General features: G+C 61.0%; 40 protein-coding genes and 6 pseudogenes (1 of these 46 running past the window's edge). 26 read left to right on the plus strand and 20 right to left on the minus strand.

Features of this window, described 5'->3' with window-relative positions; all coding sequences use genetic code 11:
- Positions 1 to 429 precede the first annotated feature (429 nt).
- Both IVB50_RS37305 and IVB50_RS37310 read right to left on the minus strand, forming a co-directional pair.
- Positions 430 to 1,587 (minus strand): FIST N-terminal domain-containing protein, encoded by a 1,158-nt coding sequence (locus IVB50_RS37305; protein ID WP_247299815.1) that lies wholly within the window; start codon positions 1,585 to 1,587, stop codon positions 430 to 432.
- Positions 1,588 to 2,197: 610 nt separating this feature from the next.
- On the minus strand, positions 2,198 to 4,411 hold the full coding sequence (locus IVB50_RS37310; protein ID WP_247299817.1) for a VCBS domain-containing protein: 2,214 nt from the start codon (positions 4,409 to 4,411) through the stop codon (positions 2,198 to 2,200).
- Between the two features lie 295 nt (positions 4,412 to 4,706).
- Here IVB50_RS37310 and IVB50_RS37315 point away from each other — a divergent pair, with 295 nt between their 5' ends.
- Complete coding sequence (locus IVB50_RS37315; RefSeq protein WP_026234035.1) at positions 4,707 to 5,327, plus strand: FecR family protein; 621 nt, start codon at positions 4,707 to 4,709, stop codon at positions 5,325 to 5,327.
- Positions 5,328 to 5,350: 23 nt separating this feature from the next.
- On the plus strand, positions 5,351 to 6,148 hold the full coding sequence (locus IVB50_RS37320; RefSeq protein WP_245288580.1) for a tetratricopeptide repeat protein: 798 nt from the start codon (positions 5,351 to 5,353) through the stop codon (positions 6,146 to 6,148).
- 749 nt (positions 6,149 to 6,897) lie between these two features.
- Here IVB50_RS37320 and IVB50_RS37325 read toward each other — a convergent pair.
- The 4 genes from IVB50_RS37325 to IVB50_RS37345 all read right to left on the minus strand — a co-directional run bounded on the left by IVB50_RS37325 (position 6,898) and on the right by IVB50_RS37345 (position 11,262).
- Positions 6,898 to 8,037 carry an FAD-dependent oxidoreductase gene (locus IVB50_RS37325; RefSeq protein ID WP_083926610.1) on the minus strand — a complete coding sequence of 380 codons (1,140 nt, stop codon included), beginning with the start codon at positions 8,035 to 8,037 and terminating at the stop codon, positions 6,898 to 6,900.
- A 202-nt stretch (positions 8,038 to 8,239) separates the two neighbouring features.
- Complete coding sequence (locus tag IVB50_RS37330; protein WP_026234034.1) at positions 8,240 to 9,025, minus strand: hypothetical protein; 786 nt, start codon at positions 9,023 to 9,025, stop codon at positions 8,240 to 8,242.
- Between the two features lie 1,300 nt (positions 9,026 to 10,325).
- Entirely contained in the window at positions 10,326 to 10,565 is a 240-nt protein-coding gene (locus IVB50_RS37340; protein ID WP_143274137.1) for a hypothetical protein, read from the minus strand.
- A gap of 184 nt (positions 10,566 to 10,749) precedes the next feature.
- Positions 10,750 to 11,262, minus strand: a complete 513-nt coding sequence (locus IVB50_RS37345; protein ID WP_083926609.1) for a septal ring lytic transglycosylase RlpA family protein — start codon at positions 11,260 to 11,262, stop codon at positions 10,750 to 10,752.
- 2,580 nt (positions 11,263 to 13,842) lie between these two features.
- Here IVB50_RS37345 and IVB50_RS37350 point away from each other — a divergent pair.
- Positions 13,843 to 14,382, plus strand: coding sequence for a hypothetical protein (locus tag IVB50_RS37350; RefSeq protein WP_198293420.1), 540 nt, complete (start codon positions 13,843 to 13,845; stop codon positions 14,380 to 14,382).
- Positions 14,383 to 14,807: 425 nt separating this feature from the next.
- Here IVB50_RS37350 and IVB50_RS37355 read toward each other — a convergent pair whose 3' ends face one another.
- Complete coding sequence (locus IVB50_RS37355; protein WP_157643159.1) at positions 14,808 to 15,134, minus strand: lipocalin-like domain-containing protein; 327 nt, start codon at positions 15,132 to 15,134, stop codon at positions 14,808 to 14,810.
- 775 nt (positions 15,135 to 15,909) lie between these two features.
- Positions 15,910 to 16,215 carry a phage integrase N-terminal SAM-like domain-containing protein gene (locus IVB50_RS37360; RefSeq protein WP_018460443.1) on the minus strand — a complete coding sequence of 102 codons (306 nt, stop codon included), beginning with the start codon at positions 16,213 to 16,215 and terminating at the stop codon, positions 15,910 to 15,912.
- 831 nt (positions 16,216 to 17,046) lie between these two features.
- Between IVB50_RS37360 and IVB50_RS37365 the strand changes: the two genes are divergently transcribed.
- On the plus strand, positions 17,047 to 18,057 hold the full coding sequence (locus tag IVB50_RS37365; RefSeq protein WP_039801407.1) for a PAS domain-containing protein: 1,011 nt from the start codon (positions 17,047 to 17,049) through the stop codon (positions 18,055 to 18,057).
- Between the two features lie 70 nt (positions 18,058 to 18,127).
- Here IVB50_RS37365 and IVB50_RS37370 read toward each other — a convergent pair whose 3' ends face one another.
- Positions 18,128 to 18,355, minus strand: coding sequence for a hypothetical protein (locus IVB50_RS37370; RefSeq protein WP_143273025.1), 228 nt, complete (start codon positions 18,353 to 18,355; stop codon positions 18,128 to 18,130).
- Positions 18,356 to 18,474: 119 nt separating this feature from the next.
- Between IVB50_RS37370 and IVB50_RS37375 the strand changes: the two genes are divergently transcribed.
- On the plus strand, positions 18,475 to 20,583 hold the full coding sequence (locus IVB50_RS37375; protein ID WP_018460439.1) for a methyl-accepting chemotaxis protein: 2,109 nt from the start codon (positions 18,475 to 18,477) through the stop codon (positions 20,581 to 20,583).
- A 1,654-nt stretch (positions 20,584 to 22,237) separates the two neighbouring features.
- On the opposite strand, the gene IVB50_RS37385 is transcribed toward IVB50_RS37375, so the two are convergent.
- Both IVB50_RS37385 and IVB50_RS37390 read right to left on the minus strand, forming a co-directional pair.
- Positions 22,238 to 24,637 carry an EAL domain-containing protein gene (locus IVB50_RS37385; RefSeq protein ID WP_026234031.1) on the minus strand — a complete coding sequence of 800 codons (2,400 nt, stop codon included), beginning with the start codon at positions 24,635 to 24,637 and terminating at the stop codon, positions 22,238 to 22,240.
- An 846-nt stretch (positions 24,638 to 25,483) separates the two neighbouring features.
- A pseudogene (locus IVB50_RS37390) lies at positions 25,484 to 26,242 on the minus strand (IS110 family transposase); the annotation flags it as partial.
- 253 nt (positions 26,243 to 26,495) lie between these two features.
- Here IVB50_RS37390 and IVB50_RS37395 point away from each other — a divergent pair.
- Positions 26,496 to 27,152, plus strand: a complete 657-nt coding sequence (locus tag IVB50_RS37395) for a Crp/Fnr family transcriptional regulator (protein ID WP_240543263.1) — start codon at positions 26,496 to 26,498, stop codon at positions 27,150 to 27,152.
- 1,575 nt (positions 27,153 to 28,727) lie between these two features.
- On the opposite strand, the pseudogene ligD reads toward IVB50_RS37395, so the two are convergent.
- From ligD to IVB50_RS37425, 5 genes and pseudogenes are all read right to left on the minus strand, one after another.
- Positions 28,728 to 30,541 (minus strand): annotated as a pseudogene (gene ligD, locus IVB50_RS37405) (DNA ligase D).
- A gap of 232 nt (positions 30,542 to 30,773) precedes the next feature.
- Positions 30,774 to 31,400, minus strand: coding sequence for an NYN domain-containing protein (locus IVB50_RS37410; RefSeq protein ID WP_018460434.1), 627 nt, complete (start codon positions 31,398 to 31,400; stop codon positions 30,774 to 30,776).
- Positions 31,401 to 31,914: 514 nt separating this feature from the next.
- On the minus strand, positions 31,915 to 32,292 hold the full coding sequence (locus IVB50_RS37415) for an ATP-binding protein (RefSeq protein WP_051113081.1): 378 nt from the start codon (positions 32,290 to 32,292) through the stop codon (positions 31,915 to 31,917).
- On the minus strand, positions 32,289 to 32,876 hold the full coding sequence (locus IVB50_RS37420) for a histidine kinase dimerization/phosphoacceptor domain -containing protein (protein ID WP_051113080.1): 588 nt from the start codon (positions 32,874 to 32,876) through the stop codon (positions 32,289 to 32,291). The genes IVB50_RS37415 and IVB50_RS37420 overlap by 4 nt, the downstream gene beginning before the upstream one ends.
- Positions 32,877 to 32,967: 91 nt before the next feature.
- A pseudogene (locus IVB50_RS37425) lies at positions 32,968 to 33,657 on the minus strand (Hsp70 family protein); the annotation flags it as partial.
- 73 nt (positions 33,658 to 33,730) lie between these two features.
- On the opposite strand from IVB50_RS37425, the pseudogene IVB50_RS37430 reads away from it, so the two are divergent.
- Positions 33,731 to 33,871, plus strand: a pseudogene (locus tag IVB50_RS37430) (protein-L-isoaspartate O-methyltransferase); the annotation flags it as partial.
- 1,733 nt (positions 33,872 to 35,604) lie between these two features.
- On the opposite strand, the gene IVB50_RS37435 reads toward IVB50_RS37430, so the two are convergent.
- On the minus strand, positions 35,605 to 36,585 hold the full coding sequence (locus IVB50_RS37435; protein ID WP_018460432.1) for a LysR family transcriptional regulator: 981 nt from the start codon (positions 36,583 to 36,585) through the stop codon (positions 35,605 to 35,607).
- A gap of 102 nt (positions 36,586 to 36,687) precedes the next feature.
- Here IVB50_RS37435 and IVB50_RS37440 point away from each other — a divergent pair, with 102 nt between their 5' ends.
- The 12 genes and pseudogenes from IVB50_RS37440 to IVB50_RS37495 all read left to right on the plus strand — a co-directional run bounded on the left by IVB50_RS37440 (position 36,688) and on the right by IVB50_RS37495 (position 46,008).
- Positions 36,688 to 37,632 carry a ketopantoate reductase family protein gene (locus IVB50_RS37440; protein ID WP_026234030.1) on the plus strand — a complete coding sequence of 315 codons (945 nt, stop codon included), beginning with the start codon at positions 36,688 to 36,690 and terminating at the stop codon, positions 37,630 to 37,632.
- A gap of 4 nt (positions 37,633 to 37,636) precedes the next feature.
- Complete coding sequence (locus IVB50_RS37445; protein WP_026234029.1) at positions 37,637 to 38,023, plus strand: VOC family protein; 387 nt, start codon at positions 37,637 to 37,639, stop codon at positions 38,021 to 38,023.
- Positions 38,024 to 38,036: 13 nt separating this feature from the next.
- On the plus strand, positions 38,037 to 38,507 hold the full coding sequence (locus tag IVB50_RS37450) for a MaoC/PaaZ C-terminal domain-containing protein (RefSeq protein ID WP_018460428.1): 471 nt from the start codon (positions 38,037 to 38,039) through the stop codon (positions 38,505 to 38,507).
- Entirely contained in the window at positions 38,504 to 39,730 is a 1,227-nt protein-coding gene (locus IVB50_RS37455; RefSeq protein ID WP_018460427.1) for a CoA transferase, read from the plus strand. The genes IVB50_RS37450 and IVB50_RS37455 overlap by 4 nt, the downstream gene beginning before the upstream one ends.
- Positions 39,731 to 39,733: 3 nt before the next feature.
- A complete protein-coding gene (aroE, locus tag IVB50_RS37460; RefSeq protein ID WP_018460426.1) occupies positions 39,734 to 40,561 on the plus strand; it encodes a shikimate dehydrogenase in 828 nt (275 codons plus the stop codon).
- 15 nt (positions 40,562 to 40,576) lie between these two features.
- Complete coding sequence (locus tag IVB50_RS37465; RefSeq protein WP_247299819.1) at positions 40,577 to 41,431, plus strand: shikimate dehydrogenase; 855 nt, start codon at positions 40,577 to 40,579, stop codon at positions 41,429 to 41,431.
- Positions 41,432 to 41,482: 51 nt separating this feature from the next.
- The gene (locus IVB50_RS37470; protein WP_007601261.1) at positions 41,483 to 42,151 is read left to right on the plus strand and encodes an amino acid ABC transporter permease; all 669 of its coding nucleotides are present in this window, start codon (positions 41,483 to 41,485) and stop codon (positions 42,149 to 42,151) included.
- A 12-nt stretch (positions 42,152 to 42,163) separates the two neighbouring features.
- Positions 42,164 to 42,820, plus strand: coding sequence for an amino acid ABC transporter permease (locus IVB50_RS37475; protein ID WP_018460423.1), 657 nt, complete (start codon positions 42,164 to 42,166; stop codon positions 42,818 to 42,820).
- A gap of 51 nt (positions 42,821 to 42,871) precedes the next feature.
- Positions 42,872 to 43,699 carry a transporter substrate-binding domain-containing protein gene (locus tag IVB50_RS37480; protein WP_018460422.1) on the plus strand — a complete coding sequence of 276 codons (828 nt, stop codon included), beginning with the start codon at positions 42,872 to 42,874 and terminating at the stop codon, positions 43,697 to 43,699.
- Positions 43,700 to 43,761: 62 nt separating this feature from the next.
- Complete coding sequence (locus IVB50_RS37485; protein WP_018460421.1) at positions 43,762 to 44,508, plus strand: amino acid ABC transporter ATP-binding protein; 747 nt, start codon at positions 43,762 to 43,764, stop codon at positions 44,506 to 44,508.
- Positions 44,509 to 44,521: 13 nt separating this feature from the next.
- A complete protein-coding gene (gene aroQ / locus IVB50_RS37490; protein WP_018460420.1) occupies positions 44,522 to 44,968 on the plus strand; it encodes a type II 3-dehydroquinate dehydratase in 447 nt (148 codons plus the stop codon).
- 6 nt (positions 44,969 to 44,974) lie between these two features.
- A pseudogene (locus IVB50_RS37495) lies at positions 44,975 to 46,008 on the plus strand (Gfo/Idh/MocA family oxidoreductase).
- 1,320 nt (positions 46,009 to 47,328) lie between these two features.
- Here IVB50_RS37495 and IVB50_RS37500 read toward each other — a convergent pair.
- Positions 47,329 to 48,522: pseudogene (locus tag IVB50_RS37500) on the minus strand (IS256 family transposase).
- Positions 48,523 to 48,787: 265 nt separating this feature from the next.
- On the opposite strand from IVB50_RS37500, the gene IVB50_RS37505 reads away from it, so the two are divergent.
- From IVB50_RS37505 to IVB50_RS37525, 5 genes are read left to right on the plus strand one after another with little or no spacing between them, the layout of a single operon-like run.
- Positions 48,788 to 50,089 (plus strand): ABC transporter substrate-binding protein, encoded by a 1,302-nt coding sequence (locus IVB50_RS37505; protein WP_018460419.1) that lies wholly within the window; start codon positions 48,788 to 48,790, stop codon positions 50,087 to 50,089.
- 55 nt (positions 50,090 to 50,144) lie between these two features.
- A complete protein-coding gene (locus tag IVB50_RS37510) occupies positions 50,145 to 51,044 on the plus strand; it encodes a branched-chain amino acid ABC transporter permease (RefSeq protein ID WP_247299822.1) in 900 nt (299 codons plus the stop codon).
- Positions 51,044 to 52,000, plus strand: a complete 957-nt coding sequence (locus tag IVB50_RS37515; protein WP_085359164.1) for a branched-chain amino acid ABC transporter permease — start codon at positions 51,044 to 51,046, stop codon at positions 51,998 to 52,000. The genes IVB50_RS37510 and IVB50_RS37515 overlap by 1 nt, the downstream gene beginning before the upstream one ends.
- Positions 52,000 to 52,743 carry an ATP-binding cassette domain-containing protein gene (locus tag IVB50_RS37520; RefSeq protein WP_018460416.1) on the plus strand — a complete coding sequence of 248 codons (744 nt, stop codon included), beginning with the start codon at positions 52,000 to 52,002 and terminating at the stop codon, positions 52,741 to 52,743. The genes IVB50_RS37515 and IVB50_RS37520 overlap by 1 nt, the downstream gene beginning before the upstream one ends.
- A gap of 5 nt (positions 52,744 to 52,748) precedes the next feature.
- The gene (locus IVB50_RS37525; RefSeq protein ID WP_039801403.1) at positions 52,749 to 53,411 is read left to right on the plus strand and encodes an ATP-binding cassette domain-containing protein; all 663 of its coding nucleotides are present in this window, start codon (positions 52,749 to 52,751) and stop codon (positions 53,409 to 53,411) included.
- A 51-nt stretch (positions 53,412 to 53,462) separates the two neighbouring features.
- Here IVB50_RS37525 and IVB50_RS37530 read toward each other — a convergent pair whose 3' ends face one another.
- Entirely contained in the window at positions 53,463 to 53,939 is a 477-nt protein-coding gene (locus tag IVB50_RS37530) for a hypothetical protein (RefSeq protein ID WP_247299825.1), read from the minus strand.
- Between the two features lie 1,184 nt (positions 53,940 to 55,123).
- Positions 55,124 to 56,530 (minus strand): DHA2 family efflux MFS transporter permease subunit, encoded by a 1,407-nt coding sequence (locus tag IVB50_RS37535; protein ID WP_018460412.1) that lies wholly within the window; start codon positions 56,528 to 56,530, stop codon positions 55,124 to 55,126.
- A gap of 197 nt (positions 56,531 to 56,727) precedes the next feature.
- Here IVB50_RS37535 and IVB50_RS37540 point away from each other — a divergent pair, with 197 nt between their 5' ends.
- Both IVB50_RS37540 and IVB50_RS37545 read left to right on the plus strand, forming a co-directional pair.
- The gene (locus tag IVB50_RS37540) at positions 56,728 to 57,036 is read left to right on the plus strand and encodes a hypothetical protein (protein WP_026234026.1); all 309 of its coding nucleotides are present in this window, start codon (positions 56,728 to 56,730) and stop codon (positions 57,034 to 57,036) included.
- A 20-nt stretch (positions 57,037 to 57,056) separates the two neighbouring features.
- Positions 57,057 to 57,671 carry the 5' portion of a sigma-70 family RNA polymerase sigma factor gene (locus tag IVB50_RS37545; protein ID WP_018460410.1) on the plus strand. Its footprint extends 273 nt past the window's final position, so 615 of the gene's 888 nt are visible here — the first part of the coding sequence; the start codon lies at positions 57,057 to 57,059; its stop codon lies beyond the right edge, outside the window.

Consider the following 57,671-nt stretch of genomic DNA (forward strand, 5'->3'; position numbering starts at 1 on the left):
CGGCATATCGCTCCTTCGGTGGAGAAGTGGAGGCGTCAAGCACCCCCACGATATGCCGCCTTTCCGATTCTCGCCGTCACCAACTTTCGGCGATAGCTCTAGACAAGTTCCTGCCGACAAATACCAGGATTGCCGCAGGGGTCGAACGAGCGACCGCGGGAACGAGCGTGTTAGCGTCGGGAAATGCTACCTCTCCGAAGAACTCACAGCAGCTTGATGCTTGCTTCAAAAACGCTCGCCAAGACGGGCCGCCAGGCAGGCGCTGGTCAAATCCCTGAGCTGGCGTAAAACTCCCCGTTTCTTCATCCTTCAAGAAAATGAGGAAAGCATCGCCTCCCATAAACTTGGCTAATCGCGCGGCAGCTTCTCGCCTCCCGTTGGCGTTGGCAAAACCACTTAAAAGATGAGCCCCGTCATCCTTCAAGTGACCTACTCGGGAAATACGCAAACGACTGCAGTGCAGTTGTGAAAGCCACTGAACTGCCCCTCCGCTCGGGCGATTTGACCGTGGGTGTTACACCCCGTCAACGGCACTTCCGAAAATCGTTCTTGCAGGCTTGAGAGTTCCAACCCGAACTCGTCTCCCATACGGAGGCGAGTAGCGACGCAATCAAAGAAAAGGGCCGCCGCTGGGGGGCCGCCTAATGCATCCAAAGCAGCATTTGCAGCCTGCTTCGCGGCAGAAACTGCGGATGCCGTGCTAGTCTTCATAATTCTTACAACTGAACCAACGGGGACCTCAGCGGCGCACACAACTGCGCCTTCCTCATCCACAGCCAGAGGAACACGCAAGCGATGTTCAGCTCCGCTATCAACCCCAATAATATTGTGCAGGAAGAATGGTAACGGTTCTTTCCGATCCAAGTTCTGATGAGTCTCTTCCGCGTGTTCTACGAATGCTTCGATCGCTGGAAACCCATCAAGGCTTATCACTTTCATGCCGTCGCTCGCCGTGACGCGATAGGCTCGGGACGCAGGTTTCCAGCCGTGACTAACACCCACGCCGATCGGCTTCGAGGAGAGAATCTCCAATGCCACCGCGGCGTCGGACAAAACTTCTTCTCCACAAAATACAGTGGTCTTTTGAAATTGAGCGTTGTCCCCCGCTCCTCCACCAAAAAACTGATACTGACCGGCTGTAGCTAACGTCAACTGATCTACTAAAATATCAGCATGCCCAGCTAGAGCATCAGCTAGAACGAGAGCAGCCCGAAACGGAAATCGTCCGGGCGGTGTTGGTGTAAACCTCGAAACTATCTCCTGGGCTGCCGCAGTGGCATCCATCGCGAGGTTACGTCCAACACTATGTGAGAAGACCACATCGTCGCCCACCAACCCCAGTGCACACGCCAAGCCTTGACCACTGCTCACATTCGTAAACTCGCCGGCAGATGAAGCTCCAACAACGATGGTATCGGGCAGCTCCTTTTTTATGGCAGAAAGTATCGCTCCGTGGTCATGCTGAGGAGCTGCAAATAACACCAAGGCAGCAGGCGGTGTGCTTAGGGATCTTCGTATTTCGGTGGCCAGAAATTCGCCTGCAGTCGAGCTATCGCTCGAATCCGTCGAGACTACCGACGCTTTCATTGTTTCCCCCACTTAGACAACAGCAGTAAACAACCTCCGAAAGGATAAGTTCCAAGTAGCTCGAAAATATCAAGGGGCCTCGAGGCGGCAAAGTGACGTAAACCTTTTGGGGCTTTTACTCTGCAATCTGCCAATTCTCACCGTCGGTAATCAAAGGTTTAAAGCGAAGTTGGTTCGGGGTGTCGTAACGCTTTAGTCGGGACGCTTTCCTTCTGGCGACCCAAAGCGGACAGCTATCCGCGATCGAGCCGTGGTCGGCTGGACCTTTTTTCGGAGCGGCGGCCTGATGCGAATGTCTGCTGTCGGGCCGACGAGAAGTGGTCAACCGAACGGCCGACCGACGCGATTGACCCGAAGCGGACATCGCGAATCCTGCAAGTGCTGCTCCTGTCGCCTTTCCGAGTATGATTTTGGAGGTTACAATGACTCATTATTATCGTGCCTCGGAGCGGAAATGAAGTAGCGCCCCTTCATGGCTCTTGATGGCCGTGCAGCTTCTTGATGGCCGTGCAGCTGATGGCGGTGCGGGTCCATGAATGTGATCGGCGCAGCCATGGGAGCGCCCCGGAAAACGCCAATCAGCCGGACGCGACGAAGGCGTCGGCGGCTCTCAGAGGATCAGATCGTGTTGGAAGGGTAGCTGTCCGCCCTTGCCAGCAGCCTCCCCGTCGAAACGCCAACCCTCCGGCGCCTCATCGGCCGGATGGGGCCATGCGGCCGCGGCGGAATCGTACTCCGGATTGAGCGCGGCGACGGGTACCGAGGAAGTGACCGCCGGGGGCGTCGAGCTGGCATGCTGCTGTTCCGCACCCGCCTCGAAATGGAACGCGGGCTCGGCCCGGTTGTCAAAGCCTTGGTCGTCGGCGCCCTGAATGACCACGGTCACGATCTGCGGCGTGCCGTCGATCGTGGTCACGGTGAAGGTGTCGGTCAGCGCGTCACAAGACCTCAAGGCCTGGACCGCGGGATTGTCGGGGTTGAGGACATATGTCCACGTGCCGCAGGTCGTCATCGTGAAACTGCCGTAGCCGTGGTCGCTCGCCTGCGGACATGTCGTGGCCGTGAAGGTGTCGTCGGGATTGTCGACGTCCCGCTCGGACAAGGTGCCGCTGGCGCTTGGCGGGGGTTCGCAGGAATTGCTTGGCTCGGTCACGCGTCCGCAAATATCGCCGCAGACGACCGCGGCGTCGTTGGCGCCCTCGATGGTGACCGTCACCGTCTGTGCCGTACCGTCCGCGGCCCTCACGGTGAAATCGTCAGTCAGCGATTGACCTGCGTTCAGCGCCTGCACCGCGCAGTTGCCGTTGTCGAGCGCGAAGGTCCAGTGCCCATCCGCGGTCATGGTGAAGCTGCCGTAACCGTGGTCGCTCGGCTCCGGACATTTGACGGGATCGAACGCGTTCGACGGGCCGTCGACGTCGGTGGCGGTCAAAAGGCCGCACGCGGTTGGGACGCCCTGCGCGGAATTGTCGGCTCCGCCTGCTTCGACCACGCGACCATGCGTGTCCCCGGAGATGACGGCCGGATCGTCGGCGCCTTGGATGGTCATCGTGACGACCTGCGGCGTGCCGCCGATGGTGGTCACGGTGAAGGTGTCTGTCAGGGTCTGGCCCGCCGTTAGCGCCAGCACCGCGGCGCTGGCGGAATCCAGCGCATAGGTCCAGTGCCCGTCGGACGTCATCGTAAAGCTGCCATAGCCTTTGTCGCTGGCATGCGGAGAACTCACCGCCGTAAACGTGTTGGCCGGATCGTCGACATCGGTGTCGGCGAGTTTGCCGGTCGCGGTTGGGACGTGGTGCGCCATGGCCGCCGCCGCGATTGCGGCGGCAGTCATGGCGATCGTGGCGACGGATCCGCCGGTCTCGCCGCTTATCGCTGCCGCGTCGTCGGTGCCGGCGATGTCGATCGTGAAGGTTTGGCTTGCCGAGGCAAAGTCGTCGGACGCCGTGATCGTGAAGCTGTCGGCGTTCGGCGCCTTCAACGCGTTGATAGCGTCGTTGTTCGGTACGTAGGCGTAGGCGCCGGTCCCGCTGTTCAAGTACAGGATTCCGAAGGAGCCGGCCTTCTCGACGTCGTAGCTTGCGCCCGCGACGGTGAAAGCGCCGATCGCGCCGCCCGCGATGCCGAAGGTCGGGGTCGTGCCGGAGCCGAAGCTCGTGGCCGAGAAGCTGCCGCTGCTCGCCGAGAACTCATCGAACGCGACTGTGTCGATCTCGACGGGGCCCGACCCGAGCGTCAGTGTCGGTGGCGAATGGATCAACGGCCCATCCGGCACGAAGCTGGCCGGCACCACCAGCCCGGGAAGGGCATGTTGTGGATTGGGCCCGTCCGGCGCGTGGAAATCGATCGGCTGCAGCGTCTGATCGACCGCTTCGCCCGGAGGCGTGCCGGATCCGGACGGCCCATGGTCCTTCGAGTAGTTGTCGAGCACGTCCTGCTGCCGGCTCTGCAGGTCCTCCATCCGCGAAGCGTTGTTGGCGACCTGCGCGAAGCTGACGGACGATCCGGTCTTGCTGAGGATGACCGTCTGCCCGGGATCGTCCACGATGATGTGGCGCGGCACCGCCTCCTTCGTGATGAGTTCGAAGGTGCCATGCTCGAAGCCCTTGTAGGTGATGGAAGCATCGTCGAACAACGCGAGATCGGGATCGGCGGCCCACGCTTCTTTCAGCGCCGTCAGGATCAACGGGACGAAAGACAGCGCTCCGGCCCATCCGAGTCTCGCGACAACCGCCGACTCTACAGCGCGCCCGCCGCGGACGGACGACGGACTGCGTTGGTTCTGCGCCGGCCAAAGACCGGTGAAGACACGTGCGAGCGACATCTTGAACGCCTCGCATGCTGCCCGCTTCCGCCGAAGCGGCCGGACCCATGGATCGCGTGTGAGTCCACCCGCCGAGGTGTCCGGTTTTGCGCATCAGACTACGCTTTGTCATCCCGAGACCCCTTCACGAAATGTTGACTGAGTGCGCGCAAATGCGCTCTTTTGTTGGCGCTGAGCGGTCGGGACCATCGTCCGTTGCGACTAAAGAGTGGCGGTCGCAACATGCGGTATGGTGCGCCGGGCGCGCTCTGGCATCATTCCGCCGAAGCGGGCACTTCACGGACGGGAGCGACGCATGCACGGACTAAGGACGGTCGCAGGACTTCTCTGCCTTTTGCTCGTTGCAGTGGCGTATCCGCCTGCGCCGCTTCGGGCGCAGGACGTCAAGCCAATCGGCAAGGTCGTGACCGTCGCTGGCAAGGCAGTGATCGAGCATATCGATGCCGCGGTTGTGCAGGCGAGACTGTCCGAGAACGGGGCCAGCGCGAAGGTCGGCGATCCAGTCTATCGGGGCGACGTCGTCAGGACGGGCGCCGACGGGCGCCTCGGTATCAATTTCGCCGACGGCAGCTCCTTCAGCCTGTCGAGTAACGCCAGCATGGAAATGAGCGAGTTCGTCTACGATCCGGACGGCAAGGACAATTCAACCCTGATCAGCCTGACCAGAGGCACCTTCACCTTCGTCGCCGGCAGCGTCGCCAAGACCGGGAGCATGAAGGTGGACACGCCGGTGGCGACGTTGGGGATCCGGGGCACCACGCCCCACATCGAGATTTCGGACGACGGCACGGTCAAGTTCGCCACCCTGATCGAGGAGGGCAAGGATGCGGTCATGAAGCGGAAGGCCGGTCCGACCGTTGCGCCTCCCCGGCAGCGGAGGGCCGACCGCGCTCTCGGCATCTGCCGGGGATGCTGAAGGTCTTCGGGACGGCGCCAGTTATGATCCTGCTGCTGGCCGCCCCCGCGTCGGCGCAGAAGCCGGAAGGTCAATTCCGGAACGTCGAGCTCTGCAACGCCGCTTCGTCCCCCGACCGGAGGATCGAGGCCTGCTCTGCCTTCATCGCAGCCGGCCGTGGCGGGCCACAGGCCTTGGCCATCGCCCACAACAACCGCGGCATCGCCTACGCAGCGAAGGTCGACTACGACCGCGCTGTCGCCGACTTCGAGGCGGCCATAGGCATCGATCCGACCTTCGCCAAGCCCGTCAACAACCGCGGCGCGGCGAGACTGAGGACAGGCGACTACGACGCCGCGATGGAGGATTTCGACCGAGCCATCGCCCTCCAGCCGGCATACCCCGGCGCCTTCGTCAACCGCGCCCAGGCCTGGCTGAAGAAGGGCGATCTCGTACGCGCCGAAAGCGACTACACCGCCGCGACTCGTCTGAACGCCGACATGGAAGTGGCTTGGAGCGGCCTTTGCTGGATCCGGGCGAGCACGGGCGACCCGCAAGGCGCGGTGGAAGCCTGCGACAAGGCGATCGGGTCGGGCGCGCATACGGCTGCGACCTACGATTCCCGCGCGCTCGCCCACCTCAAGGCTGGACGGACCGATGCGGCCATCGCCGACTACGACGCCGCGCTACGCATCGACCCCACGCTCGCCGCCGCGCTGTACGGTCGCGGCCGGGCAAAGATCCGCCGCGGCGAGACGGCTTCGGGAGAAGCCGATGTCGCGGCCGCGAAAGCTGTCCGGGGCGACATCGCCGAGGAATTCGCGCGCTACGGCGTACCGTAGTCCGTCCTCAACGCGTGCCCGTCGGAGAATGCCATCTCTCCCCTACCGAGAGAACCTGAGCTGCAGCAGTCGAGCAGTTTTTTTATTGATTTTTCCCCCAGCGAGCGATACCCGAAAAATGCTAAACGGTTCTGCTTCCTACAAAACCGATAAGCAGACGTACGAAACAGAGCCAGATGGCGAACTCATCAGCTTTCGAGTCAAAACGGGGTCAGTTGATCGACTGATAAGCTTTCATACGAAGCGGAGTCAGCTGGCCAACTGATAAGGTAATACGCAAAACCTTATCAGTGCTCCGCTGGTCCGGAATGTGGACGAGTACGTATCCCGCCTACCCGAGGATCACCGCTCCTCCAAACGGGAATGACCAAGGCGTTGAGGATTCTAAAATTTTCGGTGGGGTGAGGCGCGGTTGACGTGACTAACTACGGTTACAAGCTACAGGATTTGCTCGCCGCTGCGAGACCACCGCGGCACGTCCGGCCGACGAGCGTGCAGGTCGGCGGAAGGCCGGGATGTGAATCGGCATCGAAGCATGCCCCCTCCAATGTGATGTGAATCAGAGACTTATCGTGCCGATCAGCCTCGGGCCACGCCGATTCACACCACGGCTCAAGGCTCAATTCGCGCTTCAATAGTCTTCGCGCGCGAATTCGGAGGTCCCGCGCCGAAGCTCGCCGGCGCAGAACATATCGGCCAGTGACACCGCTAGGGTAACGTAGCCGATCCGGCCACGCCGCGATATCCGCTCAGGCGAATTGAGAATATCGGGAAAGCTGAAAGAAGGACTCCGCTTCGTAGGACGGATCGGTGGCCAGTCGGGCAAGCCTTTGCCCGATGGCAGGCGCGAACTTCGCACCGTGGCCTGAACACGCGGAGCAGACGATTAGGCGGGAATCCGGCCAGCGATCGATGATGAATTCCTCGCCCGCATCGGGCAGGCGGTCGGCGGGCACGGTGTTGGTGTAGAGGCAGACGTCTCGATCGATGATTGGCCCGGCCGCGCCCGGGACAAGGGCCGCCAACGCATCGCCGACCGGGCGGAGTTCGGCCTCGGTGGCCTGCGGACCCCAGTCGTCGGGGCCGACCACGGGCCCGTGGTTGTGAGGCGCCGCTTTGACGCCGCGCTGTTCGAAGTCCGGAAAGCCGTAGACCACGTCGTTCGGACCTCGGTCCAGAATGAAGATCGGGAAACGACCGAGCGCCACAGTGTCAGGGCGGGTCGGCTTGAACCAGCCGACCGCCTGTCGGGTCACGTTGAGCAGCGCGCCCAGTGTCGGGAGTGCGCGACCGAGCCATGGACCCAGCGCCAGAATCGCGCGCTCGGCGAAGAACTCTTCGGTCACCGTGCGGATCGATACGCCGTCGTGGTGCGGCGTGAAGCTCGCGCGTTCCGGAATCACACGGTTGCCGGCGCGTGAGCGCATCAGTCTCATGACGACACCGGTCCGCAGTATCGCGCCACCGTCTTGTACTACGACGTCCCAGTCGTCGGGCAGGGCGAAAGCCGGAAATTCCTTGTTCGCTACGGTCGCGGTCAACATCGGATCAGGGCGCCCTTTCGCGATCGCGGCCGCGCGTGACGACGCCACCATCGCAGAGCCGGGGAGGCCTGCCTCCAAAACAGGGGTTTCCGTCAGAACCGTTTGACGGCTTTCGGCCTGCAGCCGGATCCAACCGGCATGAGCCTCGTCGCTCAGGCTGGTGTAGTTGGGGTTTTCGAAATTGAAGCGACGGAAAATTCGACATGAACCATGTGACGAGCCTCGATCCGAACCGGGTCCGACAGGGTCGAAGCCGAGCGCATCGACGCCGGCATCCAACAATGAGTTGAGCGCTGCTCCGCCCATGAGTCCTAGACCCAGCACGGCGACTTCGCATTTTCGCATGAAGGCCTCGCGAGCGATGCTACGACTCGCCGATCATCCTGATGATTTCGCGGGTTTACAAGGTCTACGGGAGGGCGATTACGTAGCGAAAGGGACCGCGGGGCGACAGCGGGCCAGATCCGAAAGTCTGAATAGGAGCCGCAGTCAACGGCGCCCGTCTCCATAGCTTTAGTTTCGGCCGCAGGAGCAGGTCGGTCGCGGCTTAGCGCGACCATGGCCACGATAACGACGGTTGCGGTTTTATAGCTTGCGGTCTGGCAATTGGCGCCGGCTTTGGCGCCTGGGCAACATTGGCCGACTGCCGTGGACGCGGCAATGGTACTTCCTGCATGACCTGTGGCTTTTCTGGGATTGCGTTCGTACCTTCAGGCATCATCTCCTTTGGTGCTGAGGCGTTCGCCGTGGCGCGGGCGAGTTGCTCCTGGTTTGCGTTGAGGCGATCGGTGAGCGTTTGACTTTCGCGGGCCATCTGGATCTGGATCCCTTTGACATCGTCGATGACACGGCTGTTACGTGCGAGTTCTTCCTGGCCTGTCTTGAGTTGGCGCGCCACATTTTCATTGTCGTGGACCAATTTCTCTTGCGTCACGTTAAGCTGTTCGACTGCTTGCCTCAAGGCAGCGAGATCGCGCGTCATCGACTGCAGCTGCTGCGTCAAGTCGGAAACCAGGGCGATTGCAGACGGCGCCGCGTCTTTCGGCGCCGCAGCATCTCGGGGGCCCCGCGTCAGGGGTGCAGGGTCCGAAGGGGCCCTCATCGCCGGTTGTGCGGAGGACGACCACCACCACCAAGCAGCAAAGGACACAGCCAACAGAGAGCAGACGAAGGCCACGTGGGGCTGTTTCGTCGGTTGATGGTTCGTTGCCGGTGCGCGAGACGTCTCCATGGTCGGCTGGACCGAGGCACCGTCTTCCGCCTTGCGCGTCAGGTGCGAAAGCTCCTCCGCGATCTGCCGTTCCGCGACGCTGTCGTCCCGCGTGGAAGCCATTTGGTGCTCCATGTGAACCCTTGACGATGGTGCTGACTTTCGTTGTTTAGCACAGTTTTAGCCTGTGCGCTCGGGCCCAGCGCTGCGCGCGAAGGCGCCGTCGGCAAATGAGTCCGATCGCCGAAAGTTCGAGGCTGATCGAGGCAGGAAAAAGCGCCTAAACTCCAGAGCGGCGTGTGCTTATGCCGATGTATGACGTCGAATGGCAGGCTCGCGTGTCTTGCAGCGGGCGCACTCAACCTCCAGCCAGGCGAGTCCGCCACTAAGCATTGATCGATCGTCGGGCAGGGCTGCGCAGGGCCCCCGTAGCATTCCATGCGGACGGACCAGGCTTCCGCCTCCGCCCGTCGGCTTCTCGAACGGCCTCCTGGGCGCGCTCGCGGGCTCCTTGCGCATCATCATCGCGCCCATAATCCGGCCGCTCCAGACTACCTCTCCACACTTTTCGCGGAGGATTCCGCAGGTGGCTTGTGAGGCTAACCGTCAGCCGGGAGCCCCACACCTCACTTCGGGTCAAGCGCGACTGAGCCTAGCGGCTCCCGCGATCTAATGTGTCAACGTGGCTCGAACCGTAGAAGTGACAAGCTCCGCGCGGAAAAAACGCAGAGCGCTTTCGCGGAAGGGGGCGAGCTACTGGTCCCTGGTTCTCGCCGCGCCGAGGATATCCACTCCTCCGAACTCTGGGCGCTAAGCTTTCGCGAAGACGTTCATTTTTCGCAAACCGTGGACGGCTCTAGAAATAAGCTACAGTAAGGAACTACGGTAACTCGGCTAAATGGCGATACGTGATGCCACTGTGGACATCCGCCTGCAAGGATTTGAACTTCTTTGTCCTGCTGGGCTCTTCCGACTTCGACGGGCATAGTGTCCTTTGGCACGCCTCGTGCCGCTCAACTGCGAATACTTTCTGCACACGCCGGTTTCGATTGTAGCTTCTAAAATCTTCCTTGCAGTCGCTCTTCGTCGCGTTCGTGCTCGGAAGGTCGATCCCCCGCGGATTTAAGAGAGCTGCCAGCCTGCACGCAGGATGCAAGTTAGATCAAGATTTCAGAGCTCGCTGGGCGTCACCGATCTCGCAATTTCGCCTACGTGAACGGGCGCGGGAGCAGTTGGATCATCGCGGCCAACCGGGCTCAGGCCATGGCATGTAAAGACGCAGCCCTGCCGGGAAAGGCATCGATGAGCTGCAGCCGCGCCCTCTCATGCTGTGAGATAACGGCCGGCACGATCCAGACCTACAAGGCCGGCACGTAGGGCAGGGGGCTCCGGCTAATCGTCGAAGCACGGTCCGCATTGCAAGTTAGACGGGCAGCCGAAGCCAAAGGTCGTTGCTGGACAGCGTACCGGCCGGCGTGGCTATCTCCATATCGACGACGCGAAATGAGCCGGGTTGATCATCATACAGGTAACGAAGATGCCAGACGGAGCCAAGTTCTGGTGTAATGGCGAAGTCATCTAAGGCACTCGCGACGTATCGAACGGCATCGCGATGTGCTATCGGCGCGGAGAACATCGTGTCCGTCAGCGTGGCGAGGCTCATACCCTCCAGGAGCATGGTTCGCGCGACTTCGTCTCCGTGGACGAGCCTGAGGACGGATACGAGGGCCGCGATAGCGTCAGGGTTCTTTAGAGACACGGCAGATTCGTTTCAGGCCAAAAGGCGGACTATTGACGTAAGGGCGCGTGGGCGGCGGTCGCGTGTTTTCGCAGGGCATGGTCGTCCGCTACAACACCTCAGCACGAACCTGAGCCACGCCACGATTCGTAATCCCCAAGCTGCGCGCAGCCGCCAGCGAGAGGTCGAGGACGCGGCCACGGACCCATGGTCCGCGGTCGGTGATACGAACCACCACCGACTTGTTCGTCTCAAGATCAATGACGCGGACTCTCGTGCCGAACGGCAGACGGCGATGCGCCGCGGTTAGTAGATTCCGATCAAACGATGAACCGCTCGCTGTCTTGCCTTTGGAATACGAATAGTAGGAGGCTTTTCCGGAAATAACTCGATTGAAAGATTGAGCGCCTGAACGATCTTTCAGGGGCTCTTGTCCGCTCGGGCGTTGCGCTTGCGGCTCCTCCTTCTTTGTCTTATCGAGTCCTTCAGGAGCGGGCTCGGCGTGAGCGTCTGGCACGATGGACCATCTATCATTGAATGTTTGCCCAACGGCTGGGGCGGCGTGAAGCCCCGTCCAGATTGAGACCGCTGCAATCACGATCATTCCAGAAAGCGGACGCATGATCGACCTCACTACAAATCACCAGACTGACAAACAATGCAAACTCGTAAGGCGCGTTCCGGCACATCGGGATTCATGTGTAGAGAGGTGATCTGATACCGATTTGAATGTGTTGCATGGCGAAGAGTGGAAGCAGCGCAACAAGCAGATGGTCCGCTGCAGCGCATTCACGAGAACCGGCGAGGCGTTCTAGAGCTCGACGCTTTGCGAAGCAGCGTCAACCTGGCCTGGCGTGCAGGCGGTTCAGTGGCGTGAATCTCTTCGCCTGATTATAGAGACGAGCAGGACATTGAACGGGCCACGGGCAGCTCGTGGGGCGAGATGCCGCGAGCCGCCTAAGAAGCTCCGCGCGTTATCCAGCCTCGCTCGCAGTGGATCGCAACCGTACACGGCTCTTCTGTGTTATTCCAATCGCCGGCAGTTTGCGTCTTTCGCGCTTCTTCAGCGAAACTGCCTCGGAGCAATTGCTATGAACATAAATCTCCGAAACGAACTCGCGAAGTTGTTGGATGACGTCCAAATAACGCCAGAAAATGTCGGACCTCAGCAGTTGGCTACCACTTCTCCCACAGGAATGCATGCGCGAAGGAGGCCGGTGACATAGGGACTGCTCTCAGCTGGCGCATGCGCTCTGGTTCCACTGGCGTTTAACGTGGCCGCTGTCCTCTCTCCTCACTAAAACGGTTGAGCAAAGAACCAAAGGCCGCCTCAGTTGGCGGCCTTTTTACAAGTAGGGTACGCCAGTTTACGTGAACGAAACCTCTGATCAGTAGCGCCGATAGTACCGATGGGCATAAGGCCGACGAACGACGACTACGCCGCGGCGATAGGCAGGACGATAGACCGGGCGGGTTCGGACGCATCCGTGCCGGCCGCAAACCAGAGCTACCGTCTCAACGTTCGCGATGTTTGATTGTCCCAACGGAGCAACGGGCATTGCCGATGCCGTTGCAATTGAGAATGCCGCCCCACCGAGAACGGTTATTGCGGCAAGTGTAAGTTTGTATTTCATCCATGCTACTCCGGCGGAGCCCATCCCCGCTGACCAACCTTAGACGTTCCTTCCTGAACCTCGGATGACCACGCCGCAGCTTTCGCGCGCGCCCTGGCTGGCTGTATGTTTCGGCACAATTGGGCCACGCGCGAGGGGTTGTTCTCTCGATCCTATCCGCCGGGCGGCCGCGCGGTGGCTCTGCGACATGGCTTGCCAATGAAGTTCACGCTGGCGCGCCGATCACCTCGTATTCGAAGCCGACGCCCTCCCGATCGTTCTCATCAATCCAAGCCTGCGCCACCTCCTCTGTAGCGAACCACTTTCGGCGGGGGCGAGGCGCGCCATTACAGATCCTCGCGCAAGGAGGATCTTGTGAATGCAGCGCGCGTCGCGCGGAACGGCCCCGACCCCTGCGCAAGCATGGCTCACCGGGGAAGGGGCGCCCCGGTCCCCATTGCGGAACGAACTCCAACCGAAACGGATATTCGGGTATTCGGGTCCGTAGGCGCCGGTTGGTTCCTAAGCCATAGGTCGATCTTGGGAGCCTCGTAAATTGTTCTAGAGTACTGCGATGGCTGGCAAGAGAACGTCCGAAAGAGAGTTCCTGCCCTCCTAAACCAAACAGGCGAGGTGGAGGCGCGGCAGGTTGTCCAAGAGCAAGTCTCGATCACCAGCCGGCGCTCGTCAAAGGTTCGAAAGTAAGATGAAACGAAGGCCGTCACAGTTGGCGGAGTCGTATTGTAGCTTCCGGCACTTGGGAACTGCCATGCGGTACGTTGCGTATGTGGTCGATTTATCCGGCGTTGCTCGGGCGGTTTATCAAGACAGTCCGACGGATGAAGGCGCCAGAACGCGAGCAGAGAAATTTCTCGATACGTACCCCGCCGTAGAGGTGTGGGATGGTCCTCGCAGAATTGCCCGGCTGGTGCGTGAGAGCTCGGGCTGACCGGTCGAGAAAAAGCGAGAGCTACGCCGGGTTGGTTCGGATCTGCTTACGATCATGAATTGACATTTCGCCGCGGCTCGTGGCTTCCAAAATCTTCATGGCGCGCAGGAACGAGCGGTTCGACTTTTAATTGTTGCCCAAGCAACCGTCCAGGTGCGGGAACCTCGTGGCATTAACATCGACGCGCGTGTTATGACGACTGTTCAAACGGCCTTGCTATTGCGGCCGCAGTGCACGCTCTGCACTAGATCGTGGGCGGTAATCGACACATCAAGCATCAGAGGGCACGGCGGATGTAACCGGCTCGACGATCTTAAGGGCCCGACGTGGAATGCGTCGGGGCCGTTTGTTAGGGCTCCATCTACACCGGCAGCCGCTCAGGGGCGCGAAGCGGAAATTATATCGCTTCGATCCGAGCGTTGCCGGTGGTCACCCCGGAGCAGACTTGACAAGTCGGACGAGTGCAAGGCTCTCTCTCTCTCTCTCTCTCTCTCTGCGAGTTAATCAGATAGCGTCGCAACGTCTGGCCGTGAGGGTTGACGATATTGGACCGCGATCGCTGTTAACCTTGGCCGCTTTTCGGCCAAATTGTTGTTTGTTGCTTGGTACTCGGGGCAGGACCTCATTTTGGAGCCCTGCAATGTTCAAGCAAGTATTTTCTGCGTGTCTCTTCGTTGTCCTCAGCTCGATCTGTTCGGAAGCAAGACCCTACCGCATCGGCCACGCGCCCGAATGCAACGTGATCATGCCATGTGACTTCTCGTCCGCGCAGACGCGCGGCGAACGAATTTCGCAATATTCACTGCAGGCGTATCGTCCCAAACAACTCGTAGTAACCGCAGCCAACAGCTTGGCGATGAGTGTCCCTGCTGAGAGCCGGATCGCCGGGGGTCGGCCGCCCGGCTGCCCGGCGGCATTCTGTGGTTGTGGCGCAGCGCTGCGCGTGTTTGGTCGTGTGGTGCCTGAACTAAACCTCGCAGCCAACTGGCTACGCTTTCCGCGTACGTCGCCGTCGCCCGGAATGGTCGCGGCACGCCGTGGGCACGTCTTCGTACTAGAACAGCATCTCAGAGGCGACATTTGGATGGCGTATGACGCCAACTCAGGCGGACACGCGACAAGGATGCACGCGCGATCGTTGCGCGGCTATACAGTTGTCAATCCACACGTTGCGGCCTGAAAGAGCGCGCGCCAGTTGGTGTACCGGTTTGTCGCTACCCGAACGTCAGCGCGTGTGCCCACGACCGCCGCCTGTGGCGCACTGGAAGGGACGGCCCCCGACCGCCAGCCCCCGTGTTGGTCGGGGCCGATTTTCGTCTGGTGCCCAACGCTCTGACACCATCTGACGAGAACCAGCCGGTTGGTTTTCCGGTTTTTTACAGAGTGGCGTTATGTCGCGTGCGATTGCCACCGTTCAAATTCGACTGGGGCGCCGCTACGCGCTTCCAAGTGGTTCGCAGCGTCATACCGTTTGGAGTTCAGGGATTGTCGAATTTTAGTTCGTCTGAGTTTAGCAAAGTAATCGTTCTTTTCTGATTGGGAATGGCGGCGACATTCGCGGAGGTGCTGGCTGCAAGGTTGACCATCATACCTTTTGTATTTTCGTCAACCGAGTATGTGCCGTAATAGGCAAATGCTTGACGCCACGATACTTTGCGCCTCCTCGGGCGTCGCCTTGGCTCGGTCATTAGCCGCAATCTTTGGAATTTCCGCGCGCGATTGGAAAAGCGAGAAATGGCCATCAACTGAGAAAATCATCACACCCTTTGGGGAAGGACCGAAGGGTTCGCCTATTTGGCCGTCGTCCATTTCACTGGTAACAGCGACTAGCGTCCACGCACCAACAAGCTGTTCCTTAGCCGACTTCTCTTGCGCGAATGCTGCGCCCGACAGGGCAAGCCCAAGCCCGATAGCAACAATGGCTTTGTTCATTATGTCCTCCACCACAAAATTTAATTGTTCAACTACGGTCACGTGAGATCAAGGTCGGCGTGAGCTTCGGGGTCAAAATCGGCGATGAAAACCCACACGATGCCATTCCGATCTAACCTGGACAGCGGGCCCACCCACAGACACAGACTAGCCGCAGTACCCACGTGCCAACCGCCAACCCAGCAGGAATGCCGGCTGATCTCCTACCCAGATGTGTGTCTCGGGATCATCGACCTGCGGCGGAGAGCGGGTCGGCCCACCCGTAAATTTCCCAAGTGCCGCGCCTGCCCCTGATCTGGTACGACGGCCCCAGCTCACCGGAATGAGGCGCATTCGGCCAAATGGATGATCTCGCAATGCTTCTCGCCGAGCTGGAGCGGTGCAAGGCAGAGTTCGAGCACCTGCAAACGGAGCTGAATTCCCCAAGGGGCGCCGGCCCAGTACAGCCAACAACGCTCCAAGATCTGGCGCGCCGGATGAGCGAGATCGCGGCCCGTCTTGAAGCTGCAACGCGCGCGATCTCAAAGGGACCTGCCAGCGGAATACATTGAGCAGTTCCGTAGCGCCCTAGCGAGCCGGCCATCTCCGGTTTGAAGCCAGAACGGACTTGTCCACTTCGCGGAGTACATGGTCTAGTTCGCCATTGGCCGTTGCTCAAGCACCGCAACTCTCCGGCTTGCGCAGGATCAAAACGGACAGCCCCGTTCTCACTAGCCTCACACCTAGCCGAACAACCTGCGGTTCAGTCTGCTGAGGTTATGGGCGCCCAATTGACCTACCCCGATGGAGCGCCGCGCCTGTTACGCCAGTACTCTCGCAATGGCATCCCGCAAGGTTTGCCGTGCGAACGGCTTGCGCAAATAGGCGACGCACCCGGCGTCCACCGCCTCAGGGCCTCGGTCAGATGCAGCTGGAACGCGCGCAGCTCTTCCGCCGTCGCACTGTCGGGGGGAGGGCTGAGGAAAACCCTAAGCCTCTTGACGGCGCGGATGTACTCGCGTTGCGTATCGGGTACGAACCTGCGCATGTTCATGTCGTCGAGCATGCGTTGGCGCAGCGGGCTGATGGGCTTCTCGCTCATTGGGGGCTCCTGTCTTGAGGTTGGAGTGCTTGACCCCTCGATCCTGCAGACGGAGCGCCCGCCCGTCACCTGTGCTCGTTCAAACGGTTACAGCGGTAGACGTGATCGGCGGACCGCGCCGCCAGCCCTCCCGCGAGAGCGGGTTCGTTCTTTGACCCGAAGCCGAAGTTATCAGTCAGCCTTTCATGCCATCCAGACCGGGATAATCTTTGTAAATGTTTTCCTGAAGCACGGAGTCTATTCCGAGAGATGATATCGCCGACCGATGTCCTCAATCTCAGAAACTCAGCTACTGGAGATTCTTGGGCGAGCGTGAGCGCCAGGGATAACTCTCCATGTTCCGATCTACGTGCTGTTTAAATCGTGTGGCTGATTTCGCGTCCATAGACCATCTCGCGGCAACAGGGCCTGCCTGGTAAGAGGCCCCTCCAAATATCTAGAGCGCTACTCTACCGCTTGGCCCAAATGCGAAGTGCACGACGTCCGCTATTTGAGTCGCTATCGGGGGAAAAGAGGACGTCGCACACAATCCGCGGGTCTTACTGTGCTAGAAATCCGAATGCGACAACCAGTGCCACCATGCTCGAGAAAATCAGCAGTGCCGGAAGGGATTTTCGGGTCATTGGCCTCGTCGAATGGCGCGCAGCCGATTGGCCGGGTTGAGGTGTAGGCGGTCTCTAGGACCGCACGACGTTGCCCTCTCTCGTTGGCGTTGCCCGTGGAGAGACGTTCCACCGGCCTGCGACCGTATGGCCGGGTTCACTCAAACATCAGTGTTGAATTGTTCTGCAATTGAGAGTTGAATGTTTGTATTTGAGAACGGGGGTTAATTTGCTGCAGCTGGAGGCACATCTCGGTATATCCGATGTGCTTCGTTTGATTGAAGAAAAGCTGGGAGCAGGTGTCTGGCGCTGTGATGCAGCCGGCCAGATGCAATGGTCGCGTGGCTTTTTTAGGCTGCTCGGATTGGATCCGCATGCGGTGTCGCCGTCATACACCGAAATCCAACGAAGGATTCATCCGGACGATCGCGGTCCGACTCGCGGTCCCAGCGAGTTGATGATAGATCGGACGTTGCTCGACGGTGAATTTCGCATCATTCGGCCCAATGGCGCTTTGCGCTGGATTAACTGCCATACCGAAGTGCTACTGAATAGCGCAGGTGAGCCGGAATGTATTTTGGGGATCGCTCTCGACATTACAGCGCAACGTCGGTTGGTCCAGACGCTGCGAAGTGACGCCGAGCGCTACAGCGCTTTGACCCAGGTGGTAGGCGGTCTGCTGTGGATCGGTAGTTCCGACGGTCGAATCACGGCACTGCCGAATGGCGAGAAGACACCAGAGGCGCATCGGTTGCTTGGCAAAGGCTGGGCTGATCTTCTTCACGAAGACGAGCGTGAGGCGGCCTTGAGAAGCTGGACGGCCTCGGTCGAGACCGGACGGCGGTACAGCGTCGAGCATCGCCTGCGAGAGCCCGACAATACATATCGGTGGTATCATTGTACGGCCGTGCCTGTCACCAATGCGGACGGCAGCATCCAGGAATGGATGGGTCTCTCCATTGACGTGCATCAGGAAAAGCTCTCCGTTCAACACGCGGCAACATCGCAGCTTACGGGCGCGCAACTGCGCGCAGCCCGCGGCATCCTAAATTGGTCTGTGAAACAATTGGCCGCGCGAACGGGGATTTCGTCCGCCATCATTCGTCGGCTTGAAGAGTACGATGATGCTCCCCCAATGTCGGACGAGACGACGGAGATTCTTCGTCGCGTCTTTTCGGATGCGGGAATCGAGTTCTTGTTCCCGTCTGTCGGCGAGCCTGCAGTTCGGCCGCGACGATGATTTGAGACAAGTTGTCGCAAGCTGGCTATCTCACTTTCCATAGGTAGCCTTGGAAGGACCGTCTTGGGGCTCAGTTTTTGGGTTGCTCGCGCATTTCGCGGCCGGGCGAACCAAAAATTTGCGAAATGCGCCGAGCTAATTTCGTCATACGCGCTGAAGCAGCAATTTTTGCGCGCGTGAGGAAAATCAGGGTCGATTTCTTCTTAACCAACTCGCAGCCAATTGTCTTCACCATGGTCTGCACGCTCAAGTAGGGACGGGAAACCTGAGCTACTGTTTTATTATCGAGTGACCCCACGAGGGATCTTTTTGCCATCTGACCTAAAAGCCGCCGTCGGTTGCGGCGACTAAGCGCGTCACATCCAAATCCATTCTTGCCAATCTTTTTAAGGGTCCAATGACCCGCGGAGTGTTGCCATGCCCTTCAAACTCAAACTTCGGATTCGTGGCCGGCTGATTTCGGGATTTCTTTCCGTATGCGCGATCATCGCGCTTTCAGTCGGATACACCGTGTTTGCGGTCGGCGGGATTTCCACGACCGTCGATCGCATGGTGAACCTGCGGACACCCGTCGCGCTCGCGAGCACAGAGCTGGTCGGCAATCTCTATTCCACACTGGCGACATTGCGTGGCTATCTCTTGACCGGAAATCCGCAAGGCAAGCTAGATCGGGCCGCGATGTGGAAGGAAATGGATGCCACAGTTGCCGGCTTCGATGAGAAGGCGGTACATTTTACCAACCCGGAGAACAGCCGAAAATGGGCCGAGGCCAAGGCGCTGCTCGCAGAGTTCCGAGCTGCCCAAGACAAAGCCGAAGCCGTCGCGTTCACTTCCGATGCATATCCAGCGACAAAGCTACTTGTGACCGAAGCCGGTCCGCGCACCGAAACAATGTTTTCCGAGATCACCAAGATGATCAACGAGGAGGAGGGCCAGGAGGCGACGGCGGAGCGTAAGAGATTGCTGAAAGCAATGGCGGACACGCGCGGCAATTTTGCCGCTGCCACCGCTCAACTTCGCATGTACCTCCTGTCGGGCGAAAAGAACGACAAGGAGAAATTCTTCAAGCCGTGGGAGCTCTCTGAAAAAGGCTATACCGCCGTGAGTGCGAAGAAGGACCTGCTTACGCCGTCTCAGCTGCTCTCTTTCGAGAAGATCACGAAGGCGCGGGGCGAATTTGTTCTCCTTTACGAGAAGATGTTCGCGTTCCGGGAGTCAGCGGACTGGAATGCACCCGTGCATATTCTCATAACGGAAGCGGCGCCGCGCGCGGTGAAGATTCTCGATCTGCTCGACGGGCCGAAGGGCGCCGACGGCACCCGCTCTGGAGGCATCAAGACGAACCAGAACAGCATGCTTGCCGAGGAAAGCCATCAGGTGCAGACGAGCATATCCTTCCTGAGGCTGGTCCTGTGGGGCTTGCTTGCGGCAGGACTGGGCCTCGGGGCCGCCATTGCGCTGCTGACCGCTCGCGCGATCGCCCTCCCGATCCAGGGGATGACCGCCGCCATGGGCAGGCTCGCGAGCGGCGATACGTCGACCTCGATCCCAGGTGTCGGCCGCGCTGACGAGGTCGGCGAGATGGCCGAGGCGGTTCAGGTCTTCAAAGACAATATGTTCGAAACCGACCGGCTGCGGGCCGAACAGGCGCAATCAGAGGCCCGTGCGGCCGCCCAGCGCAAGACGGACATGCACCAGCTCGCTGGACGCTTTGAGGATGCGGTCGGAGAAATCATCCAGACGCTCTCATCATCCTCGACCGAGCTCGAAGCGGCGGCCAAGACCCTGAGCAGGACAGCCGAGAGCACCCAGCAGCGCTCTAGCATGGTCGTTGCGGCTTCCGAGGAAGCCTCGAGCAACGTTCAATCGGTTGCCTGCGCCACCGAAGAGATGAGCTCATCAGTCGTCGAAATCAGCCGCCAAGTGCAGGACGCAGCCAGGATTGCCGGCGCAGCGGTGGATCAGGCACAGAAAACCAACGATCGCGTCAACAAGCTGTCACAGGCGGCAACTCGTATCGGCGACGTGGTCGAACTGATCAATACGATCGCGGGGCAGACCAACCTTTTGGCGCTGAACGCAACGATCGAAGCGGCGCGGGCCGGCGAGGCCGGACGCGGCTTCGCTGTCGTTGCCTCCGAAGTCAAGGCGCTCGCCGAACAGACTGCCAAGGCGACTGGGGAGATCAGCCACCAGATCGCCGATATACAGGCCGCCACCCAGGATTCCGTCGTCGCGATCAAGGAAATCAGCGGCACGATCGGTCGGATCTCAGAAATCTCTTCCGCCATTGCAGCCGCGGTGGAAGAACAGGGAATGGCTACGCAGGAGATATCGCGCAACGTCCAACAGGCCGCGCAAGGTACCCACGAGGTCGCCTCCAACATCACGGAGGTGCAGCAAGGGGCCACGGAAACCGGCTCTGCCTCTAGTCAGGTGCTTGCCTCGGCGCAAACGCTGTCGAACGACAGCGCGCGGCTAAAGACAGAGGTCGAGAAGTTCCTGATCACTGTGCGCGCAGCTTGAGGTGCTTCCATGACAAGTACCTCAACATCAGCGAGTCACGCTGGAAGTGTCCCAGCGAGGATCCGTGATGGAGCGTCCGAGCCGGTGGCTGCCAACATCATCCCGCTGCCATTTAGTCGAGAGCGATACCTGATCGTCCAGACCAGAACGGACTAAGTTGCTGCGACGGAAGGTCAATGTCGTTATCGAATGTCTTAGAGTTCTCAATGGCCTGCTTGAAGATGTGGATAACGGATCGATACGTGAGGAATTTCAGTCTCGGGTAGCGCGGCTGAACGAGCTGCTCGTGCTTCGGCTTGATCAGCTATCCGCCGCGGACGCTTGCTGCAGGAGATGCTCCCTTATGCCTGACACGGGACGGATTGTACTGCAGCGCGTACGTTCGTCCTTCAATACTTCGAAGCAGGTGTCGGTGACCACGCAGCCACATCTTGTCCCGTCGCGCGGAATCGGCCGCACGACCGCTCTGACCCGTTACAGCAATAGCGGCGACGCGAGCGATCGATTAGCTAATGCGACGGTAGGTCCCGCGGTCGCGATATCTCCCTTCACCAATGCAAGCGGTGTGACCGATGTGCAACGAGCGCGTAGCTTCACCACAGCTATGTCGGCAACCGAACAATCCGGCTCACGAGTACGCGGTAGCATCCGCGCGACCAATTACTGAGGGCCTGCGGATGAACTTTTCAAGCTCGGAAGATCAGACGTTATTGTCTCTTTGGGAAAGTGTGCGGCGGCAAGTGTTGGCTGATCGCGCGAATGGCGGCCGCTCCCGCATTGTTGGTGACAATCTTCGCAACTATGCTGAGTTGCTCCGTTCGGAAATAGATCGGCGTGAGCTCAAGTACACCTCGATCAATTCAACTGAATGAAGAGGATGCTGCCGGGGGCACTCTAAAATGAGAGACATCCGTGAGCAGTTGGACAGACTCCGCAACGATGCCGCCGACTGCAAATCGATCAGCGATCTAGCCACTGATCTGCGAAAACGAGAATTGTTCGCGAGGCTTGCCGATCATCTGAGCGCGTTAGCTTCAGAGGTCGAACGCGCTACGGCTGTGACAGTCTCTGGCACCCCACCAGAGCTATCACCGCAACATCGGCAATGTTGGGATGCTGCAGCAGGCAGGTTTCGACCTCGGCCGGGTAAATATTCTCTCCGCCGCGGGATGTCCTCGAGGCGGCCCGTGACACGCAAGTAGCCGCGCTTATCCAGCGTCCCGAGGTCGCCCGTGCGCAGCCATCCGTCAGCCGTGATGGCCGGACGCGCATTCTCCGGCGCGTCGAGATAGCCGATTGTGGGTCTGATATCCACGGACTTGAATTACGCCCTAAGTGCCGGTCGGCAAAATACGAAGATCCATCGGAACCGCAACGCGCACTTCCGACGTTCCAGAGCGCTTTCCCGCGGTCCGGACGAACTCAGTCTCCGGATGTCGACGCTCGTCTGCGCGACAATCGGGCTGAGCTCGGTCTGACCGAAGACAGTAAGGACCGGAAGGTCGAGCGCTACCCTCACGCGGCGATGGATCTCGGGAGAGACCAGTGCACCTCAGACAACGCGACGTGCAGCGACGATCCCGACCGTCTCAGGCGTGCCCGCCGGACTTACCGCGCTGTGCCTCGGTGCCGCGATGGCATTCTGATAATTTCGTTAAGCCAACGCTCGGAGCCGCGGCCCTTCCAGCATCAGTGCCACGTCGCAGGCAGGCCGCGGCTTGCTGAACAGATAGCCCTGTGCCTGGGTGCAGCCCTCGCGCCGGAGCAACTCGAGCTGCGCGTCGTTCTCGACCCCTTCCGCGGTCGTGACGATGCCGAGGCTGCGGCCGAGGCCGGTCACGGCGCGGATGATCGCCATGGAATCGGCGCGGGTTGCCAGCTCGGAGACGAAAGAGCGGTCGATCTTGATCTTGTCGAAGGGGAAGCTGCGCAAATAGCTTAGCGACGAATAGCCGGTGCCGAAATCGTCGAGCGAGATACCCACGCCCATGGCGCGCAGCTCATGCAACGTGGTCAGCGTCGCCTCACCGTTTTGCAGCAGCACGGATTCAGTGATCTCCAGCTCGAGACGACGGGCTTCCAGTCCCGCCTCCTCCAGCGCCGCGGTCACGGATGCGATCAGGTTCGGACTCTTGAACTGCACCGGCGACAAATTGACGGCGACGTCAATATCGTCGGGCCAGGTCGCCGCGTCGGCGCAGGCGCTGCGCAGCACGAACTCGCCGAGCTGGATGATGAGACCTGTCTCCTCCGCCAATGGAATGAAGTTGATCGGCGCGATCAGGCCACGCTGCGGATGTGACCAGCGCAGCAACGCCTCGAAGGCGACGACGCGGTTGGTGGCGACGTCGCGGATCGGCTGGTAGTGCACCTCGAATTCGTTCCGTTGCAGCGCCGCGCGCAGATCCATTTCCAGCAGCCGCCGCGCCTGCGCGCGCGCATCCATGCCGGTCTCGAAGAAGCGATAGGTGCCGCGACCGTCCGCCTTGGCGCGGTACAGCGCAAGGTCTGCATTCTTCAACAGCTCGTCCGGATGGCTGCCGTCCTGCGGCGACAGCGAGATGCCGATCGAGACGCCGATCACGATCTGATGGTGGTCGATCTCGTAAGGCGCCGAGATCGCCTCGACGAGACGGCCGGCCAGGAACCTTGCAGCGGTTTCCTCGGAGCGCCCGATCAGGACCACGGCGAACTCGTCGCCGCCAAGCCGGGCCACGGTGTCGCTCTCGCCGACGGTCGCCTCCAATCTGCGCCCGACCTCCTTCAGCAAGGCATCACCGATGGGATGGCCGAGCGAGTCATTGATGTCCTTGAAGTGGTCAAGATCGAGGCAGAGAACGGCGAGTTGGTCGCCTGAATTGGTCCGGCGCAGCCCATGCTCGAGCTGCTCGTGGAATAGGATGCGGTTGGGCAGGCCGGTCAGCGCGTCGTGGCGGGCCATATGGGAGATCCTCGCCTGCGCCTCCAGCCACTCGGTGATGTCCTCGAAGGTCGCGACCCAGCCGCCACCCTGCATCGGCTGGTTGACGACCCGGATGGAGCGGCCGAACCTGGTCACGATGTCGGTCGTGGTGCGGCTCTCGCGCGCGTCGGCGACGAGGCGGGCGAAGAATTCGCCAGCATCGCCTTGCCACTGGCCCTTGGCCTGCTCCTCCCGCAGCACGTCGACCAGCAGCCGGCCGGTGAGCAGGATGTCGGTGCGGCCGAGCATCGCGGCATAACGCTCGTTGAACAGGATGATCTTGCCGTCCGCGTCGAACATGCAGAGCCCCTGCGACATGTTCTCGAGCGCCGTGTCCAGCACCCTCTGCTGGCGGCCCAATTCCCCCTTGGCCCGCCGATCGAGCAGCGCGGCGACCAATGCGATCACGATGATCGCAGCCGCAGCACTCGCGGTCAGAACCGACAGCGACGTCGGCGGGATCGACAGGCCGCTGATCGGCAGCGTCGGATCCGGCGTCAGCTGCACCGCGCCCATCGCCGTAAAATGATGCGAGACGATGGCGACCGTCAGCAGCACCGCAGCACCGAGCGTGCCGGACAAGTTGTCTCGCCGTTCAGCGACATGGAGCGCGAATGCGCCGAAAACCACCCCGAGCAGGATCGAAGCGGCCACCGTGCCCGTCGCCCAGCTGACGCGCGCAGGGATCTCGAGCGCCATCATGCCGGTATAGTGCATCGCCGCCACACCGCCGCCGACGATCGCCCCGCCAAGAGCGACGAGGCCCGGTCGCATGGTCGAGACCGCAACGCTCAAGCCAACAAAGGTGATGGCGATGGCGAAGATTAGCGACAACAGCGTCACCGGAACATTATAGGCGCCGCTGGCGCCCGGTCCGTAGGCCAGCATCGCGATGAAATGCGTCGCCCAGATGCCGCAGCCGGCAACGACTGCATCGAGCGCCAGCCACACCAGGCGGCCCGATCCTTGCGTCGCGCGCGCCCGGTGAAACAGGCTGATCGCAGCCGTACTTGCGAGCAGGCAGAGCGCGCCCCCAAGCGCGACCAGTCGCCAATCGTGTTCATCGGTCAGACAGTAGAGCACTTGATACATCAGCATCCCCCAAGGCCTGCGATCACCAGAGCGGGGAAGTGGTGGATTTTAGGTAACGAAGGAGGACCGGCTTGCCGGATGGTGAACAGAGGCTTCCAGAATCAACCATTCGTTGTCAGTCGAACGACATTCGTCAAACTTCTTTCAACGGGCGATGGGCTTTGCCTGGACAATCAATCTTGACGCGCAAGCAGCAGCGCCGGTTTGCAGAGGGGACGGCGCATCATTGTTACGAGCAGGCTCTCGTCCATGGTGCCTCGCAAATAGAACGGCCACCGCGGAGCAACGCGAAGGCCGCTGCTGGGTTGCCTAGAGCTGACAAGGGCGTTTCCAACCTCCACCCGAGGGGTGAAACGAACTGGATATTTCGGGTTATATTCGTCGCGCTCCGCCGAAGGGCGACAACATTTGGGATGTTGCCGAGAGGGCGCGGACGAATGGCAGAGTGCCGAAGGTACGCCGCAGAGAGTAACGCCACCTCAGTTGCCGGGCTCCTGCGCGATGGCGGAGAGTGCCCCGGCTTCAGCTTGGCTCTGAGGCGGATGGCCGGAGCCGCCTCCGCCGGCTCGGCGGCGGGCCGGCACGGATTAGCTTTCTGCTGATTTTCCATGTTCCCGTAGTACGTGAGATATTGCATACTTTTCCCGATTTGAGACTGCTGCTTTTCCCTTGAGGCTTTTGCAATGTCGAACAGAATAATCGAAGATGATCTGGAGATGCTGCGCCTGATCAAGGCATTCCAGAAAATAACTGACCAGGACACCCGGCGAATGATCCTTCTCTACGTCGAGGAGCAGCTCGAAAAGCGCCAAGCGAAGGTACCGGAAAGCCCTTCGCGCTAACGCGCCAGGCGCCGAAGTCGCGGCCTTTCGAGAACACGTCTCCAGTGCCGATGGCAGCCACCATCGCGCTCGAGATGATCGGGCCAATGCCGGGCACCGTCATCAGTCGCTCGCAGCTTTTGTCTTGACGGGGCAATGCTTCGATCTCGCTGGAGAGGTCCTCGATACGCTCATCCAGCCGGCGCCAGTCGCCCGCCAGATCCTCAATGATGCGCAACATGCGAGGCGAGAGCACATCGGTGCGCGTCGCGAGGATACTCGGCAACTCGGACCGCAGGCAGCGCAGGCCTTGCCGCACGGCGATGCCCCGCTCCAGCAGGAACGCACGGATCTGATTGATGACGCCGGTGCGCTGACCGACTAATCGCTCGCGCACGCGGTGCAGCGCATGCAGGTCGAGCTGGTCGGCGGTCTTGGTTGCGGCGAACTTCATGGTCGGGCGTTGGACCGCCTCGGCGATGGCTTCCGCATCTCGGAAGTCGTTCTTCTGTCCCTTCGAATAGGGGCGCACGTATTTCGCCGGCATCAAGCGGGCGTCGTGGCCAAGCGTTTGCAGCTTGCGACTGAGGTGATGCGCGCCGACGCAGGCCTCCATGCCGATCAAGCACGGCGGCAGGTTGGCGAGCCGGGTTTCCACCTGGCCGCGCGACCACTTCTGCCGCAGCACGATGCCGCCGCGCTGATTCTGGCCAATGATGTGGAACGAGTTCTTGCCGATATCGATGCCGATGACGGCGGGCGAAGCGTCGAGTTTCTGAGACATGGCGTGCTCCTTGTCTTGGGCGCCCTTGCCAGCTTCTCGTACCGCCAGGGCCGCAGCACGGCCGGACCATTCCATTAGCGGAAGTTCGAGCCGAGGCACGCGGAAAACAAATGGTCAGTAAATTGGAACCTGCCTCCTGGGCGAGGGTTTGAGCCGCGTTGTTTCTGCGTGCTTGAGAGGAATACCGGCGATTTCGCTCCAGAATGGCCTTGGGAATAGGCTGCTGGCGGCAACGCCGCCAGCGGACCTTAACTTGCTCGCGCCCTACACCCAGAAAACGTCGTTCGACCTTGATACTGTACTGGTGCGAACGGGAGATGAGTTCAAGCTGGTCTATTTCCCCCTCAGCGGGGCCATAGCGTTCCTAGTTGAAATGTCGGACGGACGTATTGTCGCGTCAACTCTCATGGGCTCGGAAGGGGCGGTCGGCGCTCTCTCCGTCCTAAGTCCCTCACGCTCCCCAGTCACAGCAACTGCCTACGTCCTTGGAGCCGCGCTCCAGGTCCCTGTTTCGCAATTGCAGCTTGCTTATGAGCAAAGCGACACGATCAGGCGTGTTCTACGGCTCCATCTCCGCACACAATTGTTGCAGCTTAACAACGCGGCAGCTTGCAACGCGGTGCATCCGGTGGAGTGCCGCATGGCTCGATGGTTGCTTGAGATTCACGACCACACCGCAGAGAGCGGAATCCAGCTAACGCATGAGGCGCTCGCACAACTTCTCGGGGTCCGCCGAACGACCGTGACGCTAACGATGGGCAGACTTCAGGCCGCGGGCGGCGTCTTATCGGACCGACGCGGAATGCTAGACATCGACCGAAGGCGGCTCGAGAAGATCGCTTGCGAGTGCTACGCCGTGATGCGACACAGAATCAAGCGCATGTATGACAAGGAGCTGGTGGCCGCCTGATCCGCGAAAGTGAGCCGCCGCTCTTTGTTTGACTGGACCTTCGTGCTTGCCTGCGGCTCAGTAACGGCCGACGGTCGCGGTCTAGCGGTAAGTAGCTCACGTTCACCACGCCCCGACAAGCATTAGACCGATAATGGTCAAACACGAGACGCAAGCCACCGTTACAGTGTAGCATTCTGGGGTGTTCATAGTTGCCTCCCGAGCTGTTGCCTGTCACTGCTGCGCCGGGAGAGGCCGCCTGTCTCGGGGCCGCTGTTCGGCACGCCTGTGACCGGTTCGGTGCGGTGTGTTGGTCCTGTCGTCGCTGCTGTGATCCGCAGGATTGTAATCCCACATGTCTGGAGCTTCAGGGCGTTCAGCTGGGATCAGAAGCTGCTTTCGCATTTCAGCGAGGCAGGCGCGGCAATATTCACGATAGAGCAGGTCGAATATGGCGGGCATCGTCACCCCCACCGTTTGAGTGTCAGTGTCAGATCTTTCCACCGCGATCTTCGCGTGATTGTAGCCACTTCAGACGGCTCTTCGATGTGAGCCCGTTCGCAGACTGCACCAGTTCCAAGCTCAACAGCCGATTGGTTGACCTGATTGTCTGCCCGAAAAAACAAAGTCACGCTAACACAGACTATAGCAACTCATTGTTTCAGGAAAACTTCGTCAAACAACTCCAGGGCGCCGAACGCCAACGAAAATCCAACCACAGCGCGAATAACTTTACCACTGAGTGAGAGCAACATTCGTTGCAAGCCGACCGAGTATGAGGACAGCATTCTTCCACGCGTTGGCCGACGGCGGCTTCGTAGCCAGCGGCACGCGTGACGCCGCGCTCACCACCGCCTCGGCAGAAGTGAAGTGTATCAGCGGCTGGTCCGGCGTGGCGACGTCGTTTTCCGACGTGAGCCGGTGCTATGCCGGGCAGGGCGTCGTTCCTCGACTTCCGGTGTTGGCCCATCTGCGACCTCGGAGCCCACCCGCTCTTTGGCCGATGTTGGCGGCAAACCGGACATCAGGCGGCCGCCGCTTCATGAGTACGTGCCCTAGTACGGCGCCGGCGAAATAGTTTGAGCTTGTGCATGTGAAACTTGGGGCGTGCCGATTACGGCCGATTGCGGCACGTGCAATGGGACACCGGCCCCGGCTGTTTCTCCCAACCTGGCTGGGGCCTACGCGCCCTTCAGAAAACTGTCAGCACTGTTGGCTGTTTATTTCGAGCGACGCCGTAACGCAGTTCGCTATATGGTTTCGTTCCCGTTTTTTACATCACCGACTGCCGGGCGATCATAAGAAAGCTGCTCCGCAAGTTTATGCTTTGGACTTTGCCGTCGTCGCCGGGTGTTCCGGGATTTTTGTATGAAATACATATTCATCGCGGTCGGCTGCTGGCTGCTGCTGAACCTGCTCTACATTCTCATAGTCACTCCGCCACGTAGGTCGCTCTGGCCTAGACAGCTCGCTCGCACCATTGCTGCGGTCAAGCGACTCATGCAACGCGGACGGCAGCCACCTACCTGAAGGGAGTGAACTTGGGAGTTTTGTGGCGCCATTCCACCCATAGATCGAATGCATCCGACATACGGCTCACCTCCTTGGCTTGACGCGAAATGGACTGTCGATGGAGAAGGCGTCCGGCGCGATCCCGCTCTCGATGCGCTTCCAGGTCACGGGCGCTGCGATCGGAAATCCCTCGCGCGCTCGCGGGGAATAGGTGCCGATCGCCGTCGTCCCGCGGCCATTGCGCAGATAATCGAGGAAGATGCGGCCGCGACGTTTTGATTGCGCAGACAGAAGGTAGCGGTCTGGATGACGCGCTGCGAGCGCGGAGACGAGCTGATGCGCGATCCGATGCGCCTTGTCGTGCAGCATCGGCTGAGCCAGTGGCGCCATCAGATGAATTCCTTTGCCGCCCGTGAGCTTGGGCCAGGTCTCGAAACCCTCGCACTTCATCAGCGTGCGCAGATCGAGCGCGGTCTCCACGACGGCCTCCCAGCCGACGCCCTCGCCGGGATCGAGATCGATCACGATACGGTCGGCATGTTCGAAGTCCTCGACGGTCGCATTCCACGGGTGCAGCTCGACAGCGCCGATCTCGACGAGACCAAAGAGGCCATCGAGGCTGTCGACCCACAGGCGCGTTCCCTGGCCGCCCTCCCGCTTCTGAATACGAAGCTGGTGCACGGCCGCCGGAATGTCCTTCGGCAGCGGCCCCTTGTGGTAGAAGGTGGTGCCTTGCACGTGGCGCACCAGCTTGAGCGGGCGATGGCCGAGGTGCGGGAGGGCCTTCTTCCACACCCTGCGCCAGTAGTCGGCGAGTTCTTCTTTGGACGGTGCAACGGCTTCGGGCAGAAGCTGCAGGATGTTCTCTCTGGGGACGCCGAGCTTCGGGCGGCCGGCCGCGCAGGGCACGAGGCGCGGCGCCTTGACCTTGCGCACCGCAAGATCATCGCGAAAGCCTTTGAACACGGCCTCGCGAAGCAGGCCATCATCGGTAAGCGCGCCATACCGGACCTCGATTTCGAGGATCGGATCGACCCAGGTCGCCTTCGGCTTTTTGACTGGCACGTCCAGGGGAGACGTCTTGCGGATCAACGGATCGAGCCGCTCGCGCAATTCGCGCGCGGTCGTCTCGGTGTAGCCGGTCCGCACCTTGCCGGCATAGAGCAGCTTGCCGTTCTCGCGCCGGCCGACGTAAAGCGAGGCCACTTTCCGGGGGCGCGCCCCTAACTTCTCCACGAACGCGACGATCGGAAAGGCGTCGCTCTTCTTGCACTTGAGCTTGATCCAGCTCTCCTGTCGGCCCGAGCGATAGGGCTCGCCGAGCCGCTTGCCGATCAGGCCTTCCAGCCCCAGCTGGCACCCTTTTTCGAAGATTACGTTGCCGTCGCCCGCAAGCGCCTCGACGTACATGAACGTCTCGGGCGCGTCCTTCAGAAGCCGCTGCAGCAACCGCTTGCGCTCTTCGTACACGACGCCACGCAGGTCATAGCCGTCGAGGTACAAGAGATCGAAGGCGTGATAGCGCACGCGCTCGCTTTGCTTCGGGCCGAGCTCTCGCCTGAGCTGCTGGAAATCCGGCAGGCCGCCACTGCCGTACACCACGGCCTCGCCGTCGATGACCAAGCTGTTTGCTTTGAGTTTGGCCGCGCCCACCGCGATCGAGGAGAACTGTTCCGTCCAGTCCAGGCCGGTCTTCGAATAGACCTTGGCGCATCTCCCCGGTGCAGTTGAGCGCGGTAGCCGTCGGCCTTGATCTCGTAGACCCAGTCCTTGCCGCGCGGCGGATTCTCGCGCAGCGTGGGATCACACGGCTCGATGTAACCAGGAATCGCAACTTTGGTGGCGCCATGGACACGCGATACTCCCCAACGAGACTGACGCAACGCCACGGCACACATGGCGATTCAACGCCGTCGCGCTGATTCGTTCCGTTCCGCGGAGGCCGCTTGACGGCCTCGCCAGCGCGGCAGGTCGAGGAGGCCAAATCCGACGAAACCGGGTGGTCGCGCTACGTCTGCACCAGGATATTCCACTTGCGCGTCGGTCTCCCGACAGGAGCACCGGGCCTTCGGCGGAGCTCATGATCGTACCGGCAGGCCGAACCCGCGCCCCGAGCAGGTGCGCTCGATGTTACGGGATGAGTTCGTCGGGCTCTGGACGCGGCGCCGCCGTGTCGGCGCGCAGCGGCGGGCCACGAACATCGCCGCGCTCGCGGGGTGGTGGGCGCGTGGACAGGTCCCGGCCGATCGCGGCTCGCAGCTCCATCAGGTCGGTGAACACGTCCGCCTGCCGCCGGAGTTCGTCCGCGATCATCGGCGGCTGGGTCGCCATGGTCGACACCACGCTCACCCGTACGCCTCGGCGCTGCACCGCCTCCACCAGCGAACGGAAAGTGCCGTCGCCCGAAAACAGAACCATTTCGTCGACGTCGCCGGCCATCTCCATGGCATGCACCGCGAGTTCGACGTCCATATTGCCTTTGACCTTGCGCCGTCCGAACGAGTCGACGAACTCCTTTGTCGGTTTGGTCACGACGGTGTAGCCGTTGTAGTCAAGCCAATCGAGCAACGGCCGGATCGAGGAGAATTCCTGATCCTCGATGACAGCCGAGTAGTAGAAGGCGCGGAGCAGGATACCTCGGCTCTGGAATTCCTGCAGAAGGCGCTTGTAGTCGATGTCGAAGCCAAGGCTTCGGGAGGTGGCATGAAGATTGGCGCCATCGATGAACAGGGCAATCTTGCTGGGCGAGGACGACATGTTGGCAGGCCCGAATGATCCCGGCGGAAGCACCGCTCCCGCTTGGCGGATGGTTTGCTCAAAGATGGAGTTTGGGCACGGGGCGGCCTTGGCCCGCCGCTCACTCGCATTCTGCGTTGCGGCAAGAACGTGAGCTCCGACGGAGCAAGGCTATATCCAAGAATTCGAGCTTTCAAATCCTTTTTCATGAACAGTTGAACCAGGAGCCTGCTGCAAAGACAATGCAGTAGGGGACGCCGTGAATGCCGCACGAATTGCCGCTCTTCGAAATCCACCTCAGGCGGCGCCGCCGGGCATGCAGATGGTGTCTCTGCACGACTGATGGGCAAACCATCATGCAAGGCTCGGAAGCCAACCGGCCGGCTGCCCGGTACCAGGCCAATCGGGCGCTCTTTCTGATGCTGCTCGCTTCCGGGAGTCGCTCGGCAGGCCGCGAAGACCCGTCGCGGAGTCGCTCGCGCCGAAGCGCCTGATCACCCGGGAAATTGCCCGCAAGCGGGCCGACAGCTCGTTATCACGCAATCGCCCGTCGAGCGACGTTCATCGTCACTTGAACGCCCTTGTTCGGCGCGGACTCGACCTTGAAGTCCGGTTTCGCGTTTTCCCTCAAGGTCTGCACGATCAGCGCGCCGATCTTTCCCGGGATCGGCCATGTAATGCCCTCAGGCAACCCGACTCCGTCGTCCGCGATGACCACGCGATACCGGTCTTCGCTCTGGCGCAGACATTCGATCGTGATCACGCCGTGGCCGCGGCCTTCGAAGGCATATTTGAAGGAGTTGGTCAGCACCTCGTTCACAACGAGCCCCACCGACCGCGCGGTGTTGACCGAAACCGGGGCATACTCCGTCTTCTGCTCGAGCCGAATTCCCTGGACGGCGCAGGTGTTCATGACCGCGGCGGCGATCTGGCTGAGGTAATGGCCCAGATCGACCTCGTCGCCGGCGGCCTCGTTCGACAGGCCTGATAGGGCAGATGCAGGGATTCGATGCGGCCGGCCAGCGTGTGCAAGTCGACCCTCTCGCCCCGTCTTTCGTTGCGTGCTTCGAGCCGTATGAGGGCGACGATCAACTGAAGATTGTTCTTCACGCGGTGCTGCAGCTCGCGCAGCAGGATGTCCTTGTCGCGGATCCGGCGCGCATACTCCTCACGCTCGGCACGCGCCCTGTCGGTGATGTCGATCAGCGCCGCGATGCGATAGTTCTCGGTCCCGTCCTCGTTTTGAATGAGACCGGAGAAGGCCTCGACCAGGAGCGGTCTAGGCCGCTCCGCCCGGAAGGTGCCGAGAAACTCTCCTCCGTCCTTCAGCACGGCCAGATCCAGCGAGACGTTCGGATCGCTTTCGTCCGTGAACCCGGCCAGGATCGACCAGCCCTTGCCGGCGCAGTCTTTCGCGTCCTGGCCGAAGAGCGTTTCGAATTCCTTGTTCGCGTAGCAGATGCGCTGGTCGCCGCGGAAGAATTTCGAGACTGGCATCCTGCTCGATGGACGGCGCATTGGTATGATGCGCTCATCGTCAACATGGCCCTACCACCCTGCTGGACGTCTTCGAGGGCCACAGCATCTCGGGTGGAATTCCTACGAGGTCGAATTGCCCCAACAGCTTGTTGTCGGCCGCCAGCTCGCGTTCGCCCTGGAACACACGTACCGTGACGGCATTCTGATTGTCCTCTGCCGTCGAGAACACCTGGCTGCGTTTTGCGGGAATTGTGGTGTTGCGGTTGATCAGCTTCGTCATCACGCCGCCGAGCGTCTCGATACCCAGGGACAGGGGAGTGACGTCGAGCAGCAGCACGTCCTTCACGTCACCCTGCAGCACGCCGGCTTGAATGGCGGCCCCGATGGCCACGACCTCGTCGGGGTTGACGCCCTTATGCGGCTCGCGCCCGAACAAGGCCTGGACGGTCTCCTGCACCTTGGGCATGCGGGTCTGGCCGCCAACCAGCACGACTTCATCGATCTGACCAGGCTCCAGACCGGCGTCCTTCAGGGCAGCCCGGCATGGTGGAATGGTTTTCTGGATGAGGTCGTCGACGATCGCCTCCAGCTTGGCTCGCGTCAGCCTGATGTTGAGGTGCTTGGGTCCGTGCTGGTCCGCGGTGATGAACGGGAGATTGACATCTGTCTCTGTGCTACTCGACAGCTCGATTTTGGCCTTCTCCGCAGCGTCCTTGAGACGCTGTAACGCCAGGCGGTCGTTCCGCAGCTCGATGCCACTTTCTTTCCTGAATTCATCTGCGAGGTAATCGATAATGCGCTTGACGCCCCTGTGCTGGAACTCCTCGATCTCTTGCTCGCGGCACGAGCGGCATCGGCCTCGCCGGCGCGATGAGGACGGCGCGCCGCCGATCGCGCACGCCCAGACTGTCTCCCAGCCCTACATTGTCGCGCTGATGACCGAAGCGGCCGCACTGAAGTCCACGGACAAGGTGCTCGAAATTGGAACCGGTTCAGGCGCGCGGAGCTCAGTGAACTGCGCGGATCGGACGGCGGACGGGCTTCCGCATCACGCAGCCCGTGCACTTTCTCCGGGTCTTGCAGAGCATACGGTCGGAAGCTTGGACAAGGGAGCCGTGCCGCCGTCGAGATCGATCAGCGCATCAATGGCCTCATTGAGCTCCGAGGCCGCATCCGACTGCATGCCTTGCTTCGCGGACGCTACGAGGCGGTATGCGTCTAACGCCCACCGGCGGAGCAGATCTCGCTTCTGCTCCTCGCATAATGTCGGGTCGCGCAGAACCTCGCTCGGTCGCGTATAGCGATCGCAAGTTCGACCTGCACGCTCTCCTCGGCCGCTAGGCCTTTTGCGGCCGCAGGTTGAGGTGGCTTTCTGGCGACGGCACTCGCCGAAGCGCGTAGCGCGTCTTGCCGGTCGCCACACCCACTGCCGGATTGTCTGACATTTGGGATCTTGTTCGGCATAGAATCCTCCCGATACAGCGGGAGCAGGGGTCAAATGGTATCAGTCCCAATACACCTCCAATGGCGTTGCGCCGCTGGGTGTCTGAGCCAAACGCCGGCGAAGGGCGACAAGCAACTAGTGAGCAGCCAAGGAATTTCAAGAAGGACACCAAGCCTCATTACTCCACAAGATTTCCGAAGCCTGAGGAGTTTGCCTGCAGAAACTTCTCGGGAGCGGGTTGGCTATGCCGTCAGCCGCCGTGCCTTTTGGATGAGCAACTGCCGCAGGCGTTGAGGGTCAGGCATCCCCACAGGTCCGTCGTCCCCAACATGATTGGGCTGCCATCCAGGACCTCTGAGGGCGCGTCCGCAGCGAGCGGCCCCTTCAGCCGCCGTGCGGCGGAGCCGTCTGCGAGTTGGCCCCGAATCCACCTAGGATCACGCGGGGGCGGGCGCCCCCTGCGCACCGGCAAATGATGGGTCCGCGATCCAGCCAAAGGTCACTCCTCATACTCTTGAATCGGTGTCGCCGTAGGCGGGTGCTCGCCGACGCCCCCGTTACTACCCCCAACTTGTATCGTTGTGTTGGGCAAGAGCGAAACGCCCGGGCGGCCGGCAGGCACGGCGAGGATCGCAGGATACGTGAGGTGTAACTTAGCGTGCGATAAATTCGCATCTAGAATTTGCGCGGGTTGTCGTTCTAGGTCCTCGTTTGTCTCAGCCACAACACACAGTTCGTACGCGCGGTGCCGATTACTGTTCTCGGCCACGAATTCGGATCGGAGTCCGAGTCCCTCCCGCCATGCCAGATTGAACAGCCGACGGCATTAGGGACGACAAGGTGGGTGCAACGGACCAAGACAATCGATTGGCGGCGCGTCTTGCGCATTGTCTCACGGACGTGTATTACAGCCTCAGCAAGGCAGCGTGAAAAGCACGATTTTTCATAGGGTTACGTAGGAGTCTTCGGAGGTTCGATCCCTCCCGCCCCAGCCAGATGTCAAGCTGTTGAGTTCATTCGGTAAGCAGTTTCACTTTGGGCGCGTTTGGAAACACAGATTTTAAGGCTCGGTCCAGAATCGAACTAAACGGCGTGGCCATGCTGGCTTATCTCCGAGGCTTCCATCCGAACATATACCGTGGAAGCTGGGCGGGCAGGTGTTTTGCCCTCATCGTAGAATAGGGTGCTACGGCGAACGAAGCGGACAACCGGTCCAGATGCGCATGTGCGGAATTGCAGCCGTGCCGCAGTCGGCCCGGCCGGTGGCCTCGGGCGCGGTCGTTGCCCCGCTACCGGGGACCATTACGACTGCAAATCGCGTGGCCTTCGTTTCCTTGGCCGACCGGAACGATATAGACCCCGCACTTCCTGCTGTTGAAAGAGCTCCGCGCAGACGCCACGCAGCCATTGGCTTGCCGGGTCATGATGGAAGCGGGCGTGCCAGTATTGCTTCACCGTAAATCCGGCGATTGCCAGCGGGCAGTCGAGCACGCGCAGTCCGTAATAGTGAGCCAGCGTTTCACCAATGTGCCTTGGAAGGGTGGCGATCAGGTCAGTCGTCCCGACGATTGCAGGCAACCCCAAAAAGCCGGGTAGCTCCAGCCCAACGTCTAGGACTAATTTCTGCTCCTGCAGCGCAGCGGCGAGCAACTGATGCCCGGTGCCGGAGCGAATGAGGACGTGTGCCTCACGCCTGAAATCCTTTGCCGTGATGCGGTCGCGGATCCGGGCATGTTTCGCGCTCGCCAGGCAGACCCAATCCTGCGGAAACAGTGCCTGTTGGAAGTGTCCCGCGTCGAGATCCGAGATGTAGCCGAGCGCCAGATCGGCCTTTCCGGACTGCAGCATTCTTGGGGTGTCGGGGCCGATCTGTGTCGCCTCGATACGAACGCCAGGCGCAACGCGACGGACCTGAGCGAGAATGGAGGGAAGCAGCGTGACGTGACTTCCATCCGTCATGCAAATGGCGAAACGGCGTTTCGCGGTTGTCGGATCGAAGTCGCTGCGAAGCTCGGCCAGGCGACGCAGCATCTCCAGCGCCTGCCTCGCCGTGCCGATCAGAGCCTCCGCGCGCGGCGTCGGCAGCATGCCGTCTGCTGACCGGACGAAGAGCGGATCGTCTAATTCCTTTCGCAGACGGGCCAGCCAGATCGAAATGGTCGGCTGACTTTGACCGAGCTTCTCGGCTGCCTTGGTGACGCTACCCGTTGCGAACAATGCGTCGAACAGCCTGAGCAGGCGCGGGTCCAGCAGGTTGGTCTCGATGGGATCCTGGTGCTTCATTGCGATTCACAATAATTGCTATAAAGATCATAATATATCTAAATATCGAGCGGCCGGCTACCGTGCTTCCAACGCCGAGAATGGCGCGGGAGAAGCGTTCGGATGAGGATCTGCTTTATCGGAGCGGGAGCCTTGGGCTCGACCATCGGCGGTACGCTGGCGCGCGGCGGGGCCGAGGTCTGGCTGATCGATCCGTTCCAGGCTCATGTCGACGCTATCAATGCCGGCGGCCTACGGGTGCTCGAAGTTGGCGCCGAGACCGTTGTGAAGGTCACTGCGTGCACTTCCGCGACCCAGGTTGGCGTAGAGGCAGACCTCGTCATTGTCCTCGTCAAATCCTACCACACGCGGGATGCCATCCGTGCCGCGGCGCCGATCATCGGGCCGCGGACGGTCGTGATGTCGCTTCAGAACGGTCTTGGTCACGAGGACATCCTGTCGGAGGAGGTTGGTCGTGACCGGGTCATGGCGGGCAAGACCTACGTCGGCGGTGTGCTGCTCGGCCCTGGTCATGTTCGTTCCGGGGTCCTCGGCAAGGAGACCATCATCGGCGAGCTTGACGGTCGCTTGACGGAACGTGCGCAGCTAATCTCCGGGACTTTTAATCGCGCCGGAATTCTCACGCGGCTCAGCGACAACATCTTGGGCACGATGTGGGACAAGTTGTTCATCAACGTCGCCGGAGGAGGAATTACCGCCGTTACCGGGCTGACTTATGGCGGCCTGTATTCGCTGCCAGTTCTGGAAGATTGCGCGCTGGCCGCAATCTCGGAGGGCATCGCGGTTGCGCAAGCTGCCGGCGTGAAGATCTCGATTACCGATCCGCGACGCGCCTGGACGATGGCGTCCGCCGGACTTCCGCCCGAGTTCAAGACGTCGATGCTGCAGAGCTTGCAGTCCGGCAATCTGACCGAGGTTGACTACATCCACGGCTCCGTCGTGCGTTGGGGCGCCAGGCTCAACGTGCCGACCCCCGTCAATTCCACCCTCGTCGCGCTGGTCAAAGGCATCGAATACGCCCGCAGCGACTATCCTGGAAGGTCTTGAGACAATGTCATTGCCCCGCGCTTATGTCGAACACGTCGCGATCCGTGTGCCGGACGTTGATCGTCACGTCGACTTCTTTCGTGAGGTGCTTGGTCTCGCCAATCGCGATGAGCAACCCGCCGATGGTACGCGCCCGCGTCAGGTTTGGGTGCTCGGAAGCGTGCAACTCATTGAAGATCCGAATTTCGTCGGACCAGAGGGGCGTCTCGCCCATCTCGGCATCATGGTCGACGATTACGAAGGTGTACTCACCCGTGCCGCCGCCTGGGGCGCCAAGGCGTTGCCCGCCGGGCCGAACTGGCTCGAGCTGCCGGGCGGGCTCAACGTCGAAATCTTGCAAGCCAGCGCAGGCGCCGTGGAAGCCGCCCTGGCGATCAATCCCCGTGCCTAGAGGAAGACGCGATATGACAGATGAGCGCTACTGGGACGATGCCAAGGTCGGCGATGAATGCGTTACGCCACCGGTGACGGTCACAGAAGGAATGGTAAATGCCTACGCCGAACTGACGGGCGATTTCACGCCGGTCCATGTCGACGAGGAGTACGCGAAGACAACGCCGTTCGGCACGCGCGTCGCGCACGGGCTGTTTGGTCTGTCGCTGGCCGACGGTTTGAAGACCCGTGCCTACTACCGCTTCCTCCCGGGAATGTCGCTGGGCTGGACGTGGGATTTCAAGCTGCCGATCAAGCTCGGGGACACCGTGCACGTGAAGTTCCGCGTGGGTTCAATGCGCGAGACAAAGCGGGACGGGTGGGGCATCGTGGTGCTGCCCTCGGAGCTGATTAATCAGCGCGGCGAAGTGGTGCAGCTCGGTGAGCATCGGCTGATGATTCCGATGCGCCCGAAGACCGGCGTCGCGGGAGAGCGCGCATGACCGCGCAAGATCTGCCGCTCAAAGGCGTCCGCGTCATCGACTACAGCCATTTCCTGGCCGGCCCGTTCATGGGCCGTTGCCTCGCCGCGATGGGCGCGGAGGTCATCAAGGTGGAGCGTCCAAAGGGCGGCGACGCAGGCCGGGCCCATGGATATTTCAAGGACGAACAATCCGGCTACTTCCTACAGCAGAATATGGGGAAGCAGGGACTTTGCATCGACCTGCGCGACAAGCGTGGTCTCGACATGATGATGAAGCTGGTCGACACAGCCGATGTCTTCATCGAGAATTACCGACCCGGCGCACTCGAACGTCTCGGGCTTGGTTACAAAGCGCTATCGGGGCGGAATCCGAAGCTGATCTATTGCTCGGTCTCCGCCTATGGTCACACCGGTCCCTATGCCGATCGTCCGGGCTTCGGCCTGATCGCAGAGGCGATGTCGGGGGCCCTGGCGCAATTGGGCAATCCCGGCGAAGCGCCGCCACTGCTGCGGATGCCGCTGGCCGATATGTACACTGGCATTCATGGCGTCGCTGCTATCAATGCGGCGCTGGTTGGCCGTGCGTCGTCCGGGCGCGGCCAACATATCGATCTGGCGCTGTACGATTGCATGGTCTCGATGCACGACTATGCGGTTCAGCGTTACTTCCTCTCGGGCGGCGCTGACCTGCCGAAGCAAACCGGCAGCGGACAGCCGGACTCGACCGTTTACGGGGTCTTTCCGGCCAAGGACGGCAATCTTGTCATCGCTGCGCAAGTCGATGATGCGTGGCGACGATTGGCGAGCCTGATTGGAGGAGACACGCTGGCATTGGACGAGCGTTTCGCCAAGCCCGCCGCGCGGAACGCCCATTATGCTGAAGCCATGGAGATTGTGCGCAACTGGACGCTATCACAGCCGTCTCGGGATGCGTGTCTTGCGGCACTCGAGGAAGCAGGTGTGCCGTCCGCTCCCGTGCAGACCATCGAAGAGGTCGCGAGGGATCCGCAGATCCATGCGCGCGGCATGCTGGTCGAGCAGGAGCATCCGGTGCTCGGCAAGGTAACGCTGCCGAACCTGCCGTTCCGGTTCTCCGATTGCGACACTACGGTGCGTACTCCGGCGCCACTGCTTGGGCAGGACAATCGCCGCATTGCCGCATCGCTGGGACTGTCGGCCGAAGCCGTCGACGCGATGGTGCGCGACGGCGTGCTTTACAACGAAGCTGCAGTGCGGGAGTGAGCGATGAGCGATCGTTATGCGGTGATTGGCAATCCGATCGGCTTCAGCAAATCACCCTTGATCCATGGCACTTTCGCCAGAATGACGGGACAGGATCTCGTCTATGAGGCGATCGAGGGACCTATCGATGGCTTCAGCCGACGGGTCGACCAATTCCGGACAGAGGGTGCCAAGGGGCTGAACATCACCGCCCCTTTCAAGCTCGATGCCTTCGCTTATGCAAATGAGCTTTCAGAGAGCGCCAGACGGGCAGGTGCCGCAAACTGCCTGAAATTCGAGGGCGACCGGATCATCGCCGAAAATTTCGACGGGGTAGGGCTGGTGCAGGACATCACTGCCAATCTCGGCGTCAAAATGGCCGGTCGGCGCGTCCTGATGCTCGGCGCCGGGGGAGCGGCGCGTGGCGCGTTGCTGCCTTTCCTGCGCCAGCAACCGTCCGAGTTGGTTCTCGTCAATCGAACGCTGTCCAAAGCCGTGGCATTGGCCGAAGAGTTTGCCGGCTGTGGTCCCCTGATGGTGAGCGGCTACGCTGAACTGGCGGACCTTGCCGAGGGCTATGACGTCGTGGTCAACGCGACCTCTGCCAGCCTGCGAGGTGAAATGCCGCCGCTTCCGGGGAATGTCTTCCAGGGCGCGGAGCTGGCGTACGAACTTGCCTATGGCAAAGGATTGACTCGCTTTCTGCAAGCGGCCCGCGCCGAAGGCGTGGCCAAACTGGCTGACGGCGTCGGCATGCTGGTCGAGCAGGCGGCGGAAGCCTTCGTCTGGTGGCGCGGCGTGCGACCGAGCACGGCCCAGGTCATCGCCGAATTGACTGTTCCATTGAGCTGACGGACGACGCCGACAATGCATCGCAAACCCGGCTTTCTCGTCGGCCTGATCGGCAGCGGCATCTCGGCGTCTCGCACGCCGCCCATGCACGAAGCGGCCGCCGACGCCGCTGGCATCCGCTATCTCTACAAGAAGATCGATCTGACCGAGTTGAACCTCGGCGTCGAAGCATTGCCGGAATTGCTCACGGCCGCAAGGCGGATGGGCTTTGACGGTTTGAACGTAACCCATCCCTGCAAGCAGGCGATCCTTCCACTGCTGGACGAGCTTTCGCCCGACGCCGAGGCGCTTGGTGCGGTGAACACCGTGGTCGTCAGGAACGGCCGAATGACCGGCCACAACACCGACTGGTTCGGCTTCGCGGAGAATTTCCGCCGCAACATGCAAGGTGCACCACTTGGTCGCGTCGTGCAATTCGGCGCAGGCGGCGCCGGTGCGGCGGTTGCTTTCGCGCTGATGAAGCTTGGCGTGCAGGAACTGACCATCATAGACGTCGACCTGGCCAAGGCGCAGAGCGTGGTCGACGGCTTGTCCTCTCGATTTGTAGAAGGGCGCTTGAGGGTCGGCCAGGATGTTGCCGCCGCCGTGGCGGCCGCAGACGGAATTGTCAACGCGACGCCGATCGGCATGGACAAATATCCGGGAACGCCGCTGCCGCTGGCGATGCTGTGTTCCGGTCTCTGGGTTGCCGAGATCATCTACTTCCCGCTGGAGACCGCGCTGCTGCGCGCGGCGCGGGCCCTCGGCTGCCGCACGGTCGATGGTGGCGGAATGGCTATCTTCCAGGGCACCGAAGCGTTCCGCCTGTTCACGGGCGTCTCGCCTGATCCAGACGTCTTCTTCGCAACTTTCGCATCCCTGGGAGGGTGACACCCGGCCGATGGGCGAGCGGCACGCACAACGCCCGAGAGGAAACGCAAGATGGGCTACACGCTCGATTTCTCGGTGGTTTGGCACGCAATGCCCGCGTTGCTGTGGGGTTGCGTGGGGACATTGGGTTTGGCGCTTGCTGGCATGACGCTCGCAATGATCATCGGCGTCGCGGGCGTCGCGGCCCGCGATGCGAAGGCGGCCTGGTTGCGCGCCATCGTGATCGGCTTCGTCGAAATCGTGCGCAACACGCCGTTCCTGGTGCAGATCTTCTTTCTGTTCTTTGCACTGCCGCTCGTCGGGGTAAAGCTCAATCCGACCGCCACGGCCATTATCGCACTCGGCGTCAACGGAGGCGCGTACGCCATCGAGATCATCCGCGGCGGCGTGCAATCGATTCACAAAGGGCAAATCGAGGCTGGCTACGCGCTCGGACTGCACAAAGGGCAGGTATTCCGTTCCATCGTACTCAAGCCCGCGCTTCGCGCGATCTATCCCTCGCTCACGGGACAGTTCATCATGCTGACGCTGACCTCGTCGATCTGTTCGGCTGTGTCGGCTTACGAATTGACGTCGGTCGCGCAGCGAATCGAAAGCGACACATTCCGCAGCTTCGAGGTCTATTTTTTCGTCACTTTCCTCTACCTCGCGATCTCCTGGCTGCTGATGGCGGGCTTCGCAATCATCTCTCACCGCTTCTTCTCATATCCGACGCGCTGAGGAGCACAGATCATGACACCGCATTTCGGCGTTCCCGAGTTCGGCTTCCTCCTGCGTGGTCTGCAATGGACGGTACTCCTGACGCTGGTTGCATTCGTCGGTGGCTGTACCGCCGGCCTGGTCGTCGCATTGTTGCGCACCTGCGGTCGCACGACCGTGGAATGGATAGTTCGGATCTATATCGGAATCTTCCAGGGGACACCGCTGCTGCTGCAACTGTTCGTGGTGTATTACGGCTTGGCGCTCCTCGGATTGAAGCTGTCAGCATTCGTTGCGGTCGCGATTGGGTTCACCGTCAACGCCTCGGCTTTTCTGGGCGAGATCTGGCGCGGCGCAATCCAGGCCGTGCCTCGCGGTCAGACCGAGGCCGCGATGGCGCTCGGTCTACACTATTCCGCGCGCATGCGCGACATCGTGCTGCCGCAAGCCATTCGCATCGCGCTGCCGGCGACCATTGGCTATCTCGTGCAGCTCATCAAGGGTACCTCGCTCGCTGCCATCGTCGGCTTCATCGAACTCGCCCGCGCCGGTCAAATCGTGTCGAACCAGACCTACCAGCCGTTGCTCGTCTTCGGTGTGGTCGGCGCGATGTATTTCATCCTCTGCTGGCCACTCTCGTGGTGGGGCAGTCGGATGGAGGCCAGGCTCGCCCTGGCCGGTCAAAGGTAGGTTCGGCGCACCTACTCAATCAAACACAGCCATCACCAGGAGGAGATACTCATGTTGTTTTCGCTCAATCGCCGCCAACTCGGCGTTACGCTGCTGACGCTGTCGGCCATCGTTGTCGCAGGCGGCTCGCAGGCGGGCACTCTGGAGGACGTGAAGAAGAAGGGCGTCGTCGTCATCGGCATTCAGGGCGATAATCCGCCCTGGGGCTATGTCGATAGCTCAGGAAAGCAGGATGGGATCGATGCCGACATGGGGCGTGCCTTCGCTGAATATCTCGGCGTGAAGGCCGAGTTCGTCCCGCTGGCGGTGGCCAATCGTATTCCGGCGCTGACCACAGGCCGCGTAGACATTCTGTTCGCGACCATGGCCATGCTGCCCGAGCGTGCGAAGGTGGTACAATATTCCAAACCCTATGTTGCCAATGAGATTACACTTGTCGCTGCCCAGGCAACGCCGATCAACAGTAACGCCGATATGGGGAAGTACGTTATCGGCGTCCCACGCTCCTCCACGCAGGACACCCAGGTAACCAATAATGCTCCTGCGGGCGCCGAAATCCGCAGGTTTGATGATGACGCGGCCACGATCCAGGCACTGCTCTCGGGTCAGGTGCAGGCGGTCGGGGCAAACAGCTTCTACCCGCAGCGTCTGAACGCTGCAAAGCCGGAACTTGGGTTCGAGCCCAAGCTTCACTTCACCGCCTTGTACAACGGGGCCTGCACGCGCCTCGGAGAGAAGGAGTGGAACGAGACGGCGAACAAATTCGTCGACCAGATCAAGTCCAATGGCAAATTGGCCGCTTTCTACGCCAAGTGGATGAAGGCGCCCGTGCCGGTCTTCCCCGACTCGGTCCCCGGCGTTCCGTTCACAGTTCAATAGTCACTGCAAGCGGCCGACGCGCTGGGCGCGTTGGCCGCCGTCCGATAACGGAGGCCGAATCCATGCAGGACCAGATCCTGATCGAAATGAAGGGCGTGCAGAAATGGTACGGCGGGTATCAGGCTCTCCGCAACGTTGACCTCACTGTGCGCAGAGGGGAAAAGATCGTGCTTTGCGGTCCGTCCGGTTCGGGCAAGTCGACGCTGATACGCTGTATCAACCGCCTGGAGGCAATCCAGCAGGGCAGTATCGTGGTGAACGGTCATCGGTTTGACGACAGCATCAAAGCCATCGATGTCGTACGCCAGGACGTCGGCATGGTCTTTCAGAGCTTCAACCTTTTTCCGCATATGACGGTCTTGCAGAACTGCATGCTCGCGCCCATTCGCGCGCGCCGCATCAGCAAGACCGAAGCGGAGGCGAGCGCGCGAAAATATCTCGAGCGGGTGCGCATTGGCGAGCAGGCCGAGAAGTATCCGGCGCAACTCTCGGGCGGTCAGCAGCAACGTGTCGCGATCGCGCGTGCTCTCTGCATGCAGCCCAAGGTCATGTTGTTTGATGAACCGACTTCGGCTCTCGATCCGGAAATGGTCAAGGAAGTGCTCGACACGATGATTGGCCTCGCCAACGACGGCATGACCATGATTTGCGTCACCCATGAAATGGGTTTTGCCCGCCAGGTTGCCGACCGTGTCATCTTCATGGCTGAAGGGCAGATCATCGAAGAAGGTGTGCCCGACGCTTTCTTCCGCAATCCGCAGCACGCTCGCACCAAGCAGTTCCTTGGCGAGATCCTCGCCCATCACTGAACGGAGTTATTCCATGAGCCGTCTTGTCTACGTCCTCAACGGGCCAAATCTCAATTTGCTTGGCAAGCGTCAGCCCCACATCTATGGCCACGAGACGCTTGCGGATGTGGAGCGAGATTGTCGGGGGCTAGCCACGGAGCTGGCTCTGGAGATGCGCTTTCACCAGTCGAACAGGGAATACGAGCTGATCGACTGGATCCACGAGGCGCGCGAGACGGCTGTCGGCATCGTCATGAATCCCGCGGCTTTCACCCATACCTCGGTCGCCATCCTAGACGCTTTGAACACGTTCGAGGGGACAGTAATCGAGGTGCACATTTCCAATGTGCACAAGCGCGAGGAATTCCGCCACCGCTCGTTCGTTTCCAAACGAGCTGATGGCGTTATTGCAGGCTTCGGCACTCAGGGTTATCTGCTCGGTTTGCGTCGGTTGGCCAAGCTGCTCGATGAGAAGGGATAGAATCGTATGAGTGCACCCGTCCGCCTGACGGTCATGGGAGCGGGTCTCATCGGCAAGCGACACATTGAACATATTCTCGCGCGGCCGGAGGCGGTCTTATCGTCAATCGTCGATCCGATGCCGGTTGCACGGGAGTTGGCGGTATCGCTCAAGGTGGACTGGTTTTCGTCCGTTCAGGACATGATCTCTGAAAACCGGCCGGAGGGGGTGGTTGTCGCCACCCCCAACCAGATGCACGTGGCCAACGGCATGGATTGTATCGCTGCGGGCATCCCGGCGCTGATCGAGAAGCCGTTAGCGGATGATATCGTGGCGGCACAGACGTTGGTCGAAGCATCCGAGCGGGCGGGCGTGCCGCTGCTAACCGGCCACCACCGTCGCCACAACCCGATGATCCAGCGCGCCAAGGCGGAGATCGACAGCGGCAGGCTCGGTCAGATCGTGTCAGTGCATGGCATGTTCTGGCTGATCAAGCCGGACGATTATTTTGAAGTGCCCTGGCGCGGCGAGAAAGGAGCGGGTCCCGCTTTCGTGAATCTCATCCACGATGTCGACCTGCTGCGGTACCTGTGCGGGGATATCGTGGCGGTACAGGCTGCCCAATCCAATCGGCTGCGTGGAAATGCGGTCGAAGAGACCGCGGTGATCATCCTGCACTTCGCGTCCGGCGCGCTGGGAACGGTCAATGTCTCCGATACCATCCAGTCGCCTTGGAGCTGGGAATTCACCACCGGAGAGAATCCGGCCTACAGCATACGCTGGAGACCTGCTACCAGATCGGCGGCACGAGGGCATCGCTGGCCATTCCGCAACTCGATCTGTGGCATCACCCGAGCAAGGCCAGCTGGTGGGCGCCGATCGAGCGCGAGCGGCTGAGGTTCGAGAAAGAAGACCCGCTTGGCCTGCAGATCGCAAATTTCTGTGGCGTTATCCGCGGCACGGCCACGCCTGTGGTGAGCGGGCGCGAAGGGCTAAAAACGCTCAGGGTGATCGACGCGGTCAAGCGCGCAGCGGAAACCGGAGATCTCGTGTCGTTTTGACTCTGGTAAGCACAGGTGTCTACGCTGAAGTATCGATATTTTATTTGGCGAACCATCAAGGTGCCGCTGATAGACAATGCTGGGAGCACTATGATCCTGCGACGAAGGCCCGTTTTCGGCCGGATAAACCCAGTGGTGCGATTGGTAAGTCATTGATTGTTCTCTACCCGTCGCTATCTCTTAATCAGCGGGTCCCAGGTTCGAGCCCTGGTGCGCCCACCAAATAAATCAAGACCTTAGCAAGAGAAACCGTTTGAGACCGACGGACTAAAACGGTTTTTCAAACGGTGTTCTTGACGGCCAGCCGGCGAGTCCACTCTCGGCATTGTGATCTACTCTGTCCGTCTCGACGGAGGCCAAGGCGACTCGAAGGCCGTCCGGCAGAACCACTTCCTTGATGTTGTATGTAGATCAGAGCCGCCCGACATAGCCGGCATTTTTCCACTTCTGTTCAATTTCATCAGCGACGCATTGGGTAGCCGCGCAGCGCCTCCACCGAAATAGTGCTTGAAGTCGATGTGAACTCTTATGTTGTCTGGCCAATAAGCCGCCATGCGGTCATAGAGGAGAACCGATCCGGTCTCGAAGCGCCGATAGACCGATTTGTGCATCGGCGATTTTGATTCCGCCATTCGGAGGTTCGATCTCTCCCGCCGCAGCCAAGCAGTCACTCAATTATAGAGAGTGGGACCGTATTGGCTGAAAGTGCCGCATTTTACGGGATTTTTGTGCGGCTCTCTAAAGTCTCTGCTCCTCTGAAACCGGCAACCTTGGCGAGAAGTCGTCGAAAGTCTCCAGCCCAAACCGCAGAAATTACCTTTTTCCGTGGAGACGATTGGCAGAGACCGGTTCGATCACCACTGGACAGTGGGGGTGGCAGTGAATTTTGACGGTTTCAAACCGCTCGACGACTATTGGCTCTGCGATGGCGATAGCTATTCTGCAGAAGCGGAAAACGGAACTCGAAATTGCTAAACGGCTCTGTCGAACGATTGCTATCGCATGCGCGGCAGGGCTCACAGGGGACAGTGGTGATGCGACAGCGCGTTCGCTTTGAAAGCGAGTGCAACCACACCCTTTAAATTGATCACTTCTCTCTCCAGAGGCATACGTAGCCAAGCGCGCATTCACGCTTCGCAGTCGATAACCGCTCCGAGTGGGGGCAAGTGGGACGGTCGGTAAGGTTCATGAGCATACTGAACCAATCTCATTATATACTGTCGAGCCGCGGAAGCCCTTCCCACCAGCACCGATCGTGTCCCGTGGCGTGGTGTAGCTGGCGGCGGGTCACCGCGTTCGCCGGCTGGAGAGCCGGGCTGGTCAGCTGGCGATAGCCGTGATGCTGACGCTCGGATCATCGCTCAACGGCGCGATGGTTTCCAGTGCCATGTAGCGGGCACGCTGGACGGCCCATTCATCATTCTGTTCGAGCAGGATCGCGCCGATGAGGCGAGTGATGGCGTCATCGTTGGGGAAGATGCCGACCACCTCGGTCCGCCGTTTGATCTCGCCGTTGAGACGCTCGATCGGGTTGGTCGAGTGCAGCTTGGTCCGATGCTGTGCGGAAAGGTCATGTAGGCGAGCACATCGGTCTCGGCCTCGTCGAGGAAGCCGGCAAGTTTGGGCAGCTTGGGGCGGAGCTGGTCGGCGACCTTGCGCCACTGGGTTCGCGCGGCCTCGGCGTCGTCCTGGGCAAACGCTGTGGCGATGAAGGCGGAGACGACGCGCCGCCCGCTCTTGCCGGCATGCGCCAGCGCGTTGCGCATGAAGTGGACGCGGCAACGCTGCCAGCTGGCATCGAGCACCTTGGCCACGGTGGGCTTGATGCCTTCGTGGGCGTCGGACACGACCAGCTTGACGCCGCGCAGGCCGCGGCGGGCGAGCTGGCGCAGGAACGCCGTCCAGAACGTCTCGGCCTCGGAAGGGCCGATGCCAATGCGGAGGACCTCGCGTCGGCCGTCGCTATTGACGCCAACCGCGACAATCACCGCGACTGAGACGATGCGGCCATTCTGGCGCACCTTCACGTAGGTGGCGTCGATCCACAGATACGGCCAGTCGCCCTCGATCGGACGGGCGAGGAAGGCCTTCACCTTGTCATCGATCTCGCCGCACAGCCGGCTGACCTCGCTCTTGGAGATGCCGGTCATGCCCATGGCCTGGACGAGGTCGTCCACCGAGCGGGTCGAGACGCCCTGCACATAGGCTTCCTGCACCACGGCGGTGAGCGCCTTCTCGGCCATGCGTCGCGGCTCCAGGAAGCCCGGGAAGTAGGAGCCTCGCGCAGCTTGGGAATGTGCAGCTCAACCGCGCCGGCGCGGGTCTCCCAGATCCGGTCGCGGTAGCCGTTGCGCTGGGCCAGGCGTTCGGGGCTCTTCTCTTCGTAGGCCGCCCCGGTCTGGCCTTCCACAGCTCCATCAGGCGCTGGGCGGCAAAGCCGATCATCTCGCGCAGCAGATCGGCGTCGGGGGTCTTCTCTACGAGCGTGCGCAGGTTCATCATGTCTTCGGTCATCGGTGGTTCCTCGGTTGCGTTGGCGTGTCGCAACCCGATCCTACCGGAGAACTGCCGGTGACCACCGCAAAGCTGCCCGCCCGCTACGGCGCTATTTGAAGGCGCGCATCCGGGCGGCTTTGCTCTACCGAGCTACACCACCACCGGGGACACGACCCCAGCAACTAGTAAGTGCTGGCAATATTTCAGAATTATAAGTAGCGTCGCGGCAAGAAAAATCGCGATGGCCGCCCGGTCAACGCAAGTTAAAAATGGGGAGATTCAAATGCTTTTGCTGAAAGCCGCAGTTGCAGCCGGTCTAGTCATCACAGCTTTTACGGGCGCTGCGCTTGCGCAGAGCAAGCCGCCGGAAATCAAGATCGGTATCACCACTTTCCTGTCGGGACCGGCTTCCGTATTCGGCGTACCGGCAAAGGCCGCGGCCGAGATGATTGCAGAAGACCTCAACAAGAAGGGCGGAATCGGCGGTGTACCGGTAAAACTGTCTTTCATCGATGAAGGCGCCGGCGGCGAGGCATTGGTCTCGAACTACCGGCGCATGGTGCAAGACGAAAAGGTCGACGTGACTTTCGCCTCCATCTCCTCGGGCAGCTGCAATCAGCTTGTCCCGGTCGCCGAAGACCTCAAAGTCATGAACTTTATGTGGGATTGCGGTGCGGCTTCTATTCTGGAGACGAAGAAATATCGCTACAATTTCCGCACGCAGGCTAACGGCACGCCGGAGATGCTGGCGGTGCTCGTCTATCTCCTTAAGACAAAGCCCGACTTTAAGACCATCGCGGTCGTCAATCAGGACTACGCGTGGGGCCGCGAAAGCTGGGAAATCTTCTCCACCGCATTGAAGGCGCTGAAGCCCGACGTTCAGGTGTTGGCGGAGCTTTTTCCGAAGTTCGGTGCGCCGGACTATTCCACCGAAGTTTCGCGCTTACTGGCATTGCGGCCGGATGTCGTTCTAACCACCTCCTGGGGCGGCGATCTCGACACGCTGGTCCGTCAGGCCGGTCAACGCGGCCTGCTGCAACAGTCGACCTTCGTGTTGGGCATCGGCGAATCCTCGATCCAGCGACTGGGCAAGGATCTGCCGGAAGGCCTGATCGTCGGCGCGCGTGGCGATCATTGGTTCCTGCATCCTGAAAAGAAGAACGATCCGGCCTTCAAGGCGTTTGCCGAGGCATTCAAGGCAAAGACCGGCGCCTGGCCGATTTACCCCGTCTACCACATGGCGCAGGCTTTCACGGCGCTGCAAGCTGCCTATGACAAGGCGATCAAGGCCAATGGCGGCAACTGGCCGACACGGGAGCAGGTCGTAGACGCAACCTCCGGCACCGAGTTCGCGACCGGTTTCGGCCGGCCGATCACGCTGAGGCCCGAGGACAACCAAGGTCTGGAAGCGCAGCTCGTCGGCGTCACCAAGTCTTTCCCGGGCTATGACTTCAAACTGCTCGACAACATGATGATCTTTGATCCGAAGGTGATCACCAATCCGGCGGGCGTGCGCTCGGTCGAGTGGCTGAAGACGCTCAAGCCGGAATTCGTTAAAATGGACGTTCCGACCTTCAAGCAGTAGGCCAGATCATCGTCCTCCGGGCAAAAACCGCAGGACGGCTTTCCTGAAGGTCTCCATGAATTCGACTCTCGCCATATTGGCCGTCCTTGACGGGATCAGTTACGCCGCCTTGGTGTTCCTGGTTTCCGTCGGGCTGAGCCTGATTTTCGGTGTGCTTCGCGTGGTGAATGTCGCGCACGGGTCGCTTTATGCCTTTGGCGCCTATCTCGCCGCGACGTTGAGCCTCGTGATTGCGCAGGTGTCGCCGTGGCTTACCTATCCCGCATTGCTGGTTGCCTCCATCGTCATAGGGTTTGTGTGCGGCGGTTTCATCGAGCGCTTCCTGTTGCGGCCGCTTTACGGACGAGACGACGTGTTGCAGCTCCTGATCACCTTCGCGGCCTTCATGATCATGGACAATCTGCAGCGTCTGATCTGGGGCGTGCAGCCCATCTTCGCTGCTGAGCCCTTGAAGCTGTTGCCGAACATCAGCGTATTCGGCGTGAACTATACGTCCTACCAGGTCGTCCTGCTTCCAGGCGTGGCAGTCGCGACGTTGTTCGGACTGCGTTACTTCTTGCGGAAAACTCTTGCGGGAGCCGTGATTCTAGCAGTAACCGAGGATCGGGAGGCGTCAACCGCCATCGGCATCGACGCCCTACGCGTCTACTCTATTACGTTCATCATCGGGGCGAGCCTGGCGGCGCTCGGCGGCGCGCTTGCTTCGCCGACCACGTCGCTGGTGCCCGGCATGGGCGCGGACATGATCGTGCTCTCGTTCGCGGTGGCAGCCACTGCGGGTCTGGGGCAGATCGAGGGCACCGCCCTTACGGCCCTTATGATCGGTTTGACGCGCGCCTTCGTCATCTATCTGCAGCCGGAGTTCGAAGTTCTCGTACCCTATCTGCTGATGGTACTGGTGCTTCTGGTGCGTCCGTTCGGACTGTTCGGTACGGTGCAGATGAGAAAAATCTGATGGCGGGCCGTATCAAGCCGATCACGGCAGTCGCAATCATCTTGTTTCTGGCCAGCGCGGTACTGCCGCTCTTCGTCGCGAGCTGGGCGACGTTATTCGCGCTCATCCTCGCCAAGGGCATCGTGGTGCTCGGCATCGTCCTGTTGCTGCAGGCGGGACAAGTATCGTTCGGACACGCGATGTTCTTCGCCACCGGCGCCTATACCGCGGCGTTCTGGGGCAAGTACATCGGCGGCGGCGATATCCTGATCTTTCTCGCGCTGGGAGGCATAACCTCTACCGTTTTTGGCCTGATCGTCGGCCTGTTCGTGGTTCGCTACAGGGAAATTTTCTTTGGAATGCTGAACCTGGCATTCTCCATGGTCTTGTGGTCGCTGCTCGAGAAAATGTTCCACTACACTAACGGCGCGGACGGCATCCGGGTCGCCCGTCCTGGCTTGTTTGGGTTTTCGTTCACGCCGGAGACGTTCCAATACGTTATTCTCTACGTGAGCCTTTTGGTCGCGATTGCTGCCTTCTACGGCGTGCAACGCTATCTCGACAGCCCGCTCGGTCACATGTTGCGGGCAATGAAATCTAACGAAACCAGGCTCGAATATCTTGGCATGTCGGCGCGGCGCGTGCTGCTCATCGGCTACGTGTTCTCCGCATTTCTCGGCGGCATAGGCGGCACTCTGGTATCGATCATTCAGCAGATCGCGACCCCCGAATTCGGCTTCTGGACCAAGTCCGGCGAGTTCGTGTTCATCGCGATCCTCGGTGGCAGCGCCCATGCTTTCGGTGCGTTTGCAGGCGCGGCGATGTTCGAATGCGTACGGTTCTATGCCGCGGCGCATCTGGCGGATTCTTGGCAGCTCATTCTCGGCGTCGTGCTGGTCGTCATCATTCTTTACGCGCCGAACGGCCTTATCGGCCTCCGCCAGCGCTACGGTCAATCCGGGCGGGGAGGGCATTAATGGCCAACGTCCTGCTTTCTGCCAAGAACATCAAGATCCGGTTCGGCGGCGTCATCGCCGCCGATGGCATCGACCTCGACGTCCTGGAAGGCGAAAACCTTGCCATCATCGGGCCGAACGGGGCCGGCAAGACGACGTTCCTCAACATCTCGACCGGTTATCTTCGGCCGCAAGCCGGCACCGTTACCTTTCTCGGCCACGACATCACCGCGCAGCTGCCACGTACGATCACCAGGCTCGGCATTGCCCGCGCCTTCCAGATACCACAGCTGTTCCTCGACCAGACCGTGATGGAGAACATGTTGATCGCGGCCGCCTCCCTGCGAGGCCGTCCGTCTGGTTTCCAGGCTCTTTCTCTCATGCCGGAAGTGCCGGAAATGAAGCGGCTGCTGGATCTCGTCGGTGTCAAATCGTATGCGGAACGAACGGCGCGCGAACTGCCCGAAGGGCAACGCAAGCTGGTCGATATTGCACTCGCGCTCGCGCTGAAGCCAAAGCTCCTCCTGATGGATGAGCCGACTTCGGGCGTCGCGTCATCAGAGAAACTCACCATCATGGACATTCTAACCACGGCGCTGGCAAAGGAGAAAGTCACCTCGGTCTTCGTCGAGCACGACATGGATATGGTGGAGCGCTATGCCAACCGCGTCGCCGTGTGGAATGTCGGCAAGATCCAGATGGTTGGGACGCCGGCTGAGGTTCTGGCGGACCCGAAGGTCCGGGAACAGGTGATCGGGATATGACACCGATGCTGAGTTTCGAGAATGTCAACGTCGCGATTGCTGACGCGCCTGTGTTGCGAAATGTGAGTTTCTCGCTGCTGCCGGGTGTGAGCGCAGCGCTTATCGGGCGAAACGGCGCCGGCAAGACCACGACCGTGCGCACTATCATGGGCTTCACAAAAGCGAGCGGCACCGTTCGTCTGGGCGGCGAAGATCTTGGAGCGATCGCGCCGCATCGCCGGCCGTCGCTGGGTCTTGGCTACGCGCCTGAGGACCGGCGTCTGTTTTCCGCCTTCACCGTCGAAGAAAATATTTTGCTTCCCGGTCGTGTCGCCAAGCTGAATCCGGACGAGACGCGGCGGCGGCTGGAGCGAGCGTATTCGGTGCTGCCGGAACTCAAAGAGCTTGCCAAACGTCCGGCGGGATCGGTCTCGGGCGGCCAAGGCAAGATGGTGGCGCTTGGGAGGGCGCTTATGCTTGGTACCCGGCTGCTTATCCTGGATGAGCCATTTCAGGGTCTCGCGCCTGTGTTAGCGCAGCGATATGCGGAAGCACTCCGGCGGCTTCGTTTGCAGGATAAGGACATTACGCTGCTGATCACCGAGTCGAATCCAAAGCTGCTCGAAACCTTTGCCGACGTGACGCTTACCATTGAAAGAGGTGAGATCGAGGCCCGCCAAGCTAATTGAAGACGCGGTGGAGGAGCCGCCGGCCTAAGCAGACCTCGGCGGTTTACCGATTCAGCGTCCGCTCTGCCACGTGATCGTGGCACTCTGTTTCGACCGTTCCTCGTAATCGTCGCGATTCAGATCGACCGTCGTTGGATTTCGGGCACGTCGGCTTAGTGCAGGTGTTTTAGTTTGTCCGCAGGGGCTGGCCGTCACATGGTCGCGGCCCGCTTCAGCCGCCCAGTTGAACAACCCCGAGGCGGCCTTGCGCATATGACGTGCGTTGCTGACGGAGGGCTTGCCGAACTTGCCCGCGACGATGTCATTCGAGAGTGTCGCGATGTCATGCTTCGTCACCCGGCGCTGACGCACCATGAATTCATGGAAATGGTCGAGATTATCCGCGCTCTCGGCAATTCGTATCGCCTGGCTGCACTGGAGCCAGGAAGCGGCTTTCTCTACGGACGCTTCACCTTCAATTTCTGCCGGGTCGTTGTGTCGTGTGTCGAGCGGTAGGCGGCACTTCGGTGGCGCCCGGGTGTCGAGCATCTACGGCAGCGACCGTTTGCTGTGCGTGCCCATTATGGTTCAACCCGTGCAGACCATCGTGCGAGGCCCATGAACTGCCTCACGCGAAGGATCGGATCAGATATCGCAGGTCTGGTTGGTTGGGGAAAGACGGTAGCACCCTAGTGACTCGAACCCCCGACAGATCACCGCATAATCTAATACGCTTACCCTCGCAGGCCTCGGCTGCTCCGCCGCAAGTCCAAGATCCCACTGACGCGCCGAGCGCCGTTCTCCCTCGCCGCCGCCGCAACGAAATCGCAACGAATTGGGTGAAACGAGCGTGAACAAAAACGGGACGGAAGCACCTGCCGATGAGAGAAAGATCAACAACTTAGAAGATGTACACTGCGTTCGGGACGCAGCGGTCGCAGGTACAGAAGGCGCCGCCGAGCAATTTACATTTCGTCTGTAACCTGTTGATTTCGATAGTGCTGTTGTGACGGCGTTTTACAGCTAAGTAGCTGAAAGTTATTGTGAAAGATGAGACTCTTAATCTGCGGGTTCCAGGTTCGAGCCCTGGTGCGCCCACCAAGCATAAGCCCTCTTCTTCAAGAACTGACGAGAAGGGTCGCTGAGAACAAAACGGGTCTCGTGCGACGTTTTGTTGTCGGCGTTTTTGCGGTCGGATTGCTGCGAGACTTTCCTTTGTTTCTGCCCCGTCGCCGCAGGGGACCGCTGCTGCAGAATCGGTTGGTATCGTCACAGGATGCTGCCCAACGGGCTAGATGACCCCGTCTTTGCGCATTCGTTCCAGCTCGGGCTCCTGGAGCCCGAGAAGATCACCGAGTATCTCTCGGTTTCGTGCCTCGATAGCTTCGCCAACCAGAGAATTTCTCCAAGGCGTCGCGGCCCCGTGCGCATTCGCTTGTTCGCCGGGGCAGGTGATCGAGGAGCGACGTCAAGGCGCTGCCGGGGGGCGTCGCCGCGGTCGATGTCGACGCGGCCACAGGGCCAACCGGGATCGTTACCCGCGAAGAGCTCCAGCGCGAGTCCGATCGCGCAGCCGGCATCGTCCGCAAGGCCGCCGCGCCCTGACAGTGCCTTGGGCGCGGCGGCGGCGTGGTCGAAACTGCAACCGGTATTCTACCTGCTAGCCGATCATTGAAGGCCAGCACTTGGTCGCGAAGCGATCATCTCGCCTCCGGCTTTGATGGCTGTCAGTGTCACGCATCTTGCGGCGCGGCTGCTCCGGCGGTCCGCCGCCGTGCCGGCAGGAAACACCCCGCAATCGCGCCGGCCAGTGACAGCGTCGCGGCGAGGCTCATCGCCGCGGCAAATCCGCTCTCGAAATGCGCGGCCGAATCGACCCCGCCATGCGCCGAGAAGTTCGCCACCAGCGCGGCGATACCGAACATGCCGCCGAGGAAGCGGCCCATGTTGAAGATGCCGGACGCCTTGCCCATTTCGGCCACCGCGACCGAGCTCAGGATGGCGTTCTGTGCTGCCGGCATCGCCATCGAGACGCCGACGCCGGCCAGCACCAGCGGCGCGACCAGGGCGGAGTAGGTAACCGCAGAGCTCACGAGCTCCGCGATCCAGCCAAGTCCGATCGCCTGCATCAGCAATCCCGTCACCACTAGCGGCCGCTCGCCGAACCTGTTGACGACCGCGCCGGCGATCGGGGCGGTGACGAACAGCGTCGCGGTCCAGGGCAGCAGGCGAAGTCCGGCGCCGAAGGCGTCGAAGCCCAGCGCGGTCTGGAGGAACTGCGGCAGCAGGAACAAGACGCCGTACATCGCGGCGTAGAACAGCACGCTGGCGGACATGCCGGAGGCAAGCGCCCGCGATGCAAACAGCCGCATCGGCACCATTGGCGCGGTCGCGCGCAATTCCCAGAGAACGAAGCCGGCTGTGAACACCAGGCCTGCCATCAGCGCGGCCATGATTTCGGCGCTCGCCCAACCCACGGCGTTGCCGCGCAACAGACTCCACACCCACGCCAGCGCCGCAAGCGCGACAAGCGCCAGTCCGGGGATGTCCAATGCGGCGGCCGGGCCGAAGCTTTCGCGCAAGCGTGCCAGTACCAGGGCGATCGCGATCAGGCCGATCGGCAGGTTGATCCAGAACACCCAGCGCCAGCCGAAATGTTCGGTAATGAAGCCGCCGATGGCGGGACCGATGATCAGCGCGCAGCCGGTGATGCTGGCGAAAATGCCGAGCGCGCGAGCGCGCTCCTCGCGGCCGAACGTGCCGCTCAGGATCGCCATTGCCAGCGGCATCACCAGCGCGGCGCCGGCGCCCTGCAGCGCGCGGGCGGCGATCAGCGCGGTGGCATTGCCTGCGAGCGCACAGGCCGCCGATGCAACGACGAACAGGGCGAGCCCGGCCGCGAACATCCGGCGGCGACCGAAGCGGTCGCCGAGTGCGGAGCCGGTCAGGAGCAGCACGGCAAAGGTCAGATTGAAGGCGTTGACGGTCCATTGCAGCGTCTCGACCGGGCTGCCGAATTCGGCGCGGATGGTCGCGAATGCTGTCGTGATGATCATGGCATCGAGCGCCATCATGAAGGATGCCAGCGCGGTGACGCCGAGCACCCAGTTCTGCGCGGCGCGATTGATCGGGGTCTGCATCGCCCTGTCTCCGTGTGTCGCGCCAGCCTGTCGCGGCGCGTTCTGCGGGCTAGACGAGGGCTGAGCGGCAAAGGATGCGCCCAATAATAATTTGTTCCGGGCCGCATCCTTCGCCTGCCGGCAAACGTCCTAGGGGTGATGCGGCCATTTGCCCGATTTTGAGCGAACCAGGTCGCGACATCAGCAAGGAGCGCGCGATGAGAAGGACGTTGATCAGGTACAAGGCCAGGCCGGAGCTGGCCGATCGGAATGCCGAGCTGGTTTCGGCCGTATTTGCCGAATTGAAGGCGGCCGGCCCGGACGGCGTGCGCTACCTGACGCTACGGCTGGAGGACGACACCTTCATCCATCTTGTCGAGGCCGCGGCCGAAAACGGCTCGAGCCCGATTCCGAAACTCAAGGCATTTCAGACGTTCCAGGACGGCATCCGCGACCGCTGCGCGGAGCCGCCGCTGGTTCGTGATGTGAGGATCGTCGGCAACTATCGTATGCTGGACGAGTCCTGAACAAGCGAAGCGGAGGAGCAATGGCGCCAGACCCGCTGGCCACCATCGATACCGAGGCCCTGCTGGCGCGGATGCGGCCGAAACTGCATCGCTACTGCGCCCGCATGGTCGGCTCGGTCATCGACGGTGAGGATGTGTTGCAGGATGCGCTGATCAAGGCGATGGAAGCGCTGCAATCGGTCACGCCCGTCAATACGGAGGGCTGGCTGTTTCGCATCGCGCACAACACCGCGCTGGATTTCCTGCGTCGCCGCAACCGGCAGGAGGCGCTGCACTCGGCTGAAGAGGTGGAGATGATTGCCGACCAGCTCGATGATGTGGAAAGCCGCCAGATCGCCGCGACCAGCCTTCGCACCTTCATGCGGCTGCCGGTGGCGCAGCGCTCCAGCGTGATCCTGATGGACGTGCTCGGCTGCTCGCTTGCCGAGGTCTGCGACATCATGGATTTCAGCCTGCCGGCGGTGAAGGCCGCGCTGCATCGCGGACGCACGCAGCTGCGGGAGTTCGCCGGAGAGCCCGACGATGTGCCGCAGCCGGGCCTGTCGGAAGCAGATCGCACGCGACTCAACGCCTATGTCGGCCATTTCAATGCCCGCGACTTCGACGCGATCCGCGCCATGATCGCCGACGACGTC

It is taken from the genome of Bradyrhizobium sp. 87, assembly GCF_023073015.1.
Taxonomy (GTDB): domain Bacteria; phylum Pseudomonadota; class Alphaproteobacteria; order Rhizobiales; family Xanthobacteraceae; genus Bradyrhizobium; species Bradyrhizobium canariense_D.

What these genes read in the sequence shown, in the direction of transcription:
- aroE (WP_018460426.1), top strand. Translation starts at nt 39,734, where the DNA reads ATGAGCGATCGTTATGCGGTGATTGGCAATCCGATCGGCTTCAGCAAA.
- IVB50_RS37455 (WP_018460427.1), top strand. Translation starts at nt 38,504, where the DNA reads ATGACCGCGCAAGATCTGCCGCTCAAAGGCGTCCGCGTCATCGACTAC.
- IVB50_RS37325 (WP_083926610.1), bottom strand. Translation starts at nt 8,037, where the DNA reads ATGCGAAAATGCGAAGTCGCCGTGCTGGGTCTAGGACTCATGGGCGGA.
- IVB50_RS37435 (WP_018460432.1), bottom strand. Translation starts at nt 36,585, where the DNA reads ATGAAGCACCAGGATCCCATCGAGACCAACCTGCTGGACCCGCGCCTG.
- IVB50_RS37420 (WP_051113080.1), bottom strand. Translation starts at nt 32,876, where the DNA reads ATGCCAGTCTCGAAATTCTTCCGCGGCGACCAGCGCATCTGCTACGCG.
- IVB50_RS37535 (WP_018460412.1), bottom strand. Translation starts at nt 56,530, where the DNA reads ATGCAGACCCCGATCAATCGCGCCGCGCAGAACTGGGTGCTCGGCGTC.
- IVB50_RS37330 (WP_026234034.1), bottom strand. Translation starts at nt 9,025, where the DNA reads ATGGCTTCCACGCGGGACGACAGCGTCGCGGAACGGCAGATCGCGGAG.
- IVB50_RS37515 (WP_085359164.1), top strand. Translation starts at nt 51,044, where the DNA reads ATGGCGGGCCGTATCAAGCCGATCACGGCAGTCGCAATCATCTTGTTT.
- IVB50_RS37360 (WP_018460443.1), bottom strand. Translation starts at nt 16,215, where the DNA reads ATGAGCGAGAAGCCCATCAGCCCGCTGCGCCAACGCATGCTCGACGAC.
- IVB50_RS37450 (WP_018460428.1), top strand. Translation starts at nt 38,037, where the DNA reads ATGACAGATGAGCGCTACTGGGACGATGCCAAGGTCGGCGATGAATGC.
- IVB50_RS37540 (WP_026234026.1), top strand. Translation starts at nt 56,728, where the DNA reads ATGAGAAGGACGTTGATCAGGTACAAGGCCAGGCCGGAGCTGGCCGAT.
- IVB50_RS37505 (WP_018460419.1), top strand. Translation starts at nt 48,788, where the DNA reads ATGCTTTTGCTGAAAGCCGCAGTTGCAGCCGGTCTAGTCATCACAGCT.
- IVB50_RS37530 (WP_247299825.1), bottom strand. Translation starts at nt 53,939, where the DNA reads ATGCTCGACACCCGGGCGCCACCGAAGTGCCGCCTACCGCTCGACACA.
- IVB50_RS37355 (WP_157643159.1), bottom strand. Translation starts at nt 15,134, where the DNA reads ATGAACAAAGCCATTGTTGCTATCGGGCTTGGGCTTGCCCTGTCGGGC.
- IVB50_RS37480 (WP_018460422.1), top strand. Translation starts at nt 42,872, where the DNA reads ATGTTGTTTTCGCTCAATCGCCGCCAACTCGGCGTTACGCTGCTGACG.
- IVB50_RS37315 (WP_026234035.1), top strand. Translation starts at nt 4,707, where the DNA reads ATGCACGGACTAAGGACGGTCGCAGGACTTCTCTGCCTTTTGCTCGTT.
- IVB50_RS37345 (WP_083926609.1), bottom strand. Translation starts at nt 11,262, where the DNA reads ATGCGTCCGCTTTCTGGAATGATCGTGATTGCAGCGGTCTCAATCTGG.
- IVB50_RS37470 (WP_007601261.1), top strand. Translation starts at nt 41,483, where the DNA reads ATGGGCTACACGCTCGATTTCTCGGTGGTTTGGCACGCAATGCCCGCG.
- IVB50_RS37340 (WP_143274137.1), bottom strand. Translation starts at nt 10,565, where the DNA reads ATGAGCCTCGCCACGCTGACGGACACGATGTTCTCCGCGCCGATAGCA.
- IVB50_RS37310 (WP_247299817.1), bottom strand. Translation starts at nt 4,411, where the DNA reads ATGTCGCTCGCACGTGTCTTCACCGGTCTTTGGCCGGCGCAGAACCAA.
- IVB50_RS37320 (WP_245288580.1), top strand. Translation starts at nt 5,351, where the DNA reads ATGATCCTGCTGCTGGCCGCCCCCGCGTCGGCGCAGAAGCCGGAAGGT.
- IVB50_RS37525 (WP_039801403.1), top strand. Translation starts at nt 52,749, where the DNA reads ATGCTGAGTTTCGAGAATGTCAACGTCGCGATTGCTGACGCGCCTGTG.
- IVB50_RS37385 (WP_026234031.1), bottom strand. Translation starts at nt 24,637, where the DNA reads ATGTATCAAGTGCTCTACTGTCTGACCGATGAACACGATTGGCGACTG.
- aroQ (WP_018460420.1), top strand. Translation starts at nt 44,522, where the DNA reads ATGAGCCGTCTTGTCTACGTCCTCAACGGGCCAAATCTCAATTTGCTT.
- IVB50_RS37465 (WP_247299819.1), top strand. Translation starts at nt 40,577, where the DNA reads ATGCATCGCAAACCCGGCTTTCTCGTCGGCCTGATCGGCAGCGGCATC.
- IVB50_RS37350 (WP_198293420.1), top strand. Translation starts at nt 13,843, where the DNA reads ATGTTCAAGCAAGTATTTTCTGCGTGTCTCTTCGTTGTCCTCAGCTCG.
- IVB50_RS37475 (WP_018460423.1), top strand. Translation starts at nt 42,164, where the DNA reads ATGACACCGCATTTCGGCGTTCCCGAGTTCGGCTTCCTCCTGCGTGGT.
- IVB50_RS37485 (WP_018460421.1), top strand. Translation starts at nt 43,762, where the DNA reads ATGCAGGACCAGATCCTGATCGAAATGAAGGGCGTGCAGAAATGGTAC.
- IVB50_RS37440 (WP_026234030.1), top strand. Translation starts at nt 36,688, where the DNA reads ATGAGGATCTGCTTTATCGGAGCGGGAGCCTTGGGCTCGACCATCGGC.
- IVB50_RS37375 (WP_018460439.1), top strand. Translation starts at nt 18,475, where the DNA reads ATGCCCTTCAAACTCAAACTTCGGATTCGTGGCCGGCTGATTTCGGGA.
- IVB50_RS37510 (WP_247299822.1), top strand. Translation starts at nt 50,145, where the DNA reads ATGAATTCGACTCTCGCCATATTGGCCGTCCTTGACGGGATCAGTTAC.
- IVB50_RS37520 (WP_018460416.1), top strand. Translation starts at nt 52,000, where the DNA reads ATGGCCAACGTCCTGCTTTCTGCCAAGAACATCAAGATCCGGTTCGGC.
- IVB50_RS37415 (WP_051113081.1), bottom strand. Translation starts at nt 32,292, where the DNA reads ATGAACACCTGCGCCGTCCAGGGAATTCGGCTCGAGCAGAAGACGGAG.
- IVB50_RS37305 (WP_247299815.1), bottom strand. Translation starts at nt 1,587, where the DNA reads ATGAAAGCGTCGGTAGTCTCGACGGATTCGAGCGATAGCTCGACTGCA.
- IVB50_RS37410 (WP_018460434.1), bottom strand. Translation starts at nt 31,400, where the DNA reads ATGTCGTCCTCGCCCAGCAAGATTGCCCTGTTCATCGATGGCGCCAAT.
- IVB50_RS37445 (WP_026234029.1), top strand. Translation starts at nt 37,637, where the DNA reads ATGTCATTGCCCCGCGCTTATGTCGAACACGTCGCGATCCGTGTGCCG.